This is a genomic window from Streptomyces sp. NPDC048604, from assembly GCF_043199435.1.
Lineage (GTDB): Bacteria > Actinomycetota > Actinomycetes > Streptomycetales > Streptomycetaceae > Streptomyces.
In genome coordinates, this window is the sequence record NZ_JBICVX010000007.1 from 57672 (window position 1) to 112659 (window position 54988).

General features: G+C 73.7%; 54 protein-coding genes and 1 pseudogene (2 of these 55 only partly in view). 33 read left to right on the top strand and 22 right to left on the bottom strand.

The genetic code is table 11. The features are described from left to right. Together ACGFMM_RS16420 and ACGFMM_RS16425 are read left to right on the top strand one after the other, a co-directional pair. Positions 1-216, top strand: partial view of an ArsR/SmtB family transcription factor gene (locus ACGFMM_RS16420; protein ID WP_393647009.1) — the end only. 372 nt of this gene lie to the left of the window's left edge; 216 of the gene's 588 nt are visible here — the last part of the coding sequence; its start codon lies beyond the left edge, outside the window; the stop codon is at positions 214-216. A gap of 4 nt (positions 217-220) precedes the next feature. Then, a complete protein-coding gene (locus ACGFMM_RS16425) occupies positions 221-1543 on the top strand; it encodes an MFS transporter (protein ID WP_393647010.1) in 1323 nt (440 codons plus the stop codon). Here ACGFMM_RS16425 and ACGFMM_RS16430 read toward each other — a convergent pair. After that, positions 1540-2175, bottom strand: coding sequence for a TIGR03085 family metal-binding protein (locus ACGFMM_RS16430; RefSeq protein ID WP_393647011.1), 636 nt, complete (start codon positions 2173-2175; stop codon positions 1540-1542). The two genes, ACGFMM_RS16425 and ACGFMM_RS16430, sit on opposite strands and share 4 nt — an antisense overlap. A gap of 84 nt (positions 2176-2259) precedes the next feature. Here ACGFMM_RS16430 and hisI point away from each other — a divergent pair, with 84 nt between their 5' ends. The 11 genes and pseudogenes from hisI to lgt all read left to right on the top strand — a co-directional run bounded on the left by hisI (position 2260) and on the right by lgt (position 11416). Continuing rightward, positions 2260-2628: a phosphoribosyl-AMP cyclohydrolase gene (gene hisI / locus ACGFMM_RS16435; protein ID WP_393647012.1), complete on the top strand. Its 369-nt coding sequence runs from the start codon at positions 2260-2262 to the stop codon at positions 2626-2628. A gap of 11 nt (positions 2629-2639) precedes the next feature. Continuing rightward, positions 2640-4130, top strand: coding sequence for an anthranilate synthase component I (locus tag ACGFMM_RS16440; RefSeq protein ID WP_393647013.1), 1491 nt, complete (start codon positions 2640-2642; stop codon positions 4128-4130). A gap of 14 nt (positions 4131-4144) precedes the next feature. Further along, positions 4145-4813, top strand: coding sequence for a TIGR02234 family membrane protein (locus ACGFMM_RS16445; protein WP_393647014.1), 669 nt, complete (start codon positions 4145-4147; stop codon positions 4811-4813). 107 nt (positions 4814-4920) lie between these two features. Further along, positions 4921-5181 (top strand): HGxxPAAW family protein, encoded by a 261-nt coding sequence (locus ACGFMM_RS16450; protein WP_393647015.1) that lies wholly within the window; start codon positions 4921-4923, stop codon positions 5179-5181. 104 nt (positions 5182-5285) lie between these two features. Beyond that, positions 5286-5777, top strand: a complete 492-nt coding sequence (locus ACGFMM_RS16455) for a DUF2752 domain-containing protein (protein ID WP_393647268.1) — start codon at positions 5286-5288, stop codon at positions 5775-5777. Positions 5778-5922: 145 nt separating this feature from the next. Beyond that, a complete protein-coding gene (gene trpC / locus ACGFMM_RS16460; protein ID WP_393647016.1) occupies positions 5923-6732 on the top strand; it encodes an indole-3-glycerol phosphate synthase TrpC in 810 nt (269 codons plus the stop codon). A gap of 4 nt (positions 6733-6736) precedes the next feature. Further along, positions 6737-6904: pseudogene (gene trpM / locus ACGFMM_RS16465) on the top strand (tryptophan biosynthesis modulator TrpM); the annotation flags it as partial. Between the two features lie 386 nt (positions 6905-7290). Then, positions 7291-8538: a tryptophan synthase subunit beta gene (gene trpB, locus ACGFMM_RS16470; RefSeq protein ID WP_393647017.1), complete on the top strand. Its 1248-nt coding sequence runs from the start codon at positions 7291-7293 to the stop codon at positions 8536-8538. Continuing rightward, on the top strand, positions 8535-9368 hold the full coding sequence (trpA, locus tag ACGFMM_RS16475; protein ID WP_393647018.1) for a tryptophan synthase subunit alpha: 834 nt from the start codon (positions 8535-8537) through the stop codon (positions 9366-9368). The genes trpB and trpA overlap by 4 nt, the downstream gene beginning before the upstream one ends. A 64-nt stretch (positions 9369-9432) precedes the next feature. Beyond that, entirely contained in the window at positions 9433-10257 is an 825-nt protein-coding gene (locus tag ACGFMM_RS16480) for a thioredoxin domain-containing protein (RefSeq protein ID WP_393647019.1), read from the top strand. Positions 10258-10363: 106 nt separating this feature from the next. Then, on the top strand, positions 10364-11416 hold the full coding sequence (lgt, locus tag ACGFMM_RS16485; protein ID WP_393647020.1) for a prolipoprotein diacylglyceryl transferase: 1053 nt from the start codon (positions 10364-10366) through the stop codon (positions 11414-11416). 78 nt (positions 11417-11494) lie between these two features. Here lgt and ACGFMM_RS16490 read toward each other — a convergent pair whose 3' ends face one another. From ACGFMM_RS16490 to ACGFMM_RS16520, 7 genes are all read right to left on the bottom strand, one after another. After that, complete coding sequence (locus ACGFMM_RS16490) at positions 11495-12292, bottom strand: HpcH/HpaI aldolase/citrate lyase family protein (RefSeq protein ID WP_393647021.1); 798 nt, start codon at positions 12290-12292, stop codon at positions 11495-11497. Continuing rightward, positions 12289-13533 (bottom strand): CaiB/BaiF CoA transferase family protein, encoded by a 1245-nt coding sequence (locus ACGFMM_RS16495; protein WP_393647022.1) that lies wholly within the window; start codon positions 13531-13533, stop codon positions 12289-12291. Before ACGFMM_RS16495 ends, ACGFMM_RS16490 begins: the two co-directional genes overlap by 4 nt. Beyond that, positions 13530-14453 (bottom strand): ribokinase, encoded by a 924-nt coding sequence (rbsK, locus tag ACGFMM_RS16500; protein WP_393647023.1) that lies wholly within the window; start codon positions 14451-14453, stop codon positions 13530-13532. Before rbsK ends, ACGFMM_RS16495 begins: the two co-directional genes overlap by 4 nt. After that, positions 14450-15886, bottom strand: coding sequence for an ADP-ribosylglycohydrolase family protein (locus tag ACGFMM_RS16505; RefSeq protein WP_393647024.1), 1437 nt, complete (start codon positions 15884-15886; stop codon positions 14450-14452). The genes rbsK and ACGFMM_RS16505 overlap by 4 nt, the downstream gene beginning before the upstream one ends. Then, positions 15883-17085, bottom strand: a complete 1203-nt coding sequence (locus ACGFMM_RS16510; RefSeq protein WP_393647025.1) for an ADP-ribosylglycohydrolase family protein — start codon at positions 17083-17085, stop codon at positions 15883-15885. The genes ACGFMM_RS16505 and ACGFMM_RS16510 overlap by 4 nt, the downstream gene beginning before the upstream one ends. Before the next feature lie 73 nt (positions 17086-17158). Further along, the gene (locus ACGFMM_RS16515; protein ID WP_393647026.1) at positions 17159-18619 is read right to left on the bottom strand and encodes an ADP-ribosylglycohydrolase family protein; all 1461 of its coding nucleotides are present in this window, start codon (positions 18617-18619) and stop codon (positions 17159-17161) included. Then, positions 18616-19614, bottom strand: a complete 999-nt coding sequence (locus ACGFMM_RS16520) for an ADP-ribosylglycohydrolase family protein (RefSeq protein WP_393647027.1) — start codon at positions 19612-19614, stop codon at positions 18616-18618. Before ACGFMM_RS16520 ends, ACGFMM_RS16515 begins: the two co-directional genes overlap by 4 nt. Positions 19615-19858: 244 nt before the next feature. Between ACGFMM_RS16520 and ACGFMM_RS16525 the strand changes: the two genes are divergently transcribed. From ACGFMM_RS16525 to ACGFMM_RS16535, 3 genes are all read left to right on the top strand, one after another. Continuing rightward, a complete protein-coding gene (locus ACGFMM_RS16525; RefSeq protein ID WP_393647028.1) occupies positions 19859-20587 on the top strand; it encodes a VIT1/CCC1 transporter family protein in 729 nt (242 codons plus the stop codon). A 417-nt stretch (positions 20588-21004) separates the two neighbouring features. After that, a complete protein-coding gene (gene gltB, locus ACGFMM_RS16530) occupies positions 21005-25573 on the top strand; it encodes a glutamate synthase large subunit (protein ID WP_393647029.1) in 4569 nt (1522 codons plus the stop codon). Further along, positions 25566-27026: a glutamate synthase subunit beta gene (locus ACGFMM_RS16535; protein WP_393647030.1), complete on the top strand. Its 1461-nt coding sequence runs from the start codon at positions 25566-25568 to the stop codon at positions 27024-27026. The genes gltB and ACGFMM_RS16535 overlap by 8 nt, the downstream gene beginning before the upstream one ends. Before the next feature lie 106 nt (positions 27027-27132). On the opposite strand, the gene ACGFMM_RS16540 is transcribed toward ACGFMM_RS16535, so the two are convergent. The 4 genes from ACGFMM_RS16540 to ACGFMM_RS16555 are packed head-to-tail and all read right to left on the bottom strand — an operon-like array spanning position 27133 to position 30903. After that, complete coding sequence (locus ACGFMM_RS16540; RefSeq protein WP_393647031.1) at positions 27133-28134, bottom strand: hypothetical protein; 1002 nt, start codon at positions 28132-28134, stop codon at positions 27133-27135. Then, positions 28131-29045 (bottom strand): alpha/beta hydrolase, encoded by a 915-nt coding sequence (locus tag ACGFMM_RS16545; RefSeq protein ID WP_393647032.1) that lies wholly within the window; start codon positions 29043-29045, stop codon positions 28131-28133. The genes ACGFMM_RS16540 and ACGFMM_RS16545 overlap by 4 nt, the downstream gene beginning before the upstream one ends. Continuing rightward, complete coding sequence (locus ACGFMM_RS16550) at positions 29042-29767, bottom strand: glucose 1-dehydrogenase (protein ID WP_393647033.1); 726 nt, start codon at positions 29765-29767, stop codon at positions 29042-29044. The genes ACGFMM_RS16545 and ACGFMM_RS16550 overlap by 4 nt, the downstream gene beginning before the upstream one ends. Further along, entirely contained in the window at positions 29764-30903 is a 1140-nt protein-coding gene (locus ACGFMM_RS16555) for an LLM class flavin-dependent oxidoreductase (RefSeq protein ID WP_393647034.1), read from the bottom strand. The genes ACGFMM_RS16550 and ACGFMM_RS16555 overlap by 4 nt, the downstream gene beginning before the upstream one ends. Before the next feature lie 78 nt (positions 30904-30981). Between ACGFMM_RS16555 and ACGFMM_RS16560 the strand changes: the two genes are divergently transcribed. Further along, a complete protein-coding gene (locus tag ACGFMM_RS16560; protein ID WP_393647035.1) occupies positions 30982-31587 on the top strand; it encodes a PadR family transcriptional regulator in 606 nt (201 codons plus the stop codon). On the opposite strand, the gene ACGFMM_RS16565 is transcribed toward ACGFMM_RS16560, so the two are convergent. Continuing rightward, a complete protein-coding gene (locus ACGFMM_RS16565) occupies positions 31512-32078 on the bottom strand; it encodes a flavin reductase family protein (protein WP_393647036.1) in 567 nt (188 codons plus the stop codon). The genes ACGFMM_RS16560 and ACGFMM_RS16565 overlap by 76 nt on opposite strands. A 103-nt stretch (positions 32079-32181) precedes the next feature. Between ACGFMM_RS16565 and ACGFMM_RS16570 the strand changes: the two genes are divergently transcribed. The 5 genes from ACGFMM_RS16570 (at position 32182) to ACGFMM_RS16590 (ending at position 36781) form a co-directional block, all read left to right on the top strand. Next, complete coding sequence (locus tag ACGFMM_RS16570) at positions 32182-33774, top strand: FadD3 family acyl-CoA ligase (protein WP_393647037.1); 1593 nt, start codon at positions 32182-32184, stop codon at positions 33772-33774. After that, positions 33771-34865 (top strand): acyl-CoA dehydrogenase family protein, encoded by a 1095-nt coding sequence (locus ACGFMM_RS16575; protein ID WP_393647038.1) that lies wholly within the window; start codon positions 33771-33773, stop codon positions 34863-34865. Before ACGFMM_RS16570 ends, ACGFMM_RS16575 begins: the two co-directional genes overlap by 4 nt. Positions 34866-34960: 95 nt before the next feature. Further along, complete coding sequence (locus ACGFMM_RS16580; protein ID WP_393647039.1) at positions 34961-35707, top strand: vWA domain-containing protein; 747 nt, start codon at positions 34961-34963, stop codon at positions 35705-35707. Positions 35708-35768: 61 nt separating this feature from the next. Beyond that, positions 35769-36149 (top strand): VOC family protein, encoded by a 381-nt coding sequence (locus tag ACGFMM_RS16585; RefSeq protein ID WP_393647040.1) that lies wholly within the window; start codon positions 35769-35771, stop codon positions 36147-36149. A 149-nt stretch (positions 36150-36298) separates the two neighbouring features. Further along, positions 36299-36781 (top strand): pyridoxamine 5'-phosphate oxidase family protein, encoded by a 483-nt coding sequence (locus ACGFMM_RS16590; protein ID WP_393647041.1) that lies wholly within the window; start codon positions 36299-36301, stop codon positions 36779-36781. On the opposite strand, the gene ACGFMM_RS16595 is transcribed toward ACGFMM_RS16590, so the two are convergent. The 3 genes from ACGFMM_RS16595 to ACGFMM_RS16605 are packed head-to-tail and all read right to left on the bottom strand — an operon-like array spanning position 36782 to position 39869. Continuing rightward, positions 36782-37882, bottom strand: coding sequence for an acyl-CoA dehydrogenase family protein (locus tag ACGFMM_RS16595; RefSeq protein ID WP_393647042.1), 1101 nt, complete (start codon positions 37880-37882; stop codon positions 36782-36784). It abuts the gene before it with no gap. Next, positions 37882-39027, bottom strand: coding sequence for an acyl-CoA dehydrogenase family protein (locus ACGFMM_RS16600; RefSeq protein ID WP_393647043.1), 1146 nt, complete (start codon positions 39025-39027; stop codon positions 37882-37884). The genes ACGFMM_RS16595 and ACGFMM_RS16600 overlap by 1 nt, the downstream gene beginning before the upstream one ends. Then, the gene (locus ACGFMM_RS16605) at positions 39027-39869 is read right to left on the bottom strand and encodes an enoyl-CoA hydratase (RefSeq protein WP_393647044.1); all 843 of its coding nucleotides are present in this window, start codon (positions 39867-39869) and stop codon (positions 39027-39029) included. The genes ACGFMM_RS16600 and ACGFMM_RS16605 overlap by 1 nt, the downstream gene beginning before the upstream one ends. A gap of 47 nt (positions 39870-39916) precedes the next feature. On the opposite strand from ACGFMM_RS16605, the gene ACGFMM_RS16610 reads away from it, so the two are divergent. The 4 genes from ACGFMM_RS16610 to ACGFMM_RS16625 are packed head-to-tail and all read left to right on the top strand — an operon-like array spanning position 39917 to position 43652. Next, on the top strand, positions 39917-41059 hold the full coding sequence (locus ACGFMM_RS16610) for an acyl-CoA dehydrogenase family protein (RefSeq protein ID WP_393647045.1): 1143 nt from the start codon (positions 39917-39919) through the stop codon (positions 41057-41059). Continuing rightward, positions 41056-41841: an SDR family oxidoreductase gene (locus ACGFMM_RS16615; protein WP_393647046.1), complete on the top strand. Its 786-nt coding sequence runs from the start codon at positions 41056-41058 to the stop codon at positions 41839-41841. Before ACGFMM_RS16610 ends, ACGFMM_RS16615 begins: the two co-directional genes overlap by 4 nt. Before the next feature lie 25 nt (positions 41842-41866). Beyond that, the gene (locus tag ACGFMM_RS16620) at positions 41867-42478 is read left to right on the top strand and encodes a TetR/AcrR family transcriptional regulator (protein ID WP_393647047.1); all 612 of its coding nucleotides are present in this window, start codon (positions 41867-41869) and stop codon (positions 42476-42478) included. Positions 42479-42494: 16 nt separating this feature from the next. Further along, entirely contained in the window at positions 42495-43652 is a 1158-nt protein-coding gene (locus ACGFMM_RS16625) for an acetyl-CoA C-acetyltransferase (RefSeq protein ID WP_393647048.1), read from the top strand. A gap of 88 nt (positions 43653-43740) precedes the next feature. On the opposite strand, the gene ACGFMM_RS16630 is transcribed toward ACGFMM_RS16625, so the two are convergent. From ACGFMM_RS16630 to ACGFMM_RS16650, 5 genes are read right to left on the bottom strand one after another with little or no spacing between them, the layout of a single operon-like run. Next, complete coding sequence (locus tag ACGFMM_RS16630) at positions 43741-44643, bottom strand: tyrosine-protein phosphatase (protein WP_393647049.1); 903 nt, start codon at positions 44641-44643, stop codon at positions 43741-43743. Between the two features lie 28 nt (positions 44644-44671). Then, the gene (locus ACGFMM_RS16635) at positions 44672-45721 is read right to left on the bottom strand and encodes an NAD(P)H-dependent flavin oxidoreductase (RefSeq protein WP_393647050.1); all 1050 of its coding nucleotides are present in this window, start codon (positions 45719-45721) and stop codon (positions 44672-44674) included. Continuing rightward, the gene (locus tag ACGFMM_RS16640; protein WP_393647051.1) at positions 45721-46431 is read right to left on the bottom strand and encodes a CoA-transferase subunit beta; all 711 of its coding nucleotides are present in this window, start codon (positions 46429-46431) and stop codon (positions 45721-45723) included. Before ACGFMM_RS16640 ends, ACGFMM_RS16635 begins: the two co-directional genes overlap by 1 nt. After that, positions 46428-47294, bottom strand: a complete 867-nt coding sequence (locus ACGFMM_RS16645) for a CoA transferase subunit A (RefSeq protein ID WP_393647052.1) — start codon at positions 47292-47294, stop codon at positions 46428-46430. Before ACGFMM_RS16645 ends, ACGFMM_RS16640 begins: the two co-directional genes overlap by 4 nt. Then, on the bottom strand, positions 47291-48049 hold the full coding sequence (locus ACGFMM_RS16650; protein WP_393647053.1) for an enoyl-CoA hydratase family protein: 759 nt from the start codon (positions 48047-48049) through the stop codon (positions 47291-47293). The genes ACGFMM_RS16645 and ACGFMM_RS16650 overlap by 4 nt, the downstream gene beginning before the upstream one ends. A 68-nt stretch (positions 48050-48117) precedes the next feature. On the opposite strand from ACGFMM_RS16650, the gene ACGFMM_RS16655 reads away from it, so the two are divergent. Together ACGFMM_RS16655 and ACGFMM_RS16660 are read left to right on the top strand one after the other, a co-directional pair. After that, complete coding sequence (locus ACGFMM_RS16655) at positions 48118-48882, top strand: SDR family oxidoreductase (RefSeq protein ID WP_393647054.1); 765 nt, start codon at positions 48118-48120, stop codon at positions 48880-48882. A gap of 1 nt (position 48883) precedes the next feature. After that, positions 48884-49762: an SDR family oxidoreductase gene (locus ACGFMM_RS16660; RefSeq protein ID WP_393647055.1), complete on the top strand. Its 879-nt coding sequence runs from the start codon at positions 48884-48886 to the stop codon at positions 49760-49762. 29 nt (positions 49763-49791) lie between these two features. Here the strand turns inward: ACGFMM_RS16660 and ACGFMM_RS16665 are convergent, their stop codons facing one another. Continuing rightward, positions 49792-50259, bottom strand: coding sequence for a MarR family winged helix-turn-helix transcriptional regulator (locus ACGFMM_RS16665; RefSeq protein WP_393647056.1), 468 nt, complete (start codon positions 50257-50259; stop codon positions 49792-49794). A gap of 125 nt (positions 50260-50384) precedes the next feature. On the opposite strand from ACGFMM_RS16665, the gene ACGFMM_RS16670 reads away from it, so the two are divergent. The 5 genes from ACGFMM_RS16670 to ACGFMM_RS16690 form a co-directional block, all read left to right on the top strand. Then, positions 50385-51776: an MFS transporter gene (locus ACGFMM_RS16670; RefSeq protein WP_393647057.1), complete on the top strand. Its 1392-nt coding sequence runs from the start codon at positions 50385-50387 to the stop codon at positions 51774-51776. A 196-nt stretch (positions 51777-51972) separates the two neighbouring features. After that, the gene (locus tag ACGFMM_RS16675; protein WP_393647058.1) at positions 51973-52755 is read left to right on the top strand and encodes a 2-keto-4-pentenoate hydratase; all 783 of its coding nucleotides are present in this window, start codon (positions 51973-51975) and stop codon (positions 52753-52755) included. Between the two features lie 7 nt (positions 52756-52762). Then, on the top strand, positions 52763-53665 hold the full coding sequence (locus ACGFMM_RS16680; RefSeq protein ID WP_393647059.1) for an acetaldehyde dehydrogenase (acetylating): 903 nt from the start codon (positions 52763-52765) through the stop codon (positions 53663-53665). After that, positions 53662-54684 carry a 4-hydroxy-2-oxovalerate aldolase gene (gene dmpG, locus ACGFMM_RS16685; protein ID WP_393647060.1) on the top strand — a complete coding sequence of 341 codons (1023 nt, stop codon included), beginning with the start codon at positions 53662-53664 and terminating at the stop codon, positions 54682-54684. Before ACGFMM_RS16680 ends, dmpG begins: the two co-directional genes overlap by 4 nt. Continuing rightward, positions 54681-54988, top strand: partial view of a Rieske 2Fe-2S domain-containing protein gene (locus ACGFMM_RS16690; RefSeq protein ID WP_393647061.1) — the beginning only. It continues 871 nt past the right edge of the window; 308 of the gene's 1179 nt are visible here — the first part of the coding sequence; it begins with the start codon at positions 54681-54683; the stop codon falls past the right edge of the window. Before dmpG ends, ACGFMM_RS16690 begins: the two co-directional genes overlap by 4 nt.

The following is a 54988-nucleotide window of genomic DNA, read 5'->3' on the forward strand; positions in this document are numbered from 1 at the left end:
GAGCGGGCCGCCTGGAGCCCCGAGTGGCGCACCGCCTCCCTCGGCGCCGAGTGGTTCTCCCGCCTCACCGCCGAGGAACTCACGGCGCTGGGGGAGGAGCTGAACGCGGTCGTGGACAAGTACGACGCCCTCTCCCGCGCCGCCGAGGCCGCCGGCGACACCGAAGGCCGCGAGCACGTGGCCGTCCACCTCCACGGCTTCCCGTTCCGGACGTGACGCGATGACCTCGACGACGAAGACAGAGACGACGACCCGGACGGCAGAGGACGGGACGACGGCGGATCGGACCGCCGGCGCTCCCGCGCCCTCGCGGCCCGCCTACCGGGACCTCAACGTGCTGCGCTGGCTGGGGGCGTTCACCGCCTCCACGCTGGGCGACAGCGTCTACTACCTGGCCCTTTCATGGGCCGCCGTGCGCGGCGGCAGTCCGGCGCAGGCGGGGCTCGTCATGGCGGTCAGCGCCGTGCCGCGGGCGCTGCTGATGCTGGGCGGGGGCGTGCTAGCCGACCGGTTCGGGCCCCGCCGGGTCGTGATCGTCTCCGACGCGGTGCGCGCGCTGGTCGTCCTCGGGCTCGCCGCGGTCCTGATGGCCGCCTCGCCCGGACTGTGGGTGCTCGCCGCCGTCGCGCTGGTCTTCGGCGTCGTCGATGCGCTGTTCCTGCCCGCCGTGGGCGCGCTGCCGCCGCGGATCGCCGCGCACGACCAGCTCGCCCGGGTGCAGGGGATGCGGGGACTCGCGTACCGCGTCGGGCTCGTGCTCGGCGCGCCGCTCGGCGGGCTCGCCGTGGCGCTCGGCGGTTCGGCCGCCGCGTTCGGGGTGGCCGGGCTCCTCTTCGTCCTCTCCCTGCCCCTCCTGCTCACCCTCCGGATCCGGCCCCTGCCCGCCGACGACGCCACAGCGCAGGAAGGAGCCGGCCCGCTGCGCGACCTCGCCGACGGGCTGCGCTACCTGCGCCGCCACCGGGTTCTCGGCCCGCTCATGATCGTCATCGCGCTGAGCGACCTCGGGTTCGTCGGCCCGTTCAACGTCGGACTCGCCGTGCTCTCGGACACGCGCGGCTGGGGCGCCTCCGGCATCGGATGGATCCTCGCCGGCTTCGGCGCGGGCGCCGCCGTCGCGTCCTTGCTCATCACCGTGCGCGGCCACATACCCCGCGCCGGGGCCGTCAAGGCGTGGACCCTCACGCTGGGCGCGGGCTCGATCGCCGCCCTCGCGTACGTGCCGCAGCTGCCCGCCGCGGTCGCCGTCGCCGTTCTGGTCGGGCTGCTCGGCGGGCTCTCCGGGAGCCTGTGCGGCTCCCTCGTCCAGACGCACTGCGACCCCGCGTACCTCGGACGGGTGACGTCCGTGTCCAGCTTCTTCAGCCTCGGCGTCGCCCCGCTGACGTTCCCCCTCACCGGCGCGGCCATCGGTTTGTGGGGCCCCGGCCCGGTGTACGTCGTCAGCGCCGCGATCTGCGCCCTCGGCGGCGTGTACAGCCTGAGCGTCCCCGCACTGCGCCGCGCCGAACTCCCGAGGACGCCCCCGCGCGACAGGTCCTAGAGCCCCAGCTGCTTCGCGTCCCGCAGCCGGGTCACCGCCTCCGGCTCGCCCTCCAGCTGCACCTTCGCCGTGTCCTGCCGGCCGAAGACGAACATCGTCAGCTCGCCCGGCTCGCCGGTCGCCGTCACCACCGGGGTGCCCCGGTGGGCCACCGCCGTCTGGCCGTTGGGCCGGCGCAGGACCAGGCCCACCGGGGCCTTGCGGCCCAGAAGGCGGGCGCCCTTCTCCAGGCGGGACCACAGGGCGTCCGAGAACACCGGGTCCAGCTCCCGCGGGGACCAGTCCGGCTGGGCGCGCCGGACGTCCTCCGTGTGGACGTAGAACTCGACCGTGTTCGCGCCCTCGTCCACCTGCTTCAGGGAGAACGGCGACAGCGCCGGCGGCCCGGTGCGGATCAGCGCGATCAGCTCCTCGTACGGCTTGTCCGCGAACTCCGCCTGCACCCGCTCCAGCCGCGCCTTCAACGCCGGCACCACCGTCCCCGCCGCCGCGTCCGGGCGGCGCTCCCGTACCACCACATGGGCGGCCAGGTCCCGGGTCAGCCAGCCCGCGCACAACGTCGGCGCGTCGGGGCCCGCCGCCTCCAACAGGTCCGCCAGAAGGAGCCGTTCACGCTTCGCATGGGTCGACATGCCCGCCAGCGTACGGCGGACCACGACGGTCCGCCCAGTGGACGGCCGCCCGGGAAACGTCCCCGGGCGCGGCACAATGGCCGCATGACCAGCACGCCCCGGACCCCCAGCGCCCTCGACCCGGCCGTCGCCGCCCGCCTCAAGCGCAGCCCCGACGGCCTGTTCCCCGCCATCGCCCAGCAGCACGACACCGGCGAGGTGCTCATGCTCGGCTGGATGGACGACGAGGCGCTGCACCGCACCCTCACCACCGGCCGCGCCACCTACTGGTCGCGCAGCCGCCAGGAGTACTGGGTCAAGGGCGACACCTCCGGTCACGTCCAGCACGTCAGGTCCGTCGCCCTCGACTGCGACGCCGACACCGTGCTCGTCAAGGTCGACCAGGTCGGCGCCGCCTGCCACACCGGCGCGCGGACCTGCTTCGACGCCGACGTGCTCCCGCTCGGAAAGTAGGGTCGGGCGCCATGGACCTCGAGACGTTCCGCAAGCTGGCCGGCGACCGCCGCGTCATCCCCGTCAGCCGCCGTCTCCTCGCGGACGGCGACACCCCGGTCGCGCTCTACCGCAAGCTCGCCGCCGAACGCCCGGGCACCTTCCTCCTCGAGTCCGCGGAGAACGGCCGCTCCTGGTCGCGGTACTCGTTCATCGGCGTCCGCAGCGACGCCACCCTGACCGTGCGCGACGGCCGGGCCCACTGGCTCGGCGCGCCGCCCGTCGGCGTCCCCGTCGACGGCGACCCGCTGGCCGCCCTGCGCGCCACCGTCGAGGCCCTGCACACCCCCCGCGACCTCGCGTCCGGCATGCCGCCCTTCACCGGCGGCATGGTCGGCTACCTGGGCTACGACATCGTCCGCCGGCTGGAGCGCATCGGCGACTCCACCCAGGACGACCTGGAGCTCCCCGAGCTCACCATGCTGCTCACCAGCGACCTCGCCGTCCTCGACCACTGGGACGGCAGCGTCCTGCTGATCGCCAACGCGATCAACCACAACGACCTCGACACCGGCGTCGACGAGGCGTACGCCGACGCCGTCGCCCGCCTCGACGCCATGGAGGCGGACCTCGCCCGCCCCGTCGAGACCGTGCCCGTCGCCCTGCCGCCCTCCGAGCTGCCCGAGTTCTCCGCGCTGTGGGGCGGGGACCTGTACCAGGACGCCGTCGAGGACGTCAAAGAGCGCATCCGGGCCGGCGAGGCCTTCCAGGTCGTGCCCTCCCAGCGCTTCGAGACCCGCTGCACCGCCTCCGCCCTCGACGTGTACCGGGTCCTGCGGGCCACCAACCCGTCCCCGTACATGTACCTCTTCCGCTTCGAGAACGGCTTCGACGTCGTCGGCTCCTCGCCCGAGGCGCTGGTCAAGGTCGAGGACGGGCACGCGATGGTCCACCCCATCGCCGGCACCCGCCCCCGCGGCGCCACCCCGCAGGAGGACCACGACCTCGCCGAGGAACTCCTCGCCGACCCCAAGGAGCGCGCCGAGCACCTCATGCTCGTCGACCTCGGCCGCAACGACCTGGGCCGGGTCTGCGAGCCCGGCACCGTCGAGGTCGTCGACTTCATGTCGATCGAGCGGTACTCGCACGTCATGCACATCGTCTCCACGGTGACCGGCCGCGTCGCCGAGGGACGGACCGCCTTCGACGTCCTCACCGCGTGCTTCCCCGCCGGCACCCTCTCCGGCGCGCCCAAGCCCCGCGCGATGCAGATCATCGAGGAGCTGGAGCCCACCCGGCGCGGACTGTACGGCGGCTGCGTCGGCTATCTGGACTTCGCCGGCGACTCCGACACCGCCATCGCCATCCGCACCGCCCTGCTCCGCGGCGGCACCGCCTACGTGCAGGCCGGAGCCGGTGTCGTCGCCGACTCCGACCCGGTCGCCGAGGACGCCGAGTGCCGCAACAAGGCCGCCGCGGTGCTCCGCGCCGTCCACACGGCGAACCGGATGAACGCCGGCTGAGCGCGTAGGGGATAGTGGGGTATGTGACTGCTGTACCCGTATCCCAGCCCCGCGCCGCCCGCGCCGGCGGACCGGCCGTCGCCTCCGGCGGCCGCCGCAGCCTGGCCGCGGCCCTCCTCCTGGGCGCCCTCGGAGCCACCGTCGTACTGCTGTCCTCCGGCCAGATCTGGGCCGAGGGCGTGGCCTCCGTGGGCGGCGGCACCGTGCCCGTCGAGGCCGACGGCGGCGCCGTCACCGGCGTGCCGACGGCCCTGGCCGTGGTCGGCCTGGCGGCCCTCGTCGCCGTCTTCGCGGTCCGCCGCACCGGACGCCGCCTCGTCTCCGGCCTGCTCGCGCTGAGCGGCGCCGGCGCGGCCGCGGCCGCCTTCCTCGGCGCGTCCGACAGTTCGGCCCTGAACGCGGAGGCCGCCCGGATCAGCGGCGACACCGCGGCAGTCGTCTACTCCCTCAGCCACACCGCCTGGCCGTACGTCACGGCCGGCGGCGCCGCGCTGATCCTGCTCGCCGGGCTCCTCGCGCTCCGCTTCGGCAGCGTCTGGCCCGCGATGGGCGGCCGCTACGAGCGGACCGCGGGCCCCCGTTCGGCCGCACCGCGCCGGACCGCCGCCACCGTGGACCCGGAGCGGCCCGAGGACCTGTGGAAGGCGCTCGACCGCGGCGAGGACCCGACGCGCGAAGCGTGACCCCCGGTTCACCCCGTGACCCTGCGTGCGGGAGAATGTCGACGAGTGTCCGCGCCCGCGGACCTCACCCACAGCTACAGCGAGCCACAGCTACCGAGGAGCAACTCATGGCGGGCAACGCCCACGGACACACCCTTGCCGCCTGGACCGGTGTCACGATTTCCTTCATCGGCTTCTGCGTTGCCAGCGTCTTCATGGTCGCCGCCAACGTCCCCGGCTTCTGGGCCGGCACGGCCCTGATCGGCCTGGGCGCCGTGGTCGGCGGCGTCATGAAGATGATGGGCCTCGGCACGCCGAAGGAGACCGAGGCCCAGGCCGCGGCCCGCGCCCGCGCGGCCTCCGCCGCCGCGGCCCGCGTGTCCGGCTGAGGAACGCGACCGACGAAGGCGCGGCCCTGGGGTCCCCGGACGGAGTCCGGCGGGAACACCGGGCTGCGCCTTCGCGCCGTTACGGGGAGAATCACCGCGTGGACGTGAACCCGACACCTTCCGTGACCGCCGCCGACGCCCCCGCCTGGGCGCAGGCCGGCCGGTACACCCCGCCCCCGCCGCCCCCGGCGGACTCCCGCCCCCTCGGGCGGCGGCTCCTGGCCCCGCTGGGCGCCCTCACCGGCGTCGTGGCGGCGTTCACGTACGTCGGGACCGTCGACCCCAACGAGCCGGGCCACTACCCGGTCTGCCCGCTGCTCCGCCTCACCGGCCTGTACTGCCCCGGCTGCGGCGGACTGCGCAGCGCGCACGCCGTCGCCCACGGCGATTTCGCCACCGCGTTCGGCGCCAACGCCCTGGCGGTGATCGGCTACGGAGCGTTCGCCCTCCTGATGGTCCTGTGGCTGGTCCGCGTCTTCCGCGGACGGCCCGTACGGACCGGTCTGGCCAACGGCTGGTGGTGGGCGATCGGCGCGCTCGTGGCCGTGTTCACGCTGGTCCGGAACCTGCCGTTCGGGTCCGCGCTCGCGCCCTGAGCCCGCCCGGCGCGGTCCCAGAACGTGGGACGCACGTCAACCGGATGCGGGCGCTACGCCGTCCTGCGGATACCATCGACTTGGCTGAACAAGAACGCACGATTGTCACCGTCCCGTGTCACCGTCCCGGAAGGGGGCCTCTCGCGTGAGTGTGCTCGACGAGATCATCGAAGGCGTGCGCGCCGACCTCGCAGAGCGGCAGGCGCGGGTCTCCCTCGAGGAGCTCAAGGAGCGCGCCGCGAAGGCGCCGCAGGCCAAGGACGGCGTCGCCGCACTGCGCGGGGACGGCGTCAAGGTGATCTGCGAGGTCAAGCGCTCCAGCCCGTCCAAGGGCGCGCTCGCCGCGATCGCCGACCCGGCCGGACTCGCCGCGGACTACGAGGCGGGCGGCGCGGCCGTCATCTCGGTCCTGACCGAGCAGCGCCGCTTCGGCGGTTCGCTCGCCGACCTGGAGGCCGTCCGGGCCCGGGTCGACATCCCCGTCCTGCGCAAGGACTTCATCGTCACCGCGTACCAGCTGTGGGAGGCCCGCGCGTACGGCGCCGACCTCGCGCTGCTGATCGTCGCCGCGCTGGAGCAGGAGGCGCTGGTCTCCCTCATCGAGCGCGCCGAGTCCATCGGCCTGACGCCGCTGGTCGAGGTGCACGACGAGGACGAGGTCGAGCGCGCGGTCGAGGCCGGCGCGCGGGTGATCGGCGTCAACGCGCGCAACCTGAAGACCCTCGAGGTCGACCGCTCCACGTTCGAGCGGGTCTGCCCGGAGATCCCCGACGGGATCGTCAAGATCGCGGAGTCCGGCATCCGGGGCCCGCACGACCTGATCGCCTACGCCAACACCGGCGCCGACGCCGTCCTCGTGGGCGAGTCCCTGGTGACCGGCCGCGACCCGAAGGCGGCCGTGGCCGACCTGGTCGCCGCCGGTGCGCACCCCGCGCTGCGGCACGGGCGGAGCTGATCCCGTGTCCCGTCGTGACGCCGCGCGCATCGCCGCCGGGCCCGCCGCCGCGCCGCTGGCGCGCGGCTGCCGCCCGCGTGGCTGCCGTGCGCCGGCCCGACGGGTCCACGGCCGCCGCGTCCGCTACGTCATCGGCGACGAGCCGGGCCAGGTGAACGGCATGCGATGGCGCGCGACCGAGCGCACCCACCACGCTGCCCCGTGTGGGCAATCGTCCCTCCCCCAGACTTCGTCCGGGAGGTGCCCCCAGGGCGGGACGGGTGGGCACACGGGACGGCGCCCATAGCGGCGCCTCCGCTCCCGGGACCCCCGCACCCCGAGTGACGGCGCCCTAGTGGTGACCGTCCACACGGTGGAGCCCGGCCCCGTAGGGGAACCGCCCGTTGTGCCCACCCGTTCCGCCCCGCGGAACGACTGCCCACAACGGGAGCGGCGACCCGCGACGGCGTGGCGCGGCCCCGCCGGGGGCCGGCGTTGGCGGGTGGGTGGCAGGTGCGCGTTTAACGTAACCATCAACCCGCACGTACCCGGGGCGTCCGCCCCGCGAGGAGCAACCGCATGTCGAGCGAGTTCTTCATTCCGGACCCGGAGGGTCAAGTCCCCACCGCCGAGGGCTACTTCGGCGCATTCGGCGGCAAGTTCATCCCGGAGGCCCTCGTCGCCGCCGTCGACGAGGTCGCCGTCGAGTACGACAAGGCCAAGGCGGACCCCGAGTTCGCCCGCGAGCTGAACGACCTCATGGTCAACTACACGGGCCGCCCGAGCGCCCTCACCGAGGTCCCCCGGTTCGCCGAGCACGCCGGCGGCGCCCGCGTGTTCCTCAAGCGCGAGGACCTCAACCACACCGGCTCGCACAAGATCAACAACGTGCTCGGCCAGGCCCTGCTCACCAAGCGCATGGGCAAGACGCGCGTCATCGCCGAGACCGGCGCCGGCCAGCACGGCGTGGCCACCGCCACCGCCTGCGCCCTCTTCGGACTCGAGTGCACCATCTACATGGGCGAGATCGACACCCAGCGCCAGGCGCTGAACGTCGCCCGGATGCGCATGCTCGGCGCCGAGGTCATCCCGGTGAAGTCCGGCAGCCGCACCCTCAAGGACGCCATCAACGAGGCGTTCCGCGACTGGGTCGCCAACGTCGACCGCACCCACTACCTCTTCGGCACCGTCGCCGGACCCCACCCCTTCCCGGCCATGGTCCGCGACTTCCACCGCGTCATCGGCGTCGAGGCCCGCCGCCAGATCCTGGAGCGGGCGGGCCGCCTGCCCGACGCGGCGATCGCCTGCGTCGGCGGCGGCTCCAACGCCATCGGGCTCTTCCACGCCTTCATCCCGGACGCCGGCGTCCGCCTCATCGGCTGCGAGCCGGCCGGCCACGGCGTCGAGACCGGCGAGCACGCCGCGACGCTCACCGCCGGCGAGCCCGGCATCCTGCACGGTTCGCGGTCGTACGTCCTCCAGGACGACGAGGGCCAGATCACCGAGCCGTACTCCATCTCGGCCGGCCTGGACTACCCCGGCATCGGCCCGGAGCACTCGTACCTCAAGGACATCGGCCGCGGCGAGTACCGCGCCGTCACCGACGACGCCGCCATGCAGGCGCTCCGCCTGCTCTCCCGTACCGAGGGCATCATCCCGGCCATCGAGTCGGCGCACGCCCTCGCCGGCGCGCTGGAGGTCGGCCAGGAGCTCGGCAAGGACGGGCTGCTCGTCGTCAACCTCTCCGGGCGCGGCGACAAGGACATGGACACGGCGGCCCGCTACTTCGGGCTGTACGACAACGGCGCCGAGGGGGACGCGAAGTGACCACCGGGAACATCCAGCTGCTGAGCGACACCCTGGCCGAGGCCAAGGCCGAGAACCGCGCCGCGCTCGTCGCGTACCTGCCGGCCGGCTTCCCGACCGTCGACGGCGGCATCGAGGCGATCAAGGCCGTCTTCGACGGCGGCGCGGACATCGTCGAGGTCGGTCTGCCGCACAGCGACCCGGTCCTCGACGGCCCGGTCATCCAGACCGCCGACGACATCGCCCTGCGCGGCGGCGTGAAGATCGCCGACGTGATGCGCACGGTGAAGGAGGCCCACGCGGCCACCGGCAAGCCCGTCCTGGTCATGACGTACTGGAACCCCATCGACCGTTACGGCGTCGAGCGGTTCACCGAGGAGCTGGCCGCGGCCGGCGGCGCGGGCTGCATCCTGCCCGACCTGCCGGTCCAGGAGTCCGCGCTGTGGCGCGAGCACGCGGACAAGCGCGGTCTCGCGACCGTCTTCGTCGTCGCGCCCAGCAGCAAGGACGAGCGGCTCGCCACCATCACGGCCGCCGGCTCCGGTTTCGTCTACGCCGCCTCGCTGATGGGCGTCACCGGCACCCGCGAGTCCGTCGGTGCCGAGGCCGCGGACCTGGTCCGCCGCACCCGCGCCGCCGCCGGCGCCCGAGGCGGTCTGCCCGTCTGCGTCGGCCTCGGCGTCTCCAACGCCGAACAGGCCCGTGAGGTCGCCGACTTCGCCGACGGGGTCATCGTCGGCTCCGCCTTCGTCAAGCGGATCCTGGACGCCGACGGCGACCAGGCGGCCGCGCTGACGGCCGTAAGGGAACTGGCGGCCGAACTGGCCGCGGGAGTGCGCCGCGGCGCGTAACCCGTACGGGTGGATCTGCGACCGGGGAGGCACGCGCGTGCCTCCCCGGTTCGTTTGAGGGTGCGTGAGCGAGAACAACCGTGACGGTAACCGGAGCGCCCGGGCGCGACTCCAGCAGCAGCGAGAGCGCGACAAGGCGCGGGAGAAGCAGCGGCGGCTGCTGATCGTGTCGGCGGCGATCGTCGGCGTCCTCGGCCTGGCCGCCGTGGTCGGCGTGATCGCCGCGAGCGGCGACGGCGACAGCGGGTCCGACAAGGCCGGCCCGGTCGTCGCCCCCAGCGGCGCGACCGGCGACGACAAGCCCGCCATTCCCACCGGCTCGGCGGCCGCCCCGTCCACGCTCGCCATCTGGGAGGACTTCCGCTGCCCGGCGTGCGCCCAGTTCGAGAACGCCTTCCGGGACACCATCCACGAGCTGGAGGCCGAGGGCGCGATCAAGACCGAGTACCACCTCGCCACCCTGATCGACGGCAACATGGGCGGCAGCGGCTCGCTGCGCGCGGCGAACGCGGCGGCCTGCGCCCAGGGCGCCGGGAAGTTCACCCCGTACCACGACGTCCTCTACATGAACCAGCCCGAGGAGACGGACGACGCGTTCGGGGACAACGCCAAGCTGATCGAGCTGGCGGCCAAGGTCGAGGGGCTGGACACCCCCGCCTTCCGCAGCTGCGTAGAGGACGGCACCCACGACGCCTGGGTGAAGAAGTCGAACGACGCCTTCCGCAGCAGCTCGTTCCAGGGCACCCCGTCCGTGCTGCTCAACGGAGAATCGATCTTCCCGGCGAAGGGGAACGAGCAGATCTCCCCGGCGAACCTGCGCAAGTGGGTCGAGCAGGCCAACAAGGGCAAGCAGAAGGGCGGCTCCGCCACCCCGTCCACCACCGGCTGAGGCCCCGGGGACGGGTGGGGACGGCGGGTCGGGCGGGGTTAGTTACGCAGACGTTGTCGGGTGGGCTGCCGCCGCGGCCGCCCGGCAAGGTAGCGTCGGACCTGCCATGGACCTTGCCTACATTCCCAGCCCGTCGACCGGCGTGATCCATCTCGGACCGGTCCCGCTGCGCGGCTATGCCTTCTGCATCATCATCGGTGTCTTCGTCGCCGTCTGGTACGGCAACAAGCGCTGGGTCGCCCGCGGCGGCAAAGCCGGCACCGTCGCCGACATCGCCGTCTGGGCCGTGCCCTTCGGCCTGATCGGCGGCCGGCTCTACCACGTCATCACCGACTACCAGCTGTACTTCAGCGAGGGTGAGGACTGGGTAGACGCCTTCAAGATCTGGGAGGGCGGCCTCGGCATCTGGGGCGCCATCGCCTTCGGCGCGGTCGGCGCCTGGATCGGCTGCCGCCGCCGCGGCATCCCGCTGCCCGCGTACGCCGACGCCATCGCGCCCGGCATCGCCTTCGCCCAGGCCATCGGCCGCTGGGGCAACTGGTTCAACCAGGAGCTGTACGGCCGGGAGACCGACCTGCCCTGGGCGCTCAAGATCTCCGAGGGCGTGAACCGCGAGGCGGGCCTGTACCACCCGACGTTCCTCTACGAGTCGCTCTGGTGCATCGGCGTGGCGCTCCTGGTCATCTGGGCGGACCGCCGCTTCAAGCTGGGCCATGGCCGGGCGTTCGCCCTGTACGTCGCCGCGTACTGCGCGGGCCGCGGCTGGATCGAGTACATGCGCGTCGACGAGGCGCACCACATCCTCGGCCTGCGGCTCAACGTGTGGACGGCGATCGTCGTCGGCCTGCTCGCGGTGATCTACATCGTGGTCTCGGCGAAGCTCCGCCCGGGCCGCGAGGAGGTCGTCGAACCGGCGGCCGCGGCCGAGGCGAAGGCGGCGGCGGAGAAGGCGGCGGCGGAGAACGCGGAGGCCGACGCCGAGGCGGTGGAGTCGGACGCGTCCGGGGACACGGTGCCGGGCGGCGAGGGCTCCGACGGCTCCGGCGACGGTTCCGGTGACGGCTCCAGTGCCTCCAGTGCCTCCGGCGGCTCCGGCGCCGGCTCCGACGACGCCGTGGACCTGTCGAAGGACGGCGCGGGCAACGGCGCCAAGGGCTGAGCGCCGAGCGACCCGTGAGCGACGGGCCGCCGGGGACCGAAGGGTCCCGGGCGGCCCGTCGCCCGTTCTCCGGGCCGGTCAGTCCTGGCGGGCGGCCAGGGTCAGGACGCGGCGGGCGCCCTCGACCACGGCCGCGTCGACGAACCGGCCGTCGGGCAGGGCGAGGGCCCCGCTCTCGGTCTCGGCGGCCTTGACGACCTCCTCGGCGGCCGCGACCTCGTCCGGCGAGGGCAGATAGGCCTGCTCGATGATCGGGAGCTGCCGGGGATGGATCGCGGCCCGGCCGAGGAAGCCCAGACGGCGCCCCCGCGCACAGCTCGCCGCGAGGGACTCCAGGTCGCGGACGTCCGGGTGCACGGACTGCGCCGGCGGCGGCAGGGCCGCCGCGCGGGCCGCGACCACGATCCGGCTGCGCGGCCAGTCGAGCCCCAGGTCCTCGCGCACGCCCAGGTCGGCGCGGAGGTCCGCCTCGCCCAGGGCGATCCCGTGCACCGCCGGATGGGCGCCGGCGATGGCGTACGCGTGCTCCACGGCCAGCGCGGTCTCCAGGAGCGGGTAGAGCGGGACGCCGGGGACGAGCTCGGCGATCCGGCGGATGTCAGTGGCGTGTGCGACTTTGGGAACACGGAAGCCGCCGAGGCCGGGGAGGGAGGCCAGCGGGGGGATGTCGCGCTGTGTGTGGATGCGGACGTGCACCGGGACCGGGTGCGGGTCGGAGAGCAGATCGACGGTGGCGTCGAGGGCGTACGCCTTGCGGTCGGGGGCGACCGCGTCCTCCAGATCCACGATCACCACGTCGGCGCCGGAGGCGAGCGCCTTGCGGACGACCGCGGGCCGGTCGCCCGGGGCGTACAGCCAGGTGAGGGGGAAGCTCATACGGCTCCTCGGCTCCGCAGGCCGGTGATCTCGTCGGGCGTCAGCCCGAGTTCGGCGAGGACCTCGTCGGTGTCCGCGCCGTGCGGGCGGCCGGCCCAGCGGATCGCGCCGGGGGTCTCGGAGAGCCGGAACAGCACGTTCTGCATGCGGATCGGGCCCAGCTCGGGGTCGGGGACCTCGGTGACGGTGTCCAGGGCGCGGTACTGCGGGTCGGCCAGCACGTCCCGGACGTCGTAGACCGGGGCGATCGCCGCCTCGGCCTTGTCGAACGCGGCCAGCGCCTCGTCCCGGGTGTGCCGGGCGATCCAGGAGCCGACCGCCTCGTCGAGGACGTCCGCGTGGGCGGCCCGGCCCGTGCCGTCGGCGAACCACGGCTCGTCGATCAGCTCGGGGCGGCCGACCAGACGCAGCACGCGTTCCGCGATGGACTGCGCGGAGGTGGAGACGGCGACCCAGGAGCCGTCGGACGTGCGGTACGTGTTGCGGGGGGCGTTGTTGCGGGAGCGGTTGCCGGTGCGCGGCTGGACGTAGCCGAGCTGGTCGTACCAGAGGGCGTGCGGGCCGATGACGGCGAGCATCGGCTCGATGATCGCCATGTCGACGACCTGGCCGCGGCCGGTGGCGGTGCGGGCGGTGAGCGCCGTGGTCACCGCGTACGCCGTCGCGAGCGCGGCGACGGAGTCGGCGAGACCGAACGGGGGGAGCGTGGGCGGGCCGTCGGGCTCGCCGGTGATGGCGGCGAAGCCGCTCATCGCCTCGGCGAGGGTGCCGAAGCCGGGGCGGTGGGAGTACGGGCCGAACTGGCCGAAGCCGGTGACGCGGGCGAGGACGAGGCGGGGGTTGACCGTGGACAGCTCCTCCCAGCCGAGGCCCCAGCGCTCCAGGGTGCCGGGGCGGAAGTTCTCGACGACGACGTCGGCGTCGGCGACGAGCCTGAGCAGGGTGTCGCGGCCGCCGGGGGAGGACAGGTCGAGGGTGATGGCGCGCTTGTTGCGGCCGAGCATCTTCCACCACAGGCCCACCCCGTCCTTGGCGGGGCCGTGCCCGCGGGACGGGTCGGGCCTGCGGGGGTGCTCGACCTTGATCACCTCGGCGCCGAAGTCGCCGAGCATCATGGCGGCGAGGGGGCCGGCGAAGAGGGTCGCGAGATCGAGGACCCGCAGACCGTGGAGGGGAGGCTGCGCGGGATGGGGGGCGGCGGCGGACGGGGAGGAGTGGGTGGCGGTCGGGCGGGGGCTCATACGGCGTCGGTCTCCCGGGGGTTGTTCGTGGGGGCGAAGGCGGCGTCGATCTCCGAGCGGTACGGCATCGACGACGAGGCGCCGGGGCGCTGCACGGAGAGCGCGGCGGCGGCCGAGGCCCAGGCGAGCGCCTGGGGGACGGGGCGGCCGTCGCCCAGGGCGACGGCGAGGGCGCCGACGAAGGTGTCCCCGGCGGCGGTGGTGTCCACGGCCCGCACCCGTGGCGCGGGGACGGTGACGGGCGAGGCGCCGCGCGCCGCGTACAGACAGCCGGCCGCGCCGAGGGTGACCACGACCTCGGGCACCTTGTGGAGCAGGGCCTCGGCGGCGGCGTGCGGGTCGGTGAGGCCGGTGAGCGCGGCGGCCTCGTGCTCGTTCGGCACCAACAGGTCGGTGGCGGCGAGGAGTTCGTCGGGGAGCTGCTGCGCGGGGGCGGGGGTGAGGACGGTGCGGACGCCGAGCCCGCGGGCGGTGAGCGCGCCGGCGGTGACGGCGGAGAGGGGGAGTTCGAGCTGGAGCAGCAGGATGTCGGCGGTGGCGATCAGCGCCTCGTCGCCGTGGTCGAGGGAGGTGACGGTGCCGTTGGCGCCGGGGACGACGACGATCGCGTTGCCGCCCTCGTCGTCCACGACGATGTGGGCGGTGCCGGAGGGGCCTTCGGAGGTGCGGAGCAGGTCGGTGTCGACGCCGGAGTGGTCGAGGGCGTCGCGCAGACGGAGACCGAAGTCGTCCGCGCCGACCGCGCCGATCATCGAGACGTCCGCGCCGGCGCGGGCGGCGGCGACGGCCTGGTTGGCGCCCTTGCCGCCGGGCACGGTGCGGAACTCGCGGCCGGTGACGGTCTCGCCGCGGGCGGGGGCCTTCGCCACGTACGCGACGAGGTCCATGTTCGTGCTGCCGAGCACGACGATGCTGGTCATGGGCGTACTGCCTCCTGGAGGGCGAGGTCGGCGGTCAGGTCGGCGAGAGCGTCGAAGCCGATGCCGTCGAAGGACGGGACGGAGGTGGCGAGCCGGTTCTTGAGCGGGGCGGTCCAGCGCTCGGGCAGCCGGTCGGGGTGACCGGCGAGCAGACCGGCGAGCGAGCCGGCGGTCGCGCCGTTGGAGTCGGTGTCCCAGCCGCCGGAGACCGCGGCGCAGATCGAGCGGGTGAAGTCGCCGTCGGCGTGGGTGAGGGCGGCGGCGAGCAGCGCGGCGTTGGGGACGGCATGGACCCAGTGGTACCCGCCGAGGGCGGCGTGCAGCCGGTCCGCGACGGCGTCGAAGTCCGGTGTGGCGCGGGCGGTTTCGATGCCGAGGCGGACGGCGCGGGCGAGCCGGGAGCGGGGCGGTACGACGGACAGGCCCTCGGCCAGGCACCGGTGGACGTCGGCGGCGCCGGTCGCGGCGGCGGCGAGGGCGGCGGCGACGAACATGGCGCCGTACAGGCCGTTCGCGGTGTGGGTGAGGGCGGCGTCCCGGTACGCCTGCTCGGCGGCGGCGCGCGGGTCGCCGGGGTTCGTCCAGCCGTGCACGTCGGCGCGGATCAGTGCGCCGATCCACTCGCGGAAGGGGTTGCGGTGGACGGCGGTGAGCGGGGGCTCGACGCCGTCGAGGAGATTGCGGTAGGCGATCCGCTCGGCCGTGAAGGTGCGGCCGGCGGGGAGTTCGTCGAGCCAGAGCCGGGCGACGTCGGCGGTCGTGAAGGCGCGGCCGTGGCGCTGGAGGAGGAGCAGGTTGAGCAGGGGGTAGTTGAGGTCGTCGTCCTCAGGCATCCCGTCGATGTTCTCGGCGAGGGAGGTGGCGGCGGAGCGGCGGTTCCAGGGGTGGGCGGCGAGGAGCGCCTCCGGGACGCCGCGCTCGGTGAACCAGGTGGTGAGGGGCCAGTTCCCGGCGGACCGGGCGAGTTCCCGGATCGCGTGCAGCGGCAGCTTCTCGACGGGCTTGCCCAGCAGGCAGCCGGCGGCCCGGCCCAGCCAGGCGGCATGCAGGGCGGCGCGGAGCCGGGAGGCCTCCCCCGCCCCGACCCTTACCGACCTTCCGACGGGACCGCCGGTCGTCACCGTCCGGATCTCGGGCCAGGCGGAGGGTTCCTCCGACGACGTCGGGCTCGGGAGAGCCGCCAACTCGGCCAGGACCTCCTCGGCCAGGGGCCGCAGGTCCGGGCGCGGCGTGGGCGAGGCGCCCGCCCGGACCGGGGCCGGCGGGCCGCCGGCCGCCTGCCAGCGGGCGGCCGGCACGCGGGCGTCGCGGCCGTCCTCCTCCGCCTGGCGCAGTTCATGGCCGACGAGGTCCTCCGGCTGGACCCAGGTGACGCGGAGGAAAGCCGGACCGCCCATCGGTCCCGCGTCCTCGGCCCGCCCCGGGACGGTCATCGGTCCGCTTCCGTGAGGAGGGCATAGGTCGACTCGTGGGTGCGGCGGCGGGCGGTGTCCCGGGCGAAGACCTCGTGGGCGACCTCGGCCAGTGCCGTCGCCGGGGCGTGCAGGTCCAGGCGGCTGGCCTCCGCGATCTGCTTCGCCCAGTCCGCCGGGACCGCCGGTTCGCCCCGCAGCGCGCCCACCAGCGCGCCGGCCATCGTGGCGATGGAGTCGCAGTCGCGGCCGTAGTTCACCGCGCCCAGGACCGTGTGCCGGTAGTCGCCGTTGCCGACCAGCAACATGCCGAGGGCCACCGGGAGTTCCTCGATCGCGTGGAGGCGGGAGGGGCGGCGGGCGCCCAGCGACGGGGAGCGGTAGTCCGGGCCCACGGTGTCGAACGGCGCGACCGCCGCCCGCAGCGGGACCAGGGCCGATTCGAAGTCGGTGTGCCGGGCCGCGGCTTCCGCCGCCGCCTCGATCGCCGCGCCCGTGCCGTCCTTCGCGTACTCCAGCGCCGTGTCGACGACCGACCGCGGCGTCGCCCCCGGTGCGCACGCCGCGGCCACCGCCGCCGCGAACACGCCGGCGGCCTCCCGCCCGTACGAGGACTGGTGCGCCCCGGCGACGTCCAGCGCCTCGGCGTACGCACCCGCCGGGTTCGCCGCGTTGACCAGTCCGACCGGTGCCATGTACATCGCCGCACCGCAGTTGACGATGTTCCCGTTGCCCGCCTCGCGCGGGTCGACGTGGCCGTAGTGCAGCCGTGTCACGAGCCACTTCTCGGCGAGGAAGATCCGCTGCAGCGGCAGCGCCTCCGCCTCCAGTTCGGGGATCCAGACCGGTGTGCCGACGAGCTCGGGGACCAGGTGGTCGGCGACCGCGTACGCGTCGAGGTGGTCGCGGACCTTCGTGTACACGCGGATCAGCGCGTGCGTCATCAATGTGTCGTCGGTGACGTGCCCGTCGCCCTTGTGGTACGGCGCGATCGGGCGCGCCGTACGCCAGGCGTCGCCGTTCCAGGGGCCGACGACGCCGGACACGCGCCCGCCGTGGCGCTCCAGGATCTGGTCCGGGGTGTAGCCCTCGACCGGGCCGCCGAGGGCGTCGCCCACGGCGGCGCCGACGAGGCTGCCGGTGACGCGGTCGTCGAGGGTGGGGGAGGGGGAGGTTCTGTCCGGCCGGGGCTCTGTGGGGGTGCTGACCGAGGGTGTCATGCCCGAATTGTCCACCCGGGGCCCCTGGTTGCCCCGGGGAACACGCCCTACGGCCTGATCCGCCGGGCAGGCCTTAGTGCCCCCGGCGGTCCCCGGTGCGCCGGGCGTGGGCGAGGAGTTGGGAGAGCTCCACGAGATCGGTGCCGGCGAGCCGCGGCAGCGCGCAGCCCGCGAGGGTGCGGCAGGCGTCGCGCCAGGTCACCGGGAGCGAGGCGGCGCCGCCGAGCGCGCCGGTGAGCGCGCCGACGAGGGCCGGGGCGGAGTCCGCGACCCGCGACAGGCAGGCCGCGGCCGGCACCGCCGCCGACGCCTCGCCGTGCGCGGCGGTCGCCAGGGCGAGGGCGACCGGCACGGTCTCCGCGGCGGCGATGCCGTAGCTGTAGACGTGGTCGACGATCTGGTGCTCCAGGAGCGGGACCAGCTCGAACGCCGACGCCGCGTCGCGGGCCATCTTCACGGCGTGGCGGCCGTTGCGGCCGATCTCGGTGGCGGGCGGGAGCTGGTCGAGGGCGGCGTCGACGGCGGCGTCGACAGGCGCGCCGCCCAGCGCGGCGGCGACTGCCGCGGCCGTCGCGCGGGCGCCGTGGACGCCGTCGCCGTCCTGGGTGTACCGGGCGTCGAACTCGGCGAGTTCGGCGGCCGCCGCTGGGTCGCCGGGGTGGACCAGGGCGAGGACGGCGGCGCGTACGCAGGCGGCGTCGTCGAAGTAGTGCGGGTTGTCGTGGCCGGTGGCGGGCGGGCGCAGCCCCGCGGCGAGGTTGCCGAGCCCGGCCCGTACCGAGATCCGGGCGCGCAGCGGGAGCACCGCGGACTCGACCTCGGGGGCGCGGTCGGCGGCCGCGGCGACCTGGCCGGCCAGGGAGTTCCAGGCCAGATCGACGGCCGCGCGCAGCCGGTGGGCGGGGGCGAGGCCGTGGAACAGGGGGCCGTCGGAGGCGAGTACCGCCTCGGCGGTGAACACCGCCCACTCGGCGTCGTCGGAGGGGCCGAGGCGGAGCGGCTCGGGAGGCTGGTTGAGGGCGATGGGGACGGGGAGGGTGGTGGTCGCGTTCTGCTCGGCGAAGGTGTCGAGCTCGCGGGTGAGGCGGCGGGTCCACTCGGGCATCCGTGCGGCCCGGTGCCGGGCGGCCGGCCAGCCCGCGGCGTCCCCCGCCGCGATCCCGAGCAGCAGCCCCTCGACGCGGGCGGCGAACCCGGGATCCGGCGAGCGCCGCCCGCCCGGCCCGGCGACCCGGAACCCCGCCCCGAGATACCCGTACGCGGTCCCCGCTCCCTCGTGCGTCCCCTCCCATCCCTCCCCGGGAGCGCGGTACGCGGCGGCGTACTCCCCGACGAGGGCGCCTCCCACCCCGCCGCCCGGCCCGGCGAACGCGTCGAGCACCCCTCGCGCGTCCGCGCCCGCGTACGGCCGGGGGCCCGTGTCGGGCACCGGTCCGGGGTTCCCGTCCTCGTACGGCGACGTGACCGGGCCCGGCTCGGTACCGGCGGGGGCGGGCGGGGTGTCCGTGGTGCTTCTGGGGTCCGTGGTCGTCATGCGGCCTCTTCCTCGTCGGGGGTCAGCAGGTCGGCGATGTCCAGGACGTGGTAGCCGCGCATGGAGGGCAGGCAGCTGCCGGTGACCGGGGCGATGGCCGTGGCCCATGCGTCGGGGATCGCCGAGACGCCGCGGCTCGCGCCCGCGAGGGCGCCCGCCACCGCGGCCGTCGTGTCCGCGTCGCGGCCCATGTTGACGGCGGTCAGGACCGCCGTGCGGAAGTCGCCGCGGGCCGCCGCGTACGCGCCGAAGGCGAGCGCGACCGCCTCCGGCGCCAGGTCCGTCCACGGGTAGCCGCCGATGACCACCGCCGAGCGGACCGTCCGTTCGCGGATCAGCGGGTCCGACTGGAGCCGCTGTGCCGCGACCACCGCGCGCCGCATCGAGCGCGCCGTCCACGAGTCCATCGGCACCACCGACAGCGCCGCCGCGATGACCGACGTCACCGACGCCCCCGCCATCGCCGCCGCGACGCCCGCCGCCACGGCCTGGCCGCCGTAGATGCCCTCGCCGTCGTGGCTGACCGTGCCGTCGATGGCCACCAGACGCGCCGCCTCCGCCGGCCGGCCGGCCGCGAACACCCCGAACGGGGCCGCCCGCATGGCCAGTCCGTCGCTCCACGCGTGGCGGTGCTGCGCCGAGATCGGGGCCGCGAGGCCCCGGCGGAGGTTCTCCAGGGTGCCCCGCTCGCTGAAGCCCGCGCCGCGGAACGGGCCTTCGTCCAGGTCCGCGATCCAGTGGTGCCAGGCCCGTTCGACGTGCGAGACGGTCAGCGCCGAGCCGTGCCGGGCCAGCAGCAGCCCCGAGAAGATCGCGTACTCGGTGTCGTCCGTGCCTGCCGGACTGTCCGTCACGAAGCCTTCGATCCGGCCCCATCGGCGGCGGATCTCCGAGGGCCGCAGGTTCTCGGCCGGCGCCCCGAGCGCGTCCCCGACCGCGAGGCCGAGCAGCGCGCCGCGGGCCCGCTCCCGCAGATCGCATGCCGTCGTCACCATGTCGCCCGCCTTTCCCGTGGATTCGGAGAGTCCGCTCCGCCACGTCGCTCGATCCCTGCCACGCGCGCGGCCGCAGTTGTCCGGAGAAACGTCTCTGTCACCCGGGTGACACCCCGGTCCTGCGGGTCAGGCGGGCCTTACTAAGTACGGCCTGCCTTGCTGGCGGGCCCCTTACATCGGGCGTATTTTCGAAGGGTCGAGGGGCGGCGGGTGAGCCAACCCGCCGGAAAGACAGGGGAGAAGCATGTCCATCATCGAGATCGAGGCGCCGCTCCATGCGGCGCACCGTGACAACCACACCCACCGGGACGTCAACGGCGGCTGGTTGCGGCCGGCCGTCTTCGGTGCGATGGACGGGCTCGTCTCCAACCTGGCCCTGATGACCGGCGTCGCCGGCGGCGCGGTCTCCTCCCAGACCGTCGTGATCACCGGCCTCGCCGGCCTCGCCGCCGGCGCCTTCTCCATGGCCGCCGGCGAGTACACCTCCGTCGCCTCCCAGCGCGAGCTCGTCCAGGCCGAACTGGACGTCGAGCGGCGGCAGTTGCGCAAGCACCCGGTGGACGAGATGGAGGAGCTCGCGGCGCTGTACGTGTCCCGCGGCGTCGAGCCCGCACTCGCCCGCGAGGTCGCCATGCAGCTCTCCCGCGACCCGGAGCAGGCGTTGGAGATCCACGCCCGCGAGGAGCTGGGCATCGACCCCGACGACCTGCCGTCGCCGGTGGTGGCCGCGGTCTCGTCGTTCGGCTCGTTCGCGCTCGGCGCGCTGCTGCCCGTCCTGCCGTACCTGCTCGGGGCCACCGCCCTGTGGCCGGCGGTGCTGCTCGCGCTCGTCGGACTCTTCGGCTGCGGCGCGCTCGTCGCCCGGGTCACGGCGCGCAGCTGGTGGTACAGCGGTCTGCGCCAGCTGCTGCTCGGCGGCGCCGCGGCGGCCGTCACGTACGGGCTCGGCATGGCCTTCGGGGCGGTGCTGTAGCACCCGTCCGGTGCCCGGCGCCTGCCGCTTCCCCTCGTATGTCCGGAAATCCCCCACCTTGCTGTGGGGGATTTTCGCAGGTCAGAGCGCTGTGACGTATCTCCCTGGGCGGTTTCGGCCACACGGTGGGACACTATGCGGAGTGCCACATAGCTAGCCACTAGCGGTTACTCGGCGGTTTCGAAATCATGTCCACCGGGCATGAGCCGAGGGCCGCCGCGGGCAATGAAGCCCGCTCTTGCGACGGGTCGCCGCCGACCCCCGAAATCCCCCTCACCGCAGCCCGCGGTGTCCGCATGTTGGAATGAGCTATCCGCTTCTCGAGAAGCCAGCCATCATGTAACCTGCACGAAATTTCGCGGAGGGCCAACGTCGTCCCTCGGCACTGCACATGCCACGACGACGACGGGAGAGCCGATGCGTTCCGACGCCTGGTCGCCCATGGACGGTCGCCCCGCCCCGCAGGGGATGTACGACCCCCGTAACGAACACGACGCCTGTGGTGTCGGGTTCGTGGCCACCCTGACCGGTGTAGCCAGCCATGAGCTGGTCGAACAGGCGCTGACCGTTCTCCGCAATCTGGAGCACCGCGGCGCCACCGGTTCGGAGCCCGACTCCGGCGACGGCGCCGGCATCCTGTTCCAGGTTCCGGACGCGTTCCTGCGCGAGGTCGCCGGATTCGAGCTCCCCGAGGCCGGCGCGTACGCCGTCGGCATCGCCTTCCTGCCCGCCGACGGCTCCGCACAGGCCGTCGCGCAGATCGAGGCCATCGCCGCGGAGGAGGGCCTGAACGTCCTCGGCTGGCGCGAGGTCCCCGTCGCCCCCGAGCTGCTCGGCGCCTCCGCCCGCTCCACGATGCCGGTCTTCAGCCAGCTGTTCGTCGCGGACGACGCCGGCGAGGCCACCGGCATCGCGCTGGACCGCAAGGCGTTCGTGCTGCGCAAGCGCGCCGAGCGTGAGGCCGGCACGTACTTCCCGTCGCTCTCCGCGCGCACCATCGTCTACAAGGGCATGCTGACCACCGGCCAGCTGGAGCCTTTCTTCCCGGACCTGTCGGACCGCCGCTGCGCCACCGCCGTGGCCCTGGTCCACTCCCGGTTCTCCACGAACACCTTCCCGAGCTGGCCGCTCGCCCACCCGTACCGCTTCGTCGCGCACAACGGCGAGATCAACACGGTCAAGGGCAACCGCAACTGGATGCGCGCCCGCGAGTCGCAGCTCGGCTCCGAGCTGTTCGGAGCGGACAAGAGCATCGAGCGGATCTTCCCGGTCTGCACCCCGGACGCCTCCGACTCCGCCTCCTTCGACGAGGTCCTGGAGCTGCTCCACCTCGGCGGCCGCTCGCTGCCGCACAGCGTCCTGATGATGGTCCCCGAGGCGTGGGAGAACCACGACTCCATGGACCCGGCCCGGCGCGCCTTCTACCAGTACCACTCCACGATGATGGAGCCCTGGGACGGCCCGGCCTGCGTCACCTTCACCGACGGCGTCCAGGTCGGCGCGGTCCTCGACCGCAACGGTCTGCGCCCCGGCCGCTACTGGGTCACCGACGAGGGCCTCGTCGTGCTCTCCTCCGAGGTCGGCGTCCTCGACATCGACCCCGCCAAGGTCGTCCGCAAGGGCCGCCTGCAGCCCGGCAAGATGTTCCTCGTCGACACCGCCGAGCACCGGATCATCGAGGACGACGAGATCAAGGCCGGCCTCGCCGCCGAGAACCCGTACGCGGAGTGGCTGGAGACCGGGGAGATCGAGCTCTCCGACCTCCCCGAGCGCGAGCACGTCGTGCACACCCACGCCTCGGTCACCCGCCGCCAGCAGACCTTCGGCTACACCGAGGAAGAGCTCCGCGTCATCCTCGCGCCGATGGCCCGCACCGGCGGCGAGCCGCTCGGCTCCATGGGCACCGACTCGCCGATCGCGGCCCTGTCCCAGCGCCCGCGGCTGCTCTTCGACTACTTCACCCAGCTGTTCGCGCAGGTCACCAACCCGCCGCTGGACGCCATCCGGGAGGAGCTGGTCACCTCCCTGCGCTCGTCCCTCGGCCCCCAGGGCAACCTGCTCGACCCGACCGCGGCCTCCTGCCGCTCGGTCACCCTGCCCTTCCCGGTGATCGACAACGACGAGCTGGCCAAGCTCATCCACATCAACGCCGACGGCGACATGCCCGGCATGAAGGCCGTGACCCTGTCCGGCCTGTACCGGGTCTCCGGCGGCGGCGACGCCCTCGCGGCCCGCATCGAGGAGATCTGCGCCGAGGCCGACGCCGCCCTCGAGGACGGCGCCCGCCTGATCGTGCTGTCCGACCGGCACTCCGACGCCGAGCACGCGCCGATCCCGTCGCTGCTGCTCACCGCGGCCGTCCACCACCACCTCATCCGCACCAAGCAGCGCACCAAGGTGGGTCTGCTGGTCGAGGCCGGCGACGTCCGCGAGGTCCACCACGTGGCCCTGCTCATCGGCTTCGGCGCCGCCGCGGTCAACCCGTACCTGGCCATGGAGTCCGTCGAGGACCTGGTCCGGGCCGGCGCGTTCATCACGGACACCGAGCCCGAGCAGGCCATCCGCAACCTGATCTACGCCCTCGGCAAGGGCGTCCTGAAGGTCATGTCCAAGATGGGCATCTCGACCGTCGCCTCCTACCGCGGCGCCCAGGTCTTCGAGGCCGTCGGCCTCGACAGTGCCTTCGTCGAGAAGTACTTCGACGGCACCGCCAGCAAGATCGGCGGCGCCGGCCTCGACGTCGTCGCCCAGGAGGTCGCCGCCCGCCACGCCAAGGCGTACCCCGCCTCCGGCATCGCCCCGGCGCACCGCGCGCTGGACATCGGCGGCGAGTACCAGTGGCGCCGCGAGGGCGAGCCGCACCTGTTCGACCCGGAGACGGTCTTCCGCCTGCAGCACGCCACGCGCAACAAGCGGTACGACGTCTTCAAGCAGTACACCTCGCGCGTCGACGAGCAGTCCGAGCGCCTGATGACGCTCCGCGGCCTGTTCGGCTTCACCTCCGACCGCCCGTCGATCTCCGTCGACGAGGTCGAGCCGGTCTCTGAGATCGTCAAGCGGTTCTCCACCGGCGCCATGTCGTACGGCTCCATCTCCCGCGAGGCGCACGAGACGCTCGCCATCGCCATGAACCAGCTGGGCGGCAAGTCCAACACCGGCGAGGGCGGCGAGGACCCGGACCGCCTGTACGACCCGGCGCGCCGCTCCTCGATCAAGCAGGTCGCCTCCGGCCGCTTCGGCGTGACGTCCGAGTACCTGGTCAACGCGGACGACATCCAGATCAAGATGGCGCAGGGCGCCAAGCCCGGCGAGGGCGGCCAGCTGCCCGGCCACAAGGTCTACCCGTGGGTCGCCAAGACGCGTCACTCGACGCCCGGCGTCGGCCTGATCTCCCCGCCGCCGCACCACGACATCTACTCCATCGAGGACCTGGCCCAGCTGATCCACGACCTCAAGAACGCCAACCCGGCGGCCCGCATCCACGTGAAGCTGGTCTCCGAGGTCGGCGTCGGCACGGTCGCGGCCGGCGTGTCCAAGGCCCACGCGGACGTCGTGCTCATCTCCGGCCACGACGGCGGTACGGGCGCCTCCCCGCTGACCTCGCTGAAGCACGCGGGCGGCCCCTGGGAGCTCGGCCTCGCCGAGACCCAGCAGACGCTGCTGCTCAACGGCCTGCGCGACCGGATCGTCGTCCAGACCGACGGCCAGCTGAAGACCGGCCGCGACGTCGTCATCGCCGCGCTGCTCGGCGCCGAGGAGTTCGGTTTCGCGACCGCGCCGCTCGTCGTCTCCGGCTGCGTCATGATGCGCGTCTGCCACCTGGACACCTGCCCGGTCGGCATCGCCACCCAGAACCCGGTGCTGCGCGACCGGTTCTCCGGCAAGGCCGAGTTCGTCGTCAACTTCTTCGAGTTCATCGCCGAGGAGGTCCGCGAGCTCCTCGCCGAGCTGGGCTTCCGCACCCTCGAGGAGGCCGTCGGCCACGCCGAGCTGCTCGACACGAGCCGCGCCGTGGACCACTGGAAGGCGCAGGGCCTGAACCTGGAACCGCTGTTCCACGTCCCCGAGCTGCCCGAGGGCGCGGTCCGCCACGCCCTGGTCGAGCAGGACCACGGTCTGGAGAAGGCCCTCGACAACGAGCTGATCGAGCTCGCCGCCGAGGCCCTGGGCGCCGCCTCCGCCGAGGACGCCCAGCCGGTCCGCGCCCAGGTCCCGATCCGCAACATCAACCGGACCGTCGGCACCATGCTCGGCCACCACGTGACGAAGAAGTTCGGCGGCGCGGGCCTGCCCGCCGACACCGTCGACATCACGTTCACCGGCTCCGCGGGCCAGTCGTTCGGCGCGTTCCTGCCCGCCGGTGTCACCCTGCGCCTGGAGGGCGACGCCAACGACTACGTCGGCAAGGGGCTGTCCGGCGGCCGCGTGATCGTCCGCCCGGACCGCGGCGCCGACCACCTGGCCGAGTACTCCACCATCGCGGGCAACACCATCGCGTACGGCGCGACCGGCGGCGAGCTGTTCCTGCGCGGCCGCACCGGCGAGCGCTTCTGTGTCCGCAACTCCGGCGCGCTGGTGGTCTCCGAGGGCGTGGGCGACCACGGCTGCGAGTACATGACCGGCGGTACGGCGGTCGTCCTCGGCGAGACCGGCCGCAACTTCGCGGCCGGCATGTCCGGCGGCGTCGCGTACGTGATCGACCTCGACCGGGACAACGTCAACTCCGGCAACCTGGGCGCGGTCGAGGCCCTGTCGGACTCCGACAAGGCGTGGCTGCACGACGTCGTGCGCCGCCACCACGAGGAGACCGGCTCGACCGTCGCCGAGAAGCTGCTCGCCGGCTGGGACACCGCCGCGGACCGCTTCAGCAAGATCATCCCCACCACGTACAAGGCAGTGCTCGCCGCCAAGGACGCCGCTGAGCTCGCCGGCCTCTCCGAGCAGGAGACCACCGAGAAGATGATGGAGGCGGCGACCCATGGCTGACCCCAAGGGCTTCCTGACCACCGGGCGCGAGGTCGCCGAGACCCGCCCCGTGGGCGAGCGCGTCAGGGACTGGAACGAGGTCTACGTCCCCGGCTCCCTGCTGCCGATCATCAGCAAGCAGGCCGGCCGCTGCATGGACTGCGGCATCCCGTTCTGCCACAACGGCTGCCCGCTCGGGAACCTCATCCCGGAGTGGAACGACTACGCCTACCGCGAGGACTGGGCGCAGGCGTCGGAGCGGCTGCACGCCACCAACAACTTCCCGGAGTTCACCGGGCGGCTGTGCCCGGCGCCGTGCGAGTCCGCGTGCGTGCTCGGCATCAACCAGCCGGCCGTCACCATCAAGAACGTCGAGGTCTCCATCATCGACAAGGCGTGGGACGGCGGCGACGTCAGGCCGCAGGCCCCGGAGCGCCTGTCCGGCAAGACCGCCGCGGTCATCGGCTCGGGCCCGGCGGGCCTGGCCGCCGCCCAGCAGCTGACCCGGGCCGGCCACACCGTGGTCGTGTACGAGCGCGCCGACCGCATCGGCGGCCTGCTGCGCTACGGCATCCCCGAGTTCAAGATGGAGAAGCGGCACATCAACCGCCGCATCGAGCAGATGCGCGCGGAGGGCACCAAGTTCCGCACCGGCATCGAGATCGGCCGCGACCTGACGGCGACGGACCTGCGCAAGCGGTTCGACGCGGTGGTCATCGCGGCCGGCGCGACCACCGCCCGCGACCTGCCCGTGCCGGGCCGGGAACTCAAGGGCGTGTACCAGGCGATGGAGTACCTGCCGCTCGCCAACAAGGTGGTCGAGGGCGACTTCGTGACCTCGCCGATCACCGCCGAGGGCAAGCACGTCGTGGTCATCGGCGGCGGCGACACCGGCGCGGACTGCGTCGGCACCGCCCACCGCCAGGGCGCGGCCTCCGTCACGCAGCTGGAGATCATGCCGCGGCCGGGCGAGGAGCGGAACCCGGGCCAGCCGTGGCCGACCTTCCCCATGCTGTACAAGGTCACCTCGGCGCACGAGGAGGGCGGCGAGCGGGTCTACTCCGTCTCCACCACCCACTTCGAGGGCGACGAGGACGGCAACGTCCAGTTCCTGCACCTGGTCGAGGTCGAGTTCGTCGACGGCAAGCTGACCCAGAAGCCGGGCACGGAGCGCAAGATCCCCGCCCAGCTGGTCACGCTGGCGATGGGCTTCACGGGCACGGACGTCGAGAACGGTCTGGTCGGCCAGTTTGGTCTGGACCTGGATGCGCGCGGTAACATCGCCCGTGACGCGGACTTCGCCACCAACGTCGATGGCGTCTTCGTCGCCGGCGACGCCGGCCGCGGTCAGTCGCTGATCGTCTGGGCCATCGCCGAGGGCCGCTCGGCGGCCCGTGGCGTCGACCGCTACCTGACCGGCAGCAGCTCCCTGCCGGCGCCGATCCGCCCGACGGATCGCGCGCTGACGGTCTGACCCGCGACGGTCTGACCGTCCCCTTGATGTCCCGTACAACGACGTGCGGAACTGAACGGCGCTCGCCCTGTCCCCGACCGGACACTGGGCGGGCGCTGTTGCTTGTTCACTGCATGCTCATGCGGTGCGGGTGCATGGGGTCGGTGGGGCAGGCGAAGGCGCGGTACTCGCCGTCGCGGCCGACCTTGACCTCGGTCGGCTGCCCGACGACGGGGTACGGGCCCCAGCTGCCGCCCGACTCGTACGAGTCGATGGTCAGCAGCACCCGCATCTCCGTCCCGCAGGCGTCGCAGTACACGCGGTACAGGTCCGTCTTGTGCCAGGAGTCCCAGCCGCCGATCTTCCAGCCGGGGGCGAGGGAGAGGTCGTACTGGTACCAGGGCGCCTCCTCGCCGATCCTGGCCCGGAGTTCGTCCTCCCAGGCGTCGATGCGGGCGACCAGCTCGTCCGGCAGATAGTCCGCGAAGGGGTACTCGACGACCTGCTCGGGGCTGAGCACGCAGGGCTCGGGCAGATAGCGGGCCTCGACGACCGCCGGTTCGGGCGGGGCGGGGAGCGGCTCGGTCACGTCGGCGGCCCGCCGCCAGTACAGCCGGGTGTACGGGCCGAAGTGGCTGAACGGCCCGTCCTCGTGGTCGTAGAACGGGCACCACAGCACCTGGAGCAGGTCGGCGCCCGGCGGGGCGAAGGGGCCCAGGTCGGGCACGTCCCGTGTGGAGAACTGCGCCAGGGCGAGGAGCGGCAGCGGGCCGCCCTCGTGTCGGTCGGGCCGGTGCCAGGGCTCGGCGGACAGGGCGTCGAACTCGGCCTGCTCCTCGTCGGTGTACGCGAGGCCGCCGTCCGGCATGCGCGGCCGCTCGTACACCTCCCGCAGGACGCGGCGGTAGCGCCGCTCGCGCTCCGGCGCGATGCCCCGCGTCCCCGGCCCGTGCTGCTCGCACACCGGCCACGCCTCGTCCGCCGGCCAGAGCAGCGGCCCGCCCACCGAACTGTCCGCCGCCGGGGCTCCCGGGCGGGGGTGAAGCCGGGTGCCCGTGCGGGCGTACGCGGACAGTTCGGGGAAGGGGACGGTGATGTCGAGCGGGCGGTACGGGGTGCGGATGGTCACCCGGTGAGGGTAGACAGCCAGGCCGCGGCCCCGTCCAGTGCTTTGTCCGCCTCCGGCAGCACGCCCCGGGCACCGAGGAAGCCGTGGAAGACGCCGGTGTGCAGATGGACCTGGGCGGTGACGCCGGCGGCGGACAGGCGGCGCGCGTACGCGAGGCCCTCGTCGCGCAGCGGGTCGCAGTCGGCGAGCACGAGCAGGGCGGGGGGCAGGCCGGCGAGGCCGGCGGCGAGCCCGGGGGAGGCCGCCACGGGGTCGCCGTCCGGGCCCAGGTACTGCTCCCAGTACCAGCGCATGTGCGCGGTGGTGTGGAAGAAGCCCTCCGCGTACGCCTCGGCCGACGGCCCGTCGAGCCGGTGGTCGAGCACCGGGTAGAACAGCAACTGCCCCGCGACGGCGGGCCCGTCGCCGTCCCGCGCCCGCAGTGCCGCCGCGGCGGCGAGGTTGCCGCCGCTGGAGTCGCCGGCGAGCACCAGCGCCCGCCCGGGGTACGCGGCGGCCGCCCAGGTCAGGGCGGTGTGCACATCGTCCTCGGCGGCCGGGTGGCGGTGTTCCGGCGCGCGCCGGTAGTCGACGGAGACGACGGTCGCGCCGCTGCGTTCGACGAGGGCGCGGCACAGCCCGTCGTGCGTGTCGAGATCGCACAGCACCCAGCCGCCGCCGTGCGCGAAGACGACGACGGGCGGGTCCGCGACGACGGGCGGGGCGGCGCCGGCCGCGCGGCGCGGTGGGGTGTACACCCGTACGGCCACCCCCGCCGCCGTCCGGTCCTCCGCCGTCAGCGTCGACGCCGCCGGCGGGCGGACTCCGGCGCGGGCCGCCGCCCGCAGGGCCTCCGCGTCGCCCGGCGGCGGGAACGCCGCCGTCATCGCGTCGCAGAGCGCGCGGGCCTGTGGGGTCAGGGGGTCCGTCATCCTGTCGTCAGCCCCCCGTCCACCGTGAACTCCGTGCCCGTGACGTACGACGAGGCGTCCGAGACGAGGAAGGCGATCAGCACGCCGACCTCCTCCGGGCGGCCCATGCGGCCCAGCGGCACGTGCGACCAGTCGCGGCCCGCGACGGGCGCCGTCATCGGGGTGTCGATCGCGCCCGGGTGGACCGAGTTCACGCGGATGCCGTACGGGGCGAGGTCCAGCGCCGACGAGCGCGTGAGTCCGCGCAGGCCGAACTTCGAGGAGCCGTACGCGGCGTGGCCCGGGATGCCGACCAGGCCGGCGGTGGACGAGACGTTCACGATCGAGCCGCCGCCCGCCTCCCGTAGCGCGGGCAGCACCGCCCGCATGCCCAGGAACGGGCCCAACAGATTTACTTTCAGGAGGAGTTCGAAGTTCTCCGGGGTCTCGTCCTGCACCGGCGCCGTGCGCCACAGCGCCGCGTTGTTCACCAGCGCGTCCAGCCGGCCGTATGTCCGCGTCGCGGTGGCCGCGACCCGATCCCAGTCCTCCGCCGACGTCACGTCGTGCCGGACGAACGCCGCCGCCTCGCCCAGCCCGGCGGCGACCGCCCGGCCCTCCTCCTCGCGCACGTCCGTCAGCACGACCCGCGCGCCCGCCGCCGTCAGCAGCGCGGCCTCCGCCGCGCCCTGGCCGCGGGCCGCGCCCGTCACGATCACGACCTTGCCGTCGAGGGAGGTCACGCGGAGGTCCCTTCCAGCGCGCGGAAGTGCGGAATGACCTTCTCGCCCCACTGCCGGATCGTCTCCATGCAGACCTCCTGCGGCACGGTGCCCATCTGGATCAGGCACATCACCTCGTCCACGCCGATCTGCCGCAGCTGCTCCACGTAGTCGATCGCGGTCGCCGCGTCGCCGTACGCGTGCTCCGCGTTGAACGTGCCGGTGTCGACCGGCCGGGCCGGGATGTTCGCCTCGTGCAGCCGGGCCACCAGCTCCTCGCGGCCGCGGGCCAGCGCCGCCACATGGTCCTCGGCGCCCTCGTCGTCCGCGTAGCCCGTCGGCGCGGGCGCGTTGCCGTACCAGTGCGCGATCGACTCGGCGAAGAACCGCTGCCCGCGGGTGCCGATCCGCAGCGCCGCGGCTGCGTCGTCGAGCACGATCGTCGGGCAGAGCGCCGAGAAGTGGTCGTTGACCTCGGTCGACACCAGCCGGTCCGGGCCCCGGCCGGCGATCGCCTCGTCGTACACCTTGCGCATCGCCCGCACGTCGTCGGCCCCGGCGAAGCCCATCACCAGCGCGCCGATGCCGAGTTCGGCGGCCAGCTTGAGCGTGTCGTGCTTGGAGCAGGCCATGAACAGCGGCGGGTGCGGGTCCTGGACCGGGCGCGGCAGGATCGCGCCGGGGCCGATGTCGAGCGAGCCGTGCCACTCGAACCGCTCCTCGCGCCACGCCGACGCGAAGATCCGCAGCGCCTCCTCCATCTGCGGATACGTGTCCTCGGGCCGCACCCCGTACATCCGCATCTCCTGCTGGGTGGCGCCGCGCCCGGCGCCGACGTCGACCCGGCCGCCGGAGAGCACGTCGAGCATCGCGGCCCGCTCGGCGACCCGGACCGGGTGCTGGTAGCCGAACGGCATGGTGACCACGCCGTGGCCGATGCGTATCCGCTGCGTCCGGGCGGCGACCCAGGTCAGGAAGATCTCGGAGGCGCTCATGTGCGCGTACTGGGTGAGGGAGTGGTGCTCGACCGCCCAGATCCGGTCGAAGCCCATCTCCTCGGCGTGGACGGCCTGTTCGACGCAGTCGTGGATGACCTGGCGTTCGCGTTCGGGGGTGGGGTCGACGAGCTGGGCCTCGAAGATCATGGAGAACTTCATGGGACCTCCTCTATTTCGAATAGGAATACTTCTAGCAGGCATACGTAGAGGGTGGAAGGGGTGCGTAGACTTCGCTGCGTGACGGAGAAGAAGACCGCCGGACAGGCGGAGGGCCAGGAGATCCCCGCGCTCCCCGCGACGAGCTGGGCCGTGCTCGGACTGCTCTCCTACGGCGAGGAGCTGTCCGGCTACGACCTGAAGAAGTGGTCCGACTGGTCGCTGCGCTTCTTCTACTGGAGCCCGTCGTTCAGCCAGATCTACGGCGAGCTCAAGCGCCTGGAGAAGGCCGGCTTCGCGGCCTCGCGGATGGTCGCCCAGGAGACCGGCACCCGCGACAAGCGCGTCTACCGGATCACCGACGAGGGCATGGCGGCCGTGCGGACCTGGGCCCGCACCGCGCCCGTCGACCCGCCGGTGCTCAAGCACGGGCCGATGCTGCGGCTGTGGCTCGGGCATCTTCTGGAGCCCGAGCAGATGCGCGAAGTCCTCGGCAAGCACCGGGAGTTCGCGGAATCGATGCGGCTGCGCGCGGCGGCGGACGTGGCCGGCGCGCAGACCGAGGAGGCGTGGAAGTACCCCATGCTCACCCTCAAGTGGGCCGAGCGGTACTACGCCTCCGAGCGCGACCTCGCCGACGCCATGCTGGCCGACATCGAGGAGCTGGAGCGCGGCAGCCGCCCGTAGCCGCGGCGGAAGTAGAGCAGCGGGGCGGCGTCGTCGCGGTGCGCGGTCAGTGAGGTGACCCGGCCGAGGGCGATGGCGTGGTCGCCGCCGTCGAGGACGTCCGCGAGCTCGCAGACGACGCTCGCGAGCGCGCCGTCGAGCAGCGGCGCGCCGTTCGGGCCGGGGCGCCAGCGCACCCCGGCGAACTTGTCGCCGCCGGTCACCGCGAACCGGCGGCACAGCTCCTCCTGGTCGTCGGCCAGCACGTTCACCGCGAACCGCCCGGCGGCGCGGATCACCGGCCAGGTGGCCGAGGTGTGCGCCGGGCAGAAGCAGACCAGCGGCGGATCGAGCGAGACGGACGAGAACGACTGCACCGCCATGCCGGCCGGACGGCCGTCCGGGGCGAGCGCGGTGACGACGGCGACTCCGGTGCAGAAGCCGGAGAGCGCGGACCTGAGGTCGGGCAGGGGTGTGGTGGGTGTGATCGGTGTGGTGGGTGTGGTGCTCACGGGGGAACCTCCCGGGGAATGTTCCTACTAGGTATATGCCTAACCGAAACACTCGTGATTGGATACCGGCCACGCCCATACGTCAAGTAGGGAGGGTGTCTCCTTGCCAGGCCGTATCTCCGATCAACCGCCCCTCGCCCCGGACGAGTTGCCCGCCACGCTCGCGGCGCTGCCCGGCTGGGCCGCCGCCGTCCACGCCGGCCGCGAGGCCCTCGCCGACGGCGAGGAACGCTGGACCTTCGACCGGCTGAACGACGAGATCGCCGCCGCCGCGCGGGCCGCGCTCGCCCACGGCGTCGCCGCCGGCGACCGGGTCGCGATCTGGGCCCCCAACAGCCGCCACTGGATCACCGCCGCGCTCGGCGCGGTCGGCGCCGGCGCGGTCCTCGTCCCCGTCAACACCCGCTACAAGCCCGCCGAGGCCGCCGACATCGTCCGCCGCAGCGGGGCGACCCTGCTCTTCACCGAGCACGACTTCCTCGGCACCGACTACGCCGCCGCCCTCCACGGCTCCGGCGAGGACCTCGGCGCGCTGCGCGCCACCGTCCCGCTGCACGGCCCCGGCTGGGACGCGTACCTCGCCGCCGGCGCGGCCGTGCCCGACGCCGAACGGGCCGCCCGCGCCGCCGCCGTACGCCCCGACGACCTCTGCGACATCCTCTACACCTCCGGCACCACCGGCCGCTCCAAGGGCGTCATGAGCACCCACGCCCAGACCCTGCGCCTGTACGCCGACTGGGCCCGGCTGGTCACCCTGCGCCCCGGCGACCGCTATCTGCTCGTCAACCCGTTCTTCCACACCTTCGGCTACAAGGCCGGGGTGCTCGCCTGCCTGCTGAGCGGCGTCTCGATGATCCCCGAGCCGGTGTACGACGCCGACCGCATCCTGCGGCGCATGGCCGCCGAGCGCGTCACCTGCCTGATGGGACCGCCGACCGTCTTCCACGGCCTCATCCACCACCCGCGGCGCGCCGCACACGACCTGTCCGCGCTGCGTCTCGCCGGCACCGGCGCGGCGTCCGTGCCCACCACGCTCGTCGAGGAGATCCGCGAGGTGCTCGGCGCGCCCGACGTGTTCACCGCGTACGGGCTCACCGAGTGCGGCGGCGTCGTCACCGTCTGCCCGACGGACGCCGACGCGCACACCGTCGCCCACACGGTCGGCCTGCCGCTGCCCGGCACCGAGGTGCGGATCGCCTCCCCGGCCGGCGAGCCGCGGCCGCCCGGCGAACCGGGCGAGGTCCAGGTCCGCGGCTATCACGTGATGCGCGGCTACCTCGACGACCCCGACGCCACGGCCGAGGCGACGACGGACGACGGCTGGCTGCGCACCGGCGACATCGGCGTCCTCGACGCGCGCGGCCATCTCGCCATCACCGACCGGCTCAAGGACATGTACGTCGTCGGCGGCTTCAACGCGTACCCGGCCGAGATCGAGAACGTGCTGCTCCAGCACGAGGCCATCGCCGACGCGGCCGTCGTCGGCGCGCCCGACGAGCGGCTGGGGGAGGTGGGCGTCGCCTTCGTCGTCACCACGCGGGAGGTGGACGCGGCCGAACTGACCGCCTGGAGCCGGGAGCGGCTCGCCAACTTCAAGGTGCCGCGCCGGTTCGTCCCGGTGCCCGGACTGCCGCGCAACGCCGGCGGCAAACTGCTCAAGGGCGAGCTGCGGCGCGCCGCGAGGGGAGAGTCATGAGGGACACGCCGGAACAGGCCGAACTGCGGTCGGCCGTACGGTCGTTGCTGACCCGCACCGAGGGTGGTCCCGCCACCTGGCGCCCGCTCACCGGGCAGATCGGGGCGGCCGCCCTGGCGGTCCCGGAGGAACAGGGCGGCCTCGGCTGCGGTGTGCCCGAACTGGCCGTGGTCGCCGAGGAGCTGGGGCGGGCCCTGAGCCCGCTGCCGTACCTCGGCTCCGCGGTCCTCGCGACCGTGGCCCTCGCCGAGGCCGGGGCCCCCTTCCCGCCGGGCCTCGCCGACGGCGCCCGCGTCGCCGCGCTGGCCTGGGCGGAGACGGACGGCTGGGAGCCCGAGGCCATCGCGACGACGGCGACACGGGCGACATGGGCGGCGCAGGCCACTCAGGCCGCCGTGCCTCCCGAGTCCTCCGGACCCGCCTGGTACCTCTCCGGCGTGAAGGAGTACGTCCTCACCGGGCCCGAAGCCCCCGACCTCGTGTACGCCTTCGCCCGCGCCCCCGGCGGACGGCTCGGGCTGTACGCGCCGGCCGGCCCGGGCGTCGTGTGCGACGCCGTCCCGGCCCTCGACCGGACCCGGCCGCTCGCGCGCATCGTGTTCGACCGCGCGCCCGCGCGGCTGCTCTGCTGCGACGGGGAACGCGTGCTCGCGCGGGTACGGGACGTCGGCGCCGTCGCGCTCGCCGCGGAGTGCGTGGGCGCGGCCGGGCGGGCGCTGGATTTCACCGTCCGGTACGCCAAGGACCGCGTCCAGTTCGGCCGGCCCATCGGCGCGTTCCAGGCCGTGAAACACCGGCTGGCCGATCTGCACGCCGAGGTCGAGGCGGCCCGATCGCTCGCCCGGGCCGCCGCGCACGCCGACGGCACGCCCGCCTTCCCGCGGCTCGCCGCGGCCGCGAAGTCGGCGTGCACACAGGCGTACCGGACGGTCGCCGCCGAGACCGTCCAGCTGCACGGCGGCATCGGCATCACCTGGGAGCACCCCGCCCACGACCACCTCAAACGCGCCCACGGCGCGTCCCGGCTGCTGGGCTCCCCGGAGTCGCACCGCGCCCGCCTGGCGGGACTGCTGGGGCTCAACGCGGCCTGAGCGGTGCTTCCTTGGCGTATGGGCCGGTACCTCCCGTACGCTCGGCTGCACCGCGACCGACGGGTCGCCGTACGCCGGAACGGAGACCCGCACCCATGGCCCTGAGCCTGCGCAAGATCGAGGAGTCCGCCCCGGCCCTGGTCAGCCTCTACAAGACGGCCGGGGTCTCGGTGCAGAAGCACGGCCTGGAGGGGCAGCGGGTCGCGGTGTACCTGGTGGTCGACTACTCGGGCTCGATGAAGCCGTACTACAACGACGGAAGCGTGCAGGAGCTCGCCGACCGGGTGCTCGGGCTCTCCACGCACCTCGACGACGACGGCCGGGTGCCGGTGGTGTTCTTCTCCACCGACGTCGACGCCGAGACGGACATCGCGCTCGCCGACCACCAGGGCCGCATCGGCCGGATCGTGGCCGGTCTCGGCCACATGGGCAAGACCAGCTACCACCTGGCCATGGACGCGGTCATCGACCACTACCTCGACAGCGGCTCCACCGCCCCCGCGCTGGTCGTCTTCCAGACGGACGGCGGGCCGATCAACAAGCTCGCCGCCGAGAAGTACCTGTGCAAGGCGGCCAAGCTGCCGCTCTTCTGGCAGTTCGTCGGCTTCGGCGACCCGCACAGCCGGCAGTTCGACTTCCTGCGCAAGCTCGACGAGCTCGCCGTGCCCGGCAGGCGCCCCGTCGACAACGCCGGTTTCTTCCACGTCGGCCAGGACCCGCGCCGGGTGTCGGACGCGGAGCTGTACGAGCTGCTGGTCGCCGAGTTCCCGGCGTGGCTGCGGGCGGCCCGGGCGCAGGGCATCGTGCGGGACGGCGCCGTGGGCGCGGCAGCGGCGTACTGATCCGGCCGCTCCGCCGAAATCGCGTGGCCCGCGGCGCGTCCCGTCCGGAATAGTGGCGCGCATGGCTTCTCTTGTGCGACACGTGACGTTCGACTGTTCCGACGCCTACGCGCAGGCCTCCTTCTGGGCGCAGGTGCTGGACGGCAGGGTCTCCGACGAGGACGCGCCGGGCGACCCGGAGGCACTGGTGGAGACGGAGGGCGTGAGCGTCCTGTTCGTCACCGTGCCCGAGGCGAAGTCGGCCAAGAACCGGGTCCACTTCGACCTCCAGCCGCAGGACCGCAGCCGCGACGAGGAGGTGGAGCGGGTGGTGAAGCTCGGCGCGACGCTGGTCGGCGACCACCGCCGGGCGGACGGCCTGGGCTGGGTGACGCTCGCCGACCCGGAGGGCAACGAGTTCTGCGTGGAGCGCAGCGCCGGCGAGCGGGAGCGCACGGAGTAGCAGCCGGGAGCGTTCGGGGCAGTCCCGCGAGCCTTCGGGGCGGTACTCCGGAGCGTTCGGCGCAGTACCCGGGAGCCTTCGGGGCAGTTCAGCGAGCCTTCGGAGTAATCCGGACGGAAGCTGTCGGGTTTCTGCGGTTCGCTGGAGTCATGACGACGACCACCACCATGACCTGGCCCGAGTTCCAGCAGGCCGAGCCCGAACTCGCCGCGACCGTGCGGGAGCGGTTCGGGAAGTACACGCACCACGTCCTCGCCACGCTCCGCAAGGACGGCTCGCCCCGGCTGAGCGGCCTGGAGGCGAAGTTCCCGCTGGACGAGCTGGTGCTCACGATGATGCCCGACTCCCGCAAGGCGCGGGACCTGCGGCGCGACCCGCGGTTCTCGCTGCTCGCCAACCCGGGCGAGGGCACGGCGATGGGCGGCGGCGACGTACGGGTCTCCGGCCGGGCCGTCGAGGTCACCGACCGGGAGACGCAGGAGCGGTTCGCCGAGGCGCTGGGCGCGCCGCTGCCGTTCCACATGTACCGGCTCGGCCTGACGGAGGTCGTCCGCACGAGCGTCGAGGACGACGAGCTGGTCGTGCGGACCTGGCGGCCGGGCAGCCCGGTCCGCACGCAGCGTCGTACCTGATCAGTCCGGTCGCCCGCCGACGGCGGCCGCAAGGACGGCCGCCCGGCACTGCGCGGGCGTGCCCCACGCGTCGCGCAGCGGACGGGCCTTGCGCAGCCAGAGGGACAGGTCCAGCTCCTGCGTGTAGCCGATCGCGCCGTGCAGCTGGAGCGCGGCGCGGGCGGCGGCGTACGCGGCCTCGCCGGCCGTGACCTTGGCCGCCGCCACGTCCGCCGCGTCGAGGGTGACCGCCGCGCCGTGCACCAGCGGCCGGGCGAACTCGAGGCCGATCAGCACGTCGGCGAGCCGGTGCTTCACCGCCTGGAACGAGCCGACGGCCACCCCGAACTGCGTCCGCTGCCGGGTGTACGCGACCGTCCGGTCGAGCAGCGCCCGCCCGAGGCCCAGGCACTGCGCGGCCGTGGCCAGCGCCGCCCAGCGCCGGGCCCGCTCGGCGGCGGCGGTCACGGCGGGCCCGGCCGCGAGCACCTCCCCGCCGGCCTCGGGCACCGCCAGGCGCCGCCCGGGGTCGGCGGACGTCCGCAGCTCACGGACCCCGGCGGCGAGGACGAGCCGGTCGCCGTCGACCCCGAGCACGACGCCGGCGAGATCGGCGTCGACCGCGTACGGACCACCGCCCGCGCGAGGCGCGGTCTCCGCATGGCTGCCGCCCGCCGCGTCCGCCGCCGTCCGGCCGTCCGCCGCACGCAGTTCCGCGCCCGAGCCCGCCCCGCCCCCGTCCACCCACAGCGTCGCCGCCGTCGCCCCCGACACCACGTCGGGCAGGAGCCGCTTCGCCGGGGCTTCGACGCCCGCCTCCGCCAGGGCCGTCAGGAGGGCCGTGGCCGCGACCGTCTCCGCCAGGGGGCCCGGGACGGCGTGGCGGCCGAGTTCCTCGAAGGCGACGGCCGTCTCCACCGGGAGCGGGCCGACGCCCTCGTACGCCTCCGGGGCCGCGAGCGCGAGGACGCCCGCCTCCGCGAGGCGCGTCCACAGGGCCCGGGCCGGTCCGTCGTCGCCGGACGCGCGGGCGCGGATCGCCGCCGGGGTGTCCGCGGCGGTGAGCATCGCGTCCAGCGAGCGGGCGAAGGCGCGTTGTTCGTCGGTGAGCAGGAAACCCATCAGCGGCGGCCCTTCGGGAGGCCGAGCAGGCGCTCGGCGATGATGTCGCGCTGGATCTCGTTCGTCCCGGCGTAGATCGGGCCGGCGAGCGAGAAGACATGGCCCTCCGGCCACTCCCCGTCGGCGAGTTCGCCGTCCGCGCCGAGCAGGTCGAGCGCCGTCTCGTGCAGGGCGATGTCGTACTCCGACCAGAAGACCTTGTTCAGGCTGGACTCCGCGCCGATCTGCGTCCCGCCCGCGAACCGCGCCGCGCCCGCCGCCGTGAACAGCCGGTACGCCCGCGCCCCGATCACCGCGTCCGCGACCCGGTCCCGCAGCGCCGTGTCCCCGGGGTCGCCCTGCTCGCGCCAGAGCCGGACGAGGCGGTCCGCGGCGGCCAGGAAGCGGCCGGGGGAGCGGAGCGTCAGGCCGCGCTCGTTGCCGGTGGTCGACATGGCGATCCGCCAGCCCCGCCCCGGCTCGCCGATCACGTCCGCGTCCGGGACGAAGACCCCGTCGAGGAACAGCTCGGCGAACGCCGGCTTGCCGTCGAGCCGGCCGATCGGCCGGACCGTGACCCCGGGCGCGCGCAGGTCGAACATCAGATACGTCAGCCCCTGGTGCGGCTTGGGCGCGTCGGGGTCGGTGCGGAAGATCCCGAACGCCCGGTCCGCGAACGCCGCCCGCGACGACCAGGTCTTCTGCCCCGACAGCAGCCAGCCGCCGTCCGTGCGCACCGCCCGCGAGGTCAGCGACGCGAGGTCGGAGCCGGCCTCCGGCTCGGACCAGGCCTGCGCCCAGACCACCTCGCCGGTCGCCATCGACGGCAGCACCCGGGCCCGCTGCTCCTCGGTCCCATGGTCGAAGAGGGTCGGCGCGAGCAGGTTGATGCCGTTCTGCGAGACCCGGCCGGGCGCGTCCGCCGCCCAGTACTCCTCCTCGAAGGCCAGCCAGTGGAAGAGGTCGACGCCCCGCCCGCCGTACTCCTGCGGCCAGGAGACCACCGCCCAGCGGGCGGCGGCCAGTTCGGCCTCCCACGCGCGGTGCGCGGCGAAGCCCTCGCGGGTCTCCAGGGACGGGAGCGGCTCGGCGGGCACATGCCGGCGCAGCCAGTCCCGTGCCTGGGCCCGGAACTCCCGTATCTCCGCACTCTCGTGAAGATCCATCAGACCGACGCCCTCCTCTTCATCGCCGCCACGTCCATCCCGCCGAGGGAGTCCGCCGCCGTCTCGGCGTTGTGCGCGTGGGCCAGGTGGTGCAGGCCGAAGACCGAGTCCATGCCGGCGTGCAGGCCCTGGAGGTCCTCGGCCTGGTTGACCGCGCGCTTGGTCAGCGCCAGGCCCATCCGCGGCATCTCGGCGATCCGCAGCGCCAACTCGTCGACAGAGGCGCCCAGTTCGTCGCGCGGGACGACCCGGTTCACCATGCCGAGTTCGTACGCCCGGCGGGCCGGCATCCGGTCCCCGGTGTACAGGAACTCCTTCGCGATCCGCGGCGGCATCGCCCACGGATGCGCGAAGTACTCCACCCCCGGGATCCCCATCCGCACCACCGGGTCCGCGAAGTACGCGTCCTCGCTCGCCACGATCAGGTCGCAGACCCAGGCGAGCATCAGCCCGCCCGCCACGCACGCCCCCTGGACCGCCGCGATCACCGGCTTCGGCAGCTCCCGCCAGCGCCGGCACATCCCCAGGTACACCTCCGACTCGCGGGCGAACCGGGCCTCCGCGCCGCTCTTGTCGGAGTGGTCCCACCAGAGCCCGGCGTGCCGCTCGAAGGGCAGGTGGGCGTCGCGTTCGGGCGTGCCGATGTCGTGGCCGGCGGAGAAGTGCTCCCCGGCGCCGGCCAGGACGACGACCTTCACCTCCGGGTCGTCGGCCGCCCGGTAGAAGGCCGCGTCCAGGGCGTAGGTCATCGCGGAGTTCTGGGCGTTGCGGTAGCGGGGGCGGTCCATGGTGACGTACGCGACGGGGCCGCGGCGTTCGTAACGGACGGGATCCTGGGTCATTCCGAGCATCCTTCCCTAACAAGTGTTTGGTAGGTTAACGTACGGCCATGAGCACCGTCGAGGAGTTCCGCACCGAGGTCCGCGACTGGCTGAGGACCCGGCTCACCGGCGACTTCGCCGCCCTGAAGGGCCGCGGCGGACCCGGCCGCGAGCACGAGGCCTTCGCCGGACGCCTGGCCTGGGAGCGCCACATGGCCGCCCACGGCTGGACCTGCGTCGGCTGGCCGGAGCGGTACGGCGGACGCGGCGCGAGCATCGAGCAGCAGATCGCCTTCCACGAGGAGTACGCCCTCGCCGACGCCCCCGCCCGCGTCAACCACATCGGCGAACAGCTCCTCGGCCCGACCCTGATCGAACACGGCACCGAGGAGCAGAAGGCCCGCTTCCTGCCCCCGATCCGGGCCGTCGAGGAACTCTGGTGCCAGGGCTACAGCGAACCGGACGCCGGCTCCGACCTCGCGGGCCTGCGCACCCGCGCGGTGCGCGAGGGCGACGAGTGGGTGATCACCGGCCAGAAGACCTGGACCTCGCTCGCCCATGAGTCCCAGTGGTGCTTCGTCGTCGCCCGCACCGAGGCGCCCGGCACGCGCCGGCACTCCGGACTGTCGTACCTGCTCGTCCCCCTCGACCAGCCCGGCGTCGAGATCCGGCCGATCGTCCAGCTGACCGGCACCAGCGAGTTCAACGAGGTGTACTTCGACGGCGCGCGCACCGCCGCCTCCCACGTCGTCGGCGCGCCCGGCGACGGCTGGCGGATCGCCATGGCCACCCTCGGCTACGAGCGCGGCGTCTCCACCCTCGGCCAGCAGGTCGGCTTCCGCCGCGAGTGGGAGGGCCTCGCGGAACTGGCCCGGCGCACCGGCGCCGCCGCCGATCCGCTACTGCGCGACCGGCTCGTCCGCTCCTGGATCGGCCTGGAGACCCTGCGCGCCACCGCCCTGCGCGGCGACGTCGACGCCTCCACCGCCAAACTCGCCTGGTCGCACTGGCACCGCGACCTCGGCGAACTCGCCCTGGACGTGCGCGGCGCCGCGTCCCTGCTCGCCGCCGGGGAGCCGTACGAACTCGACGACTGGCAGCGGCTGTTCCTCTTCTCCCGCGCCGACACCGTCTACGCCGGATCCAGCGAGATCCAGCGGAACATCATCGCCGAGCGGGTGCTCGGCCTGCCGAAGGAGGCCCGCGCATGACCGCAGTCCCGCCGTACGTACCGGGGCACGCCCTGCTCGACGGCCGTACCGCCGTCATCACGGCCGCCGCAGGCGCCGGCATCGGCGGGGCCACCGCCCGGAAGTTCCTGGAGGAGGGCGCGCGGGTCCTCGTCAGCGACGCCCACCCCCGCCGCCTGAAGGAGACGGAGCAGGCGCTGGCGGAGGAGTTCGGCGCGGAGCACGTCTCGTCCCTCCCCTGCGACGTCACCGACGAGGAGCAGGTGACGGCGCTGTTCGCGGAGGCGGTACGGCTGCACGGCCGGCTCGACGTCGTCGTCAACAACGCCGGCCTCGGCGGCACCGCCGCCCTCGTCGACATGACCGACGAGCAGTGGACCCGGGTCCTCGACGTCACCCTCAACGGCACCTTCCGCTGCACGAGGGCGGCGCTGAGGCACTTCAAGGACTCCGGCGGCGGCGGGGTCGTCGTCAACAACGCCTCCGTCGTCGGCTGGCGCGCCCAGGCCGGCCAGGCCCACTACGCCGCCGCCAAGGCCGGCGTGATGGCGCTGACCCGGTGCGCGGCGATCGAGGCCGCCGCGTACGGCGTCCGCGTCAACGCGGTCTCGCCGAGCCTCGCCATGCACCCGCACCTGGTGAAGGTCACCTCCGAGGAGCTGCTCGCCGAACTCACCGAGCGGGAGGCCTTCGGCCGGTACGCCGAGCCGTGGGAGATCGCCAACGTGATCGTCTTCCTGGCCAGCGGCTACTCCTCGTACATGACCGGCGAGACCGTGTCGGTCAGCAGCCAGCGGGCCTAGGGGCGGGAGCGACGACAATGGGAGCGTGCCGAACAAGAAGAAGACCCAGGTGACCGCCACTCCCGAGCGGCGCCGTGAACTCCTGGACACGGCGGCCGAGGTGTTCGCCGCCCAGGGGTACAACGCCACCACCGTCCGCAAGATCGCGGACGCGGCCGGCATGCTCGCCGGCAGCCTCTACTACCACTTCGATTCCAAGGAATCGATGCTCGACGAGATCCTCTCCACCTTCCTGAACGAGCTGTGGGAGCGGTACGACGCCGTGCTCGCCGCCGGGCTCGGGCCCAGGGAGACCATCGAGGCCCTCGTCACCGAGTCCTTCCGGGAGATCGACCGGCACCGCGCCGCCGTCGCCATCTACCAGAAGGAGTCCCGGCACCTGAGCGCCCAGCCCCGCTTCCACTACCTCGCCGACTCGCAGCAGAAGTTCGAGAAGGCGTGGCTCGGGACGCTGGAGCGCGGGGTCGCCGCCGACGTCTTCCGGGCGGACCTGGACATCCGGCTCACCTACCGCTTCGTGCGCGACACGGTGTGGGTGGCGGCGTCCTGGTACCGGCCGGGCGGGCAGCACAGCCCGGAGGAGATCGCCCGCCAGTACCTGTCGATGGTCCTGGACGGGATCGCACGACGCATGTGACGACGAAGGAGGAGCGATGCCCGAGGCCTACATAGTCGAAGCGGTACGGACCCCGGTGGGCCGGCGCCGAGGAGGACTGTCGCAGGCGCACCCCGCGGACCTGGGCGCGCATGTGCTCAAGGCCCTGGTGGAACGGAGCGGGATCGACCCGGCAGCGGTGGAGGACGTCGTCTTCGGCTGCCTCGACACCGTGGGACCGCAGGCCGGCGACATCGCCCGCACGGCATGGCTGGCGGCCGGTCTGCCGGAGGAGGTCCCCGGGGTCACCGTCGACCGCCAGTGCGGCTCCTCGCAGCAGGCCGTGCACTTCGCCGCGCAGGGCGTGCTCTCCGGCACGCAGGACCTGGTGGTGGCCGGCGGCACGCAGAACATGTCGATGATCCCGATCGCCTTCGCCTCCCGCCAGGCCGCGGAGCCGCTCGGCCTCACCGAGGGCCCGTACGCGGGCAGCGAGGGCTGGCGGGCCCGGTACGGCGACGCGCCGGTGAACCAGTTCCACGGCGCGGAGCTGATCGCCGCGAAGTGGGGGATCACCCGGCGCGACCAGGAGGAGTTCGCCCTGCGCTCGCACCGGCGGGCGCTGAACGCCCTGGACGAGGGCCGCTTCGCGCGCGAGACCGTCGCGTACGGGGACGTCACGGCGGACGAGGGCCCGCGCCGCGACACGAGCCTGGAGAAGATGGCCGGCCTGGCCCCGGTCGTGCCGGGCGGCACGATCACCGCGGCCTGCTCCTCGCAGGTCTCGGACGGCGCGGCGGCGATGCTCCTGGCGAGCGAACGCGCGGTCCGCGAACACGGGCTGACGCCCCGGGCCCGGATCCACCACCTCTCGGTCCGCGGCGAGGACCCGATCCGCATGCTCTCCGCCCCGATCCCGGCGACGGCCCACGCCCTGAAGAAGACCGGGATGACCATCGACGACATCGACCTGGTCGAGATCAACGAGGCCTTCGCCCCCGTCGTCCTCGCCTGGCTCAAGGAGACCGGCGCGGACCCGGAGCGCGTGAACGTCAACGGCGGCGCCATCGCCCTCGGCCACCCCCTCGGCGCGACGGGCGTGAAGCTGATGACCACCCTCCTGTACGAACTGGAGCGCACCGGCGGCCGGTTCGGCCTCCAGACCATGTGCGAGGGCGGCGGGCAGGCGAATGTGACGATCATCGAGCGGTTGTAGCTGCTTCCGCAGGTTGTAGCCGGTTCCGCCGGCTGCATGCAGCCGGTTCCGCGGCGGCCCGGGACGGCGGGCCGCCTTCGGTCGGCGGTCAGACGGTCAGGCGCCTGCCGAGGGCCGTCAGGGTGGGCAGATCGAGTGCGAGGCCCTCCGTGAGGTAGCGGAACAGGGTGCCGTAGGCCGTGCGGACCTCGGCCAGTGCGGTGTTCAGATACTCCTGGCGGACCTCCTGCAGGGGGATGATCAGGTCCGGGTTCTGCATCAGGCCGGCCTGCTTCAGCCCCTCGCGGACCTTCGCGTCGTACGCGGCGCGGAAGGTGTTGGAGGCCAGGTAGTCGGAGACGGCCGACCGGTCCGGGACGCCCAGGGCCGTCAGGAGCAGGTAACTCGTCCAGCCCGTACGGTCCTTGCCCGAGGTGCAGTGGTACAGGTACGGGCCCGTGCCCGGGCGGGACAGGTCGCGGAGGGTCGCGCCGAAGGCGGCGCGGTTAGCGGGGCTGGTGACGAAGGTGCGGTAGACCTCGTTCATGAACGCGGCCGCCCGGCCGTTGCCGAGCATCTCCTCCTGCCGGACCGGGTCGCGGGAGCCGATCGCGGCGAGCAGCTGCCCGTACAGGCCGTTGTCGGTGATCGTGCGGGACACCGCGCGGACGCCGGCCGGCAGGCGGTCGACGCCGTCGTACTGGACCTCCAGCGGGATGCGGAAGTCCACGGCGGTCTCCAGGCCGAGCGACGCGACCGTGGTCACGTCGGCGTCCGTGAGCTTGCCGAGGGCGTCCGCCCGGTAGACCAGGCCGCTGCGGACCCGGTCGCCGGTGTACGTGAGGTAGCCGCCCAGGTCGCGGACGTTGACCGCGCCCTGCAGCGGGATGTGGCGGATGGACTGGACGCTGCTGCGGGGGCGGCGGGGCGCGGCCGTCGCCGAGGGGGCCAGGACGGCCGCCACGGCGGTGGCGGCCGCGGAGCCCAGAAGGGCGCGTCTGGTGAGGGGCATGACGGAACTCCCGTAGGGGGATGAGGGTTCACCCTGGTGATGGCAGGGTGCGGAGCACGTGCTCGGCCTCGGCCATGACGCGGTCGACGAGCTCCGCGCAGGACGGCAGATCCTCGATCACGCCGGCGACCTGGCCGGACGCCATGACGCCGAGGTCGGTGCGGCCCTCGACCATGGACGCCTTGAGGAGCATGGGGGTGTTCGCGGCGAGCAGGACCTGGCTCCACGACAGGTCCTTGCCGTGTTTCATCGCCAGCCCGTCGCGGACCATCCGGGTCCACGACAGGCCGGACACCTTGCGGAAGCCGGCGGCCCGGCGCACGGCCTGCGCCAGCGCCCGGACCCGGCCCGCGCGTTCGAGCGCCGCCACCATCTCCGTACGGAGCATCCGGTGCGGCAGTCCGTCCACGACGGTGGTCACGGTCACGTCCTTGACGGTCGCGGCGAGATACCGGGCCTTCACGGCGTCGGGGACCGTCGAGTCGGAGGTCAGCAGGAAGCGGGTGCCCATCGCCACGCCCGCGGCGCCGTACGACAGCGCCGCCACCAGGCCGCGCCCGTCGTGGAAGCCGCCGGCCGCGACCACCGGGATGTCGACGGCGTCGACGACCTGCGGCAGCAGGACCGTCGTCGCCACCTCCCCGGTGTGCCCGCCGCCCTCGCCGCCCTGCACGATCACCGCGTCCGCGCCCCACGCCGCGACCTTCTCGGCGTGCCGCCGGGCCCCGATCGACGGGACGACGACCACGCCCGCGTCCTTCAGCCGGGCGATCAGCTCGCGGGAGGGGGCCAGGGCGAAGGAGGCGACCTTCACGCCCTCGTCGACGATGATGCGCACGCGGTCCTGCGCGTCCCCCGCGTCCGCCCGCAGGTTCACCCCGAACGGCTTGTCCGTACGGGACTTCACCTCGCGGACCGCGGACCGCAGCTGCTCCACGGTCATCGTCGCCGAGGCGAGGATCCCGAGCGCGCCCGCCTCCGCGGTGGCCGTCACCAGGCGGGGACCGGCGACCCAGCCCATGCCGGTCTGGACGATCGGGTGCCGCACCCCGGTCAGCTTCGTGAGCGCGGTCTCCATCAGACCCGGACCTCCCGGTCCCGCAGGCCCTTCGGGTCGATGACCTCGCGGATCAGCCGCAGCTCCTCGGCCGTCGGCTCGCGGGTGTACGGGACCTCGTCCGGGACCGTCACCTCGAAGCCGGTGGCCGCGCGGACCTCGTCGACCGTGACCCCCGGGTGCAGGGACGCGAGCCGCATCGTCCGGTCGGGCGTCTCGAAGTCGAAGACGCCGAGGTCGCTGACCACCCGCGGGATGCGGTGGTACGGGCCGACGGCGTGGTCGTACCCGACCCCGCTGATCATGTCGACCCGCTCCACGAACACCCGGGGGGAGTGCTTCGGGACCCAGTAACTCACCGGGTTGTTCAGGGTGTTGACCGGCGCTCCGCGGACCCCGAGGAGCTGGCGGGCCGGCCGCTCCCAGTCGCCGATGCAGGAGATGTTCTGGTTGCCGAACCGGTCGATCTGGCTCGCGCCCATCATCACGTGCCGGCGGCCGCCCGTGACCATCGTCAGATGCCGGCGGTACGGCAGCCAGCCCTCGACCGAGCCGTCGAGGCCGACCAGCATCGCCTCGCCGTCGGTGAGCAGCAGGTCCGGTTCGAAGCTGCGCTTGGCGAGCCGGGCGCCGAACGACGACACAGGGGCCATCGCGGCCGCCAGCACCTCGCCGTCGCCGCGCCACGCCTCGGCGCAGGCCACGACACAGTATTCCGCGCGGGTGATCACTGCTGCTGCTCCTTGTGCCAGGCCTGGACGGCCGACTGGTAGTCGTGTTCGCTCGCGCCGGACAGGAACCGTTCGGCGAACTCGGGCCAGGGGGTGGTGGCGTACAGCTTCTGGAACGCCTCGTCGCGCCCGTAGTCGGGCACGCAGGAGGTGAAGTGCGCGCCGTTCGGGGCTTCGACGACGCCGGTCACGGAGTGCCGGCCGACGAGCAGCGACTGCGGGGGCGCGTCCTTGGTGAGCTCGGCGGTCTCCACGATCTGCTCGCAGGAGACGTACGCGGTGTCGGCGGCCTCGCAGAACAGGTCGTCGAAGTACGGGTCCGGGCCCAGGTACTGGCCGTTGCCGAGCCGGTCGGCGCGGTTGAGGTGGACGAACGCGGCGTCCATGCGCAGGGCGGGGACGGCGACGAACTCCTCGTGCACGCCGGCGTCGTCCGGGTACGGCGAGGTGACCGTCCGCAGCCCGGGGTTGACCCGCATCACGTCGGAGCCGAGTCCGGCGCGGACCGGCATGAACGGGAGCCGGTTGGCGGCCGCGTGCAGGCCCCACATGAACATCGCCTCGTCGAGCTCGGTGAAGGCGAGGTCGCCGCGCTCGCGGGCGGCGCGGAAGTGCGGTTCGAGGGGGATCGAGTCGAGGGTGACGAAGGCGGCGACGAGCGTGCGGACGCGGCCGGCGGCGGTGAGCAGGCCGACGTCGGGGCCGCCGTACGAGATCACCGTGAGATCGGTGATCTCGGACCGGAGCAGCGCTCTGACCAGGGCCATCGGCTTGCGCCGGGAGCCCCAGCCGCCGATCCCGATCGTCATGCCGGAGCGCAGCCGCCCCACCACGTCCTCGGGCGTCATGGTCTTGTCGGTCATGCCTGCCGCTCCTTCCCGAAGGTGTCCCGGACCCGGTCCGCGACCCCGCTGAGATTGGCCTCGAAGGTGAAGCCCTGTTCGAACCGGTAGCTGCGGCGCACGTCGACCGGGTCGATGCCGTTGATCGCGGCCTTCGCCAGCCGGATCAGGTACGGGTCCTTCCGCGCGATCTCGGCCGCCAGCTCCAGGGCGGCGTCGCGCAGTTCGTCGCGCGGCACGACCTTCCAGACCGAGCCGTGTGCGTGCAGCTCGGCGGCCGTGGCGGTGCGCGAGGTGTAGTACAGCGCCCGCATGAGGTGCTGCGGGACCAGGCGCGCGAGATGCGTCGCCGCGCCGAGGGCGCCCCGGTCCAGCTCGGGCAGCCCGAACGTGGCGTCGTCGGAGGCGACGATCGCGTCGGCGTTGCCGGCCAGTCCGATCCCGCCGCCGAGGCAGAAGCCCTGCACCGCGGCGACGACCGGGACCTCGCACTCGTAGACCGCGGCGAACGCGTCGGCGCAGCCGTGGTTGGCGCCGATGAGCGCCGCGTGCCCGCCGCTGCCGTGCTCGCGCTGCATCTCCTTGATGTCGACGCCCGCGTTGAACCCGCGGCCCTCGGCGGCGAGCACCACGCAGCGGATCTCCGGATCGCGGCCGGCCGCGCGGACGGCGTCGGCGAGTTCGTGCCAGCCGCGTACGGGCAGGGCGTTGACGGGCGGGAAGTCGACGGTGACGAGGGCGATGCCCTTGTCCGGGCTTGAGGTGGAGACACCCATGAGCGGATCAGCTACCTTTCCACCAAACATTTGTTAGGTGACTGCTTGGTCAGGAAAGGTAGCAGCCGATGGAGCTGGACGGGAGGGTCGCCGTCGTCACCGGCGGCACACGAGGCGTCGGTGCGGGCATCGCCCGGGCGTTCCTGCGAGCCGGCGCACGGGTCGTGATCTGCGCACGCAGGCCGCCGGACGGGCCGGTCGAAGTGGCGGGCCGGCAGGCGGAGTTCCGCCCCGTCGACCTGCGGGACGAGGACGCGGTACAGGACTTCTTCGCCGGCGTCGCACGGGATCACGGGCGGCTCGACGTGCTCGTCAACAACGCGGGCGGAGCGCCGTACCGGCTGCTCGGCGAGGGCGGCGCGCAGCGCCACGCACGGGTCCTCGCGCTCAACCTGACCGCGCCGCTGACCGCCACGCTGGCCGCGTACGAGCAGTTGCGGGCGGCGCGCGGCTCGGTCGTGATGATCGGCAGCGTCAGCGGCGCGCGCCCGTCGCCGGGCACCGCCGCGTACGGGGCGGCCAAGGCCGGCCTGGAGCACCTGGCGCGCTCCATGGCGGTCGAGTGGGCGCCGGAGGTGCGGGTCAACACCCTCGTCCTCGGCATGGTCCGCACCGAGCTGTCCGCGCTGCACTACGGGGACGAGGACGGGGTCGCCGCCGTCGCCCGCACCGTCCCGCTGGGCCGGCTCGCCGAGCCCGCCGACGTCGGCGAGGCGGCGGTCTTCCTCGCCTCGGACCGGGCGGCGTACGTCTCCGGGGCCTCGCTGCTGGTCCACGGGGGCGGGGAGCGTCCGGCCTTCCTGGACGCCGCAACTGTCAACAAGGAGAGCTGAGATGGGATTCTGCGACGGACGTGTCGTGATCGTGACGGGTGCCGGACGGGGGCTCGGCCGGGCGCACGCCCTGGCCTTCGCCGCCGAGGGCGCGAAGGTGGTCGTCAACGACCTCGGGGTCGGCCTCGACGGGCGGCCCGCGGAGGACAGCCCGGCCGCGCAGGTGGTCGGGGAGATCCGCGCCGCGGGCGGCGAGGCCGTCGCGCACGGCGGCGACGTGGCGACGGCGGACGGGGCGGCGTCCCTGGTGGAGACCGCGGTCGACGCGTACGGACGCCTGGACGTCCTGGTCAACAACGCGGGCTTCCTGCGCGACCGGATGCTGGTCAACCTCGACGAGGACGACTGGGACGCGGTCATGCGGGTGCATGTGAAGGGCCACTTCCTGCCCCTGCGGCACGCGGCGGCGTACTGGCGCGCCGCGTCGAAGGCGGGCCGCGAGGTGACCGCGCGGGTCGTCAACACGACGTCGGGGGCGGGCCTGCTGGGCAGCGTCGGGCAGGGCAACTACGCGGCGGCGAAGGCGGGGATCGTCGGCCTGACGCTGGTCGCGTCGGCGGAGCTGGCCCGCTACGGCGTCCAGGTCAACGCGATCGCACCGGCGGCCCGCACCCGGATGACCGAGGAGGTCTTCGGCGACCTGGCCGCCGCGCCGGAGGACGTCTCGCCGCTGGTGGTGTGGCTGGGCTCGGCCGCCTCGGCGGGGGTGACGGGGCGCGTCTTCGAGGCGGAGGGCGGGCGGATCACCGTCATGGAGGGCTGGCACGCCGGCCCCACGGCGCACCGCGAGGGCCGCTGGAGCCCGGCGGAGGCCGGCGAGGCCACCCTGAAGCTGCTCGCCGACGCGCGGACGCCGGGGGCGGTGTACGGGGCGGGGTGACGGGGGCGGTGCGGCGGGGGCGGTGGCCCCTACTGGGCCAGCCGGGTCGTCGCGGCGCGCTGGCGGGCGGTCGCGCCGGTGAGGAAGCGGGTGACCGTCTCCAGCTCCGCCGTGCTGAACTCCTCGTAGAGTTCGTGCACTTCGCGGGCCCAGTCGTCGAACAGCGGGGCGAGCTCGGCCAGTTTCTCCGGGCGGGGCTCGACGAGCACCCGGCGCTTGTCCGTCGGGTGCTTCACCCTGCGCACATACCCCTTGCGCTCCAGGCGGTCGACGAGCCCGGTCACCGACGCCGGGGCGAGGCCGGAGTACTCCGCCAGCTCCTTCGCGGTCAGCGAGCCGTGCCGCTGGAGCAGGTCGAGGGTCTTGGTCTCGGTGGCGCCCAGGTCCTGCTTCGCCGCGACCGCGGTGTGGAAGGCGACGGCGGCGGCGCTGGAGTCGCGGCCGGCCTCGGTGAGGGCGGAGATCACCTCGGCCCGGTGGGGTGTCTGCTCGCTCATGGCAGCAGCCTCTCACAGATATTTCGTTCGGTGGAACGAAAGACTTGCGATCACGGGCCGCCGTGTGCCAATTTTATTTCGTTAGGTCGAACGAAATAAAACTCGCGCCCTCGGGAGGCCCCGCCATGACCACCACAACCGCCGCAGGCCCGGCAGCGGACGGCGCAGCGGCCGCCCACCCGCGACGCTGGGCCGCGGCCGTCGTGATGATGACCGCCGCGCTGATGGACCTGGTCGACGTCACGATCGTCAACGTCGCCCTTCCCTCCCTCGGCCGCGAGCTCGGCGCCTCGGAGAGCGCCCTGCAGTGGACGGTCTCCGCGTACCTCCTCGGCTTCGCCGCCACGCTCATCGTCGCCGGACACCTGGGCGACCGGTACGGACGCAAGGCCCTCTTCCTCGGCGGAACCGTCGGCTTCGGCCTCGCCAGCCTCGTCTGCGGCCTCGCGCAGTCGCCGGGACAGCTGATCACGGCGCGCGCCGTGCAGGGCGTCGCGGCCGCGGTGCTGATGCCGCAGGTGCTCGGCTCGTTCCACAGCCTGTTCCGGGGCAACGAGCGCGGCAAGGTCTTCGGCCTGTACGGCGCGGTCGGCGGCTTCGCCTCGGCGATCGGACTGCTGCTCGGCGGCGTGCTCACGGACGCGGACCTGTTCGGGCTCGGCTGGCGCAGCGTCTTCCTGGTGAACGTGCCGGTGGCGGTCGTCGTCGCGATCGTCGCGGCCGTCGTGGTCCCGGAGACCCGCGAGCGCACCGCCGCCCGGCCCGACGTGCCCGGCAGCCTCGTCCTGGCGGCCGCCCTGGTCGCGATCGTGCTGCCGCTGGTGCAGGGCCGGGAGTACGGCTGGCCGGGCTGGGGCTGGGCGCTCCTTGCCACCGGACTCCTCGGCCTCGCCGCGCTGGCCCGGCGCGGGACGCTGCTGCCGGGACGGGTGTTCCGGGTGCGGGCCTTCTCGTACGGGCTCGCGGTGCAACTGCTGTTCGCGCTCGGGATGCAGGGCTTTTTCCTCGTCTACGCGATCTGGCTGCAGGGCGGACAGGGGTACACGCCGCTGCAGGCCGGCGTGCTGATGCTGGCGTTCTCCGCGGGCGGCTTCCTCACCGCGCCCGCCGCGGACCCGCTGGCCGAACGGCTCGGCCGGCTCGTCCCGGTGACCGGCGCGGCCGCGATGGCGGCCGGCTTCGGCTGGGTGTGGGCGGCCATGGACGGCGCGCAGGCGGCGCACACCGGGGCGTGGCCGATGGTCCCGGGCCTGGTCCTCGCCGGAGCGGGCCTCGGCCTGCTGATCGTGCCCCTGGTCACGATCGTCCTCTCCGCCGCGCCGCCGGAGCTGGCGGGCGGGGCGTCCGGCATCTTCTCCACGGCCCAGCAGTTCGGCGGGGCCCTGGGCGCGGCGATCGTGGGGACCGCGTTCTTCTCGGCGGGTTCGGTGGACGCGGCGATGACCTGGGTCCTGGTCGCCTACGGGGCCACGGCCCTCCTCGCCCTGGCACTCCCACGGCGAGCGTCCACACCGTGACGCCTCCCGGCGCGCACGGCCCGCGGCCTCCTTGGACAGACGCCCAAGGAGGCCGCGGCAGTCCTGGACCACCGCCGCCCGCCGCCCTGACGCCCCGCCGCCCTGATGCCCCGGCCCCGGCCACCGGATTTCAGGATTCCCGGACAGTGGGAATCGGCGCTCCCCGAGCGGCCGGGGTGCTGCCTAGCCTCGCCGCATGCTCAGTCCTGAAGCGCTTCGTGAGGCCGCCGGGTCGCTCGCCCGGGCCGAGGCCGGGCGGCTGCCCGTGCGGTCGTTGGGGGAGCGGTATCCGGAGCTCGGCGTCGCGGACGCGTACCGGATCCAGCTGCTCAACGTCCACGCCCGGCTCGCCGCCGGCGCCCGCGTCGTCGGGCACAAGGTCGGCCTGTCCTCGCCCGTCATGCAACGCATGATGGGCGTCCACGAGCCCGACTACGGGCACCTCCTGGACGACATGGCCCTCGACCCCGCCGTCCCCGTCGACACCTCCCGCTACTGCGCCCCGCGCATCGAGGTCGAGGTCGGGTTCGTGCTCGGCGCCGACCTGCCGGGGGAGGAGTGCACCGTCGAGGACGTGCTCGCCGCCACCGAACGCGTCGTCCCCGCCCTGGAGTTGATCGACAGCCGGATCGCCGACTGGCGCATCGGCATCGCCGACACCATCGCCGACAACGCCTCCTCCGCCGGCTTCGCGGTCGGCGAGGGACGCGATCCGCGCGAGCTGGACCTCACCGCCGTCGACGCCGTGCTCCGCCAGGACGGCCGGCCCGTCGCCTCCGGCCGCTCCGACGCGGTCCTCGGCGACCCCGCCGTCGCCGTCGCCTGGCTCGCCCGTACCGTCGCCCGCTTCGACGTGCCCCTCCGAAAGGGGCACCTCGTCCTGCCCGGATCCTGCACCCGCGCCGTGGACGTCGTCCCCGGGGCCGGGTACACCGCCGAGTTCGGCGGGCTCGGCTCCGTCTCCCTCTCCTTCCAGTGAGGCCACGATGACCACCACCCTCACCGCCGCCGTCGTCGGCTCCGGCAACATCGGGACCGACCTGCTGTACAAACTCCTCCGCTCCCCCCACATCGAGCCCCGCTGGATGATCGGCGTCGACCCCGACAGCGAGGGGCTGGCCCGGGCCCGCGGACTCGGCCTCGAGACCGGTCACGAAGGGGTCGAGGCGCTGCTGGCCCGCGACGAACTGCCCGACCTCGTCTTCGAGGCCACCTCCGCCTCCGTGCACCGCGCCAACGCGCCCCGCTACGCCGAACTCGGTATCACGGCAATCGACCTCACCCCCGCGGCCGTCGGCCCCGCCGTCGTCCCGGCGGCCAACCTCACCGCGCACCTCGACGCCGCTAACGTCAACCTGATCACCTGCGGCGGCCAGGCCACCATCCCCATGGTGTACGCCGTCTCCCGCGTCGTCCCCGTCGCCTACGCCGAGATCGTCGCCTCCGTGGCCTCGGTCTCCGCCGGGCCCGGGACCCGCGCCAACATCGACGAGTTCACCCGCACCACCTCGCGCGGCATCGAGACCATCGGCGGCGCCGCCCGCGGCAAGGCGATCATCATCCTCAACCCCGCGGACCCGCCGGTCATCATGCGCGACACCGTGTTCTGCGCGATCCCCGAGGACGCCGACCGCGAGGCGATCGCCGCCTCCGTCAAGCAGGTCGCCGAGGACGTCGCCGCGTACGTGCCCGGCTACCGGCTGCGCGCCGAGCCGCAGTTCGACGAGCCGTCAGACGTCAACGGCGGTCAGGCCCGCGTCGCGATCTTCCTGGAGGTCGAGGGCGCCGGGGACTACCTGCCGCCGTACGCCGGAAACCTCGACATCATGACCGCCGCCGCCACGAAGGTCGGCGAGGAGTTCGCCATCACCAGGGGGCAGGCCCGATGACGTACGACATCCGCATCACCGACTCCTCCCTCCGCGACGGCTCCCACGCGAAACGTCATCGGTTCACCGTCGAGGACGTGCGCTCCGTCGTCGCCGCGCTCGACGACGCCGGGGTCCCCGTCATCGAGGTCACCCACGGCGACGGGCTCGGCGGCTCCTCCTTCACGTACGGCTTCTCGAAGACCCCCGAGCAGGAGCTCATCAAGGCCGCCGTCGAGACCGCCCGCCGCGCGAGGATCGCGTTCCTCATGCTGCCCGGCCTCGGCGTGAAGGACGACATCCGCGCCGCGCACGCGAACGGTGCGCAGATCTGCCGGATCGCCACCCACTGCACCGAGGCCGACATCTCCGTCCAGCACTTCGGCCTCGCCCGCGCGATGGGCCTGGAGACCGTCGGCTTCCTGATGATGGCCCACTCCACCACCCCGGAGCGGCTGGCCCGGCAGGGCCGGATCATGGTCGACGCCGGCTGCCAGTGCGTGTACGTGGTGGACTCCGCCGGCGCCCTCGTCATGGACGAGACCGCGGACCGGGTCGCCGCCCTCGTCGCCGAACTCGGCGACGACGCCCAGGTCGGCTTCCACGGCCACGAGAACCTCGCCCTCGGCACCGGCAACTCGATCGCCGCGATCAAGGCCGGGGCCCGCCAGATCGACGGCTCGACCCGCCGCCTCGGCGCCGGCGCCGGCAACACGCCCGTGGAGGCGCTGGTCGCCGTCTGCCACAAGATGGGCATCCGCACCGGCATCGACGTACTGAAGATCATCGACGCGGCCGAGGACGTCGTCCGGCCCGTCATGGACGACGAGTGCCGCCTCGACCGGCTCGCCCTACTCATGGGCCACGCCGGCGTCTACTCCAGCTTCCTCAAGCACGCCTACCGGCAGGCGGAGCGGTACGGCGTCCCCGGCGCCGAGATCCTGCTCCGCGCCGGCGAGCGCCGTCTCGTCGGCGGCCAGGAGGACCAGCTCATCGACATCGCCCTCGAACTCGCCAAGGAGCAGGTGGACGCACGATGACCGCCATCGACGAAGGACCCCGCGTCATCGACGCCGGCGCCCCGCCCGCCCGCTTCGCGCGCGGCTGGCACTGCCTCGGCCTCGCCGACGACTTCAAGGACGGACAGCCGCACGAGATCGAGGCGTTCGGCACCAAACTCGTCGTCTTCCGGGGCGAGGAAGACGGAAAGCTGCACGTCCTCGACGCCTACTGCCGGCACATGGGCGGCAACCTCGCCCACGGCTCCGTCAAGGGCGACGCCGTCGCCTGCCCGTTCCACGACTGGCGCTGGTCCGGCGCCGACGGCCGCTGCGCCGGCATCCC

Coding starts and splice junctions, on each gene's coding strand:
- ACGFMM_RS16425 (WP_393647010.1), top strand. CDS start 221: ATGACCTCGACGACGAAGACAGAGACGACGACCCGGACGGCAGAGGAC.
- ACGFMM_RS16430 (WP_393647011.1), bottom strand. CDS start 2,175: ATGTCGACCCATGCGAAGCGTGAACGGCTCCTTCTGGCGGACCTGTTG.
- hisI (WP_393647012.1), top strand. CDS start 2,260: ATGACCAGCACGCCCCGGACCCCCAGCGCCCTCGACCCGGCCGTCGCC.
- ACGFMM_RS16440 (WP_393647013.1), top strand. CDS start 2,640: ATGGACCTCGAGACGTTCCGCAAGCTGGCCGGCGACCGCCGCGTCATC.
- ACGFMM_RS16450 (WP_393647015.1), top strand. CDS start 4,921: ATGGCGGGCAACGCCCACGGACACACCCTTGCCGCCTGGACCGGTGTC.
- trpB (WP_393647017.1), top strand. CDS start 7,291: ATGTCGAGCGAGTTCTTCATTCCGGACCCGGAGGGTCAAGTCCCCACC.
- lgt (WP_393647020.1), top strand. CDS start 10,364: ATGGACCTTGCCTACATTCCCAGCCCGTCGACCGGCGTGATCCATCTC.
- ACGFMM_RS16490 (WP_393647021.1), bottom strand. CDS start 12,292: ATGAGCTTCCCCCTCACCTGGCTGTACGCCCCGGGCGACCGGCCCGCG.
- ACGFMM_RS16495 (WP_393647022.1), bottom strand. CDS start 13,533: ATGAGCCCCCGCCCGACCGCCACCCACTCCTCCCCGTCCGCCGCCGCC.
- rbsK (WP_393647023.1), bottom strand. CDS start 14,453: ATGACCAGCATCGTCGTGCTCGGCAGCACGAACATGGACCTCGTCGCG.
- ACGFMM_RS16505 (WP_393647024.1), bottom strand. CDS start 15,886: ATGACCGTCCCGGGGCGGGCCGAGGACGCGGGACCGATGGGCGGTCCG.
- ACGFMM_RS16510 (WP_393647025.1), bottom strand. CDS start 17,085: ATGACACCCTCGGTCAGCACCCCCACAGAGCCCCGGCCGGACAGAACC.
- ACGFMM_RS16515 (WP_393647026.1), bottom strand. CDS start 18,619: ATGACGACCACGGACCCCAGAAGCACCACGGACACCCCGCCCGCCCCC.
- ACGFMM_RS16520 (WP_393647027.1), bottom strand. CDS start 19,614: ATGGTGACGACGGCATGCGATCTGCGGGAGCGGGCCCGCGGCGCGCTG.
- ACGFMM_RS16525 (WP_393647028.1), top strand. CDS start 19,859: ATGTCCATCATCGAGATCGAGGCGCCGCTCCATGCGGCGCACCGTGAC.
- gltB (WP_393647029.1), top strand. CDS start 21,005: ATGCGTTCCGACGCCTGGTCGCCCATGGACGGTCGCCCCGCCCCGCAG.
- ACGFMM_RS16535 (WP_393647030.1), top strand. CDS start 25,566: ATGGCTGACCCCAAGGGCTTCCTGACCACCGGGCGCGAGGTCGCCGAG.
- ACGFMM_RS16545 (WP_393647032.1), bottom strand. CDS start 29,045: ATGACGGACCCCCTGACCCCACAGGCCCGCGCGCTCTGCGACGCGATG.
- ACGFMM_RS16555 (WP_393647034.1), bottom strand. CDS start 30,903: ATGAAGTTCTCCATGATCTTCGAGGCCCAGCTCGTCGACCCCACCCCC.
- ACGFMM_RS16575 (WP_393647038.1), top strand. CDS start 33,771: ATGAGGGACACGCCGGAACAGGCCGAACTGCGGTCGGCCGTACGGTCG.
- ACGFMM_RS16580 (WP_393647039.1), top strand. CDS start 34,961: ATGGCCCTGAGCCTGCGCAAGATCGAGGAGTCCGCCCCGGCCCTGGTC.
- ACGFMM_RS16585 (WP_393647040.1), top strand. CDS start 35,769: ATGGCTTCTCTTGTGCGACACGTGACGTTCGACTGTTCCGACGCCTAC.
- ACGFMM_RS16590 (WP_393647041.1), top strand. CDS start 36,299: ATGACGACGACCACCACCATGACCTGGCCCGAGTTCCAGCAGGCCGAG.
- ACGFMM_RS16595 (WP_393647042.1), bottom strand. CDS start 37,882: ATGGGTTTCCTGCTCACCGACGAACAACGCGCCTTCGCCCGCTCGCTG.
- ACGFMM_RS16600 (WP_393647043.1), bottom strand. CDS start 39,027: ATGGATCTTCACGAGAGTGCGGAGATACGGGAGTTCCGGGCCCAGGCA.
- ACGFMM_RS16605 (WP_393647044.1), bottom strand. CDS start 39,869: ATGACCCAGGATCCCGTCCGTTACGAACGCCGCGGCCCCGTCGCGTAC.
- ACGFMM_RS16610 (WP_393647045.1), top strand. CDS start 39,917: ATGAGCACCGTCGAGGAGTTCCGCACCGAGGTCCGCGACTGGCTGAGG.
- ACGFMM_RS16615 (WP_393647046.1), top strand. CDS start 41,056: ATGACCGCAGTCCCGCCGTACGTACCGGGGCACGCCCTGCTCGACGGC.
- ACGFMM_RS16625 (WP_393647048.1), top strand. CDS start 42,495: ATGCCCGAGGCCTACATAGTCGAAGCGGTACGGACCCCGGTGGGCCGG.
- ACGFMM_RS16630 (WP_393647049.1), bottom strand. CDS start 44,643: ATGCCCCTCACCAGACGCGCCCTTCTGGGCTCCGCGGCCGCCACCGCC.
- ACGFMM_RS16635 (WP_393647050.1), bottom strand. CDS start 45,721: ATGGAGACCGCGCTCACGAAGCTGACCGGGGTGCGGCACCCGATCGTC.
- ACGFMM_RS16645 (WP_393647052.1), bottom strand. CDS start 47,294: ATGACCGACAAGACCATGACGCCCGAGGACGTGGTGGGGCGGCTGCGC.
- ACGFMM_RS16650 (WP_393647053.1), bottom strand. CDS start 48,049: ATGGGTGTCTCCACCTCAAGCCCGGACAAGGGCATCGCCCTCGTCACC.
- ACGFMM_RS16655 (WP_393647054.1), top strand. CDS start 48,118: ATGGAGCTGGACGGGAGGGTCGCCGTCGTCACCGGCGGCACACGAGGC.
- ACGFMM_RS16660 (WP_393647055.1), top strand. CDS start 48,884: ATGGGATTCTGCGACGGACGTGTCGTGATCGTGACGGGTGCCGGACGG.
- ACGFMM_RS16665 (WP_393647056.1), bottom strand. CDS start 50,259: ATGAGCGAGCAGACACCCCACCGGGCCGAGGTGATCTCCGCCCTCACC.
- ACGFMM_RS16670 (WP_393647057.1), top strand. CDS start 50,385: ATGACCACCACAACCGCCGCAGGCCCGGCAGCGGACGGCGCAGCGGCC.
- ACGFMM_RS16675 (WP_393647058.1), top strand. CDS start 51,973: ATGCTCAGTCCTGAAGCGCTTCGTGAGGCCGCCGGGTCGCTCGCCCGG.
- ACGFMM_RS16680 (WP_393647059.1), top strand. CDS start 52,763: ATGACCACCACCCTCACCGCCGCCGTCGTCGGCTCCGGCAACATCGGG.
- dmpG (WP_393647060.1), top strand. CDS start 53,662: ATGACGTACGACATCCGCATCACCGACTCCTCCCTCCGCGACGGCTCC.